This is a genomic window from Albidovulum denitrificans (assembly GCF_002973535.1).
Classification (GTDB): Bacteria; Pseudomonadota; Alphaproteobacteria; order Rhodobacterales; family Rhodobacteraceae; genus Albidovulum; species Albidovulum denitrificans.
The window spans coordinates 166914-223529 of sequence record NZ_PVEP01000002.1; the positions used below are offsets into that span (position 1 = coordinate 166914).

A 56616-nucleotide genomic window follows, 5' to 3' on the forward strand; every position below is an offset into this window, starting at 1 on the left:
GCCGAAGCCGATGGTGCCGTCGCGGAGGGCGCGGACACGCCCGAGATGGCCGAAGATGCGACGCTAGAGGTCGTCTCGGCAGAGGATGAGGCCGCGGAGGTCGCGGAGGAACAAGGACCGGAGGCGGAGACGCCCGACCTTGCCGGGGAGGCTTACGCAGCACCGGAAACGCCCGAGGCGGCTTACGCGGCGCCCGAGGACGTCGAGAGCGCCGAAGTGGCCTTTGCCGAGGCCGACCCCGTGGAAACCCCCGAGGCGGTCGAAGATGCCGTCGCGGAGGCCGACCTGCCGGACGCCGCCGATGTGGCGCCAGAGGGTGACCCCATGCCCGCCGCCGCCATGGCCGGTGCCGCCGCGATGGCCGCCGTGACCCCGGACGAGGGCGAGGAGGACGGTGTCGATCTGTTCTCGCAGGACGATGAGGCCGTCATCGACATGGAGATGCTGCGCGACCTGATTTCCGAGGTCATCCGGGAAGAGCTTCAGGGGCCGCTGGGCGAACGTATCACCCGCAATGTGCGCAAGCTGGTCCGCCAGGAAATCGCCCGCGCCTTGGAAGCGCAGAAGTTCGAGTGACGGCCAAAGCGTTTCGGGTTTTCGTTAAGAAAGCAAGTATCAGAATTCGAACGAACTAAGTTCGAATTCTGAGCCAACGCAAACCCGAAATGCTATAAGCCGCGCCCGCCAACCACCTGAACAGACCCGCAAAAACGAAAACGCGCCCCTGGGGCGCGTTCTCTCGTTTCCAGGCGTTACCCTGAACTCAGGCCGCTTCGGCCTCTTCCGCGGCATGGCGGCGTTCGCTTTCCTCGCGCGACAGCGCGACAGAGGTGCGAACCCCCTTGGAGACGAACTCCATCAGCCCCTTCACGACCCGCTCGTTCGGGTCGATCCCGGCGCAGGACAGGACTTCGCGGCCATCACGCGACCGCGCCCAACGGGCAATCTGCTCAGGCCCGTTGCCATACTTTTTATCATCGGCAATCGCATCATCCAGCGCTGCAAGGACAACGGCGGCGAAAAGTTTCCGCGACCTCTGGCCTTGTTCGTAGTTGAATGCGGTGCCGTCAACGAAATCGCGCATCTCAGTTCCTGTTTTTCTTGCTCTTGCGTTTACCGGCGTTCTGCTCAATACGGCTATTTGCGCTCGATTCGGTATGTCCCAAACCGCATGTCAGCCATGCGTCTTGTGCATGGCCGTCGAAAGGGCGTCACAGCATCTAGTAAACTTGCCACAGAACGGCCCGGCATATATAGGAGCCGGAAATTTCCTTTCAACCTTAGCCAAGGTGCTTTCGGATGGCCAAGATCAACGGCAACGAAATTCGTCCCGGCAACGTGCTGGAACATGATGGCGGGCTTTGGGCCGCCGTGAAGGTCAACCATGTGAAGCCCGGCAAGGGCGGCGCCTTCGCGCAGGTGGAGCTGAAAAACCTCCGCGACGGGCGCAAGCTGAACGAACGCTTCCGTTCGGAAGACAAGGTCGAACGGGTCCGTCTGGACCAGAAGGACCAGCAGTTCCTTTATGAAACCGACGGCCGTCTGGTGTTCATGGACAGCGAGACCTTCGAGCAGACCGAACTGGACGCCGACCTTCTCGGCGATCGCCGCCCCTTCCTGCAAGACGGCATGACCGCGACCATCGAATATTACGGGGAAGAGGCGCTGTCGGTCGCGCTGCCGCAGAAGGTGACCTGCAAGGTGGTGGAAACGGAGCCGGTCGTGAAGGGCCAGACCGCCGCCAACAGCTACAAGCCCGCGATCCTCGACAACGGCTTGCGCATCACGATCCCGCCTTTCGTGGGGGAGGGCGAGGACATCATCGTCAACACCGAGACGTTCGAATATTCCGAACGCGCCTGAGCGGGCGAAAACCGCGCGGGAACGATCAGGGCCGCCTTCGGGCGACCCTTTTCATGCGCGATGCAGGATCGCCCCGCCGGCCCGCATCTCGCCTTCGGCCCTGTCGAACCGCAGGTAGGCGATACCCATCCCGCCCGACTGGGTGTAAAGGACGCCCGCCGGTTTGCCCCCGGCCTCGATCTCTGTCCCGACCGGCGCCGCGCCATCGACCCGCACGCGGACCAGCCCCTTGCGCAATTCCGTCTTGTGCTTCATCCGCGCGGTCACTTCCTGCCCGACATAGCAGCCCTTGCGGAAATCGACGCCATGCAGGCGCTCGAACCCGGCCTCAAGGATGAAGCTGTCGTCGGGGATCAGTTCGACGCCTGTTTCGGGGATGCAATGGGCGACCCGGATCGCGCCCCAGTCGATTGCGGGCGCGCCGCCCGTGGCCCCATAGGCCCGCCAGCCAAGGTCGGGATGGCGCGGATCGGTGAAGGCGCCTGCGGGCGCGGGGCCAAGGCCACGTGTGACGGCCAGCGGCGATACCGCGATCCGCACATCCGCCCGCAGCTTGTACATCGACAGCCGCCGCGCCAGGCCGTCCGCAAGGCTGTCCTTGACGTCGATCAGGATCGCCTGATCCCCCGGCACCAGGAAGAAATCCGCCAGATACTTGCCCTGCGGCGTCAGCAGCGCGGCATAGACCAAACCGTTCTTCAGCCTGCCAAGGTCGTTGCTGACCAGCCCCTGAAGGAAATCGACCCGGTCGGTGCCGGTGATCTCAAGGACTGTTCTGTCGGGGGCGCTTTCGCCTGTCATCGTTTCAATCCGTGGTCGTCCTGTTGCCGCCGCACCATCGCAGGGGCGCGGCCGATGGTAAAGCCGGTGCCGGGGGTCAATTGACCTTCCCGCGCCCCGGCACTACGCCTTTGTCCCAGAAAGCCGGAGATCGCGCCCATGTCCCTGTCCAACGGTCGGCCCTACCTTGCCATTCCCGGCCCCTCGGTCATGCCCGACCGGGTGCTGCGGGCCATGCACCGGGCCGCGCCGAATATCTATGAGGGCGCGCTGCACGACCTGACGCGGGATGTGGTCGCGGACCTGAAGCGCGTGGCGCTGACCGACGCCCATGTCGCGATCTACATCGCCAACGGCCATGGCGGGTGGGAGGCGGCGAATGCCAATATCTTCTCGCGCGGGGATCATGCGCTGGCGATCCTCACCGGCCGCTTCGGCCTTGGCTGGGCGCTGTCGGCCGAGGCGATGGGGGTGCAGGTCCAGCGGATCGACTTCGGCCGCCAAAGCCCGGCCGATCCCGACCGGATCGAGGCCGCGCTGCGGGCCGATACCGACCGCCGTATCAAGGCGGTGACGCTGACCCATGTCGATACCGCATCCTCGGTCCGCAACGACATCGCCGCCGTCCGCGCCGCCATCGACGCCGCGGGCCACCCCGCGCTGCTGGCGGTCGATGCCATCGCCTCGCTGGGCTGCGATCCCCTGAAGATGGACGACTGGGGCATCGACGTCCTTGTCGCGGCCAGCCAGAAGGGGCTGATGACGCCGCCGGGGCTGGCCTTCGTGTGGTTCTCCGCCCGCGCGCGCGAGGTGACGCGCGGCGCCGATCTGAGAACGCCCTACTGGGACTGGGGGCCGCGCGCGACCCCCGCGCAGTATTACCAGTATTTCGCCGGTACCGCGCCGACCCATCACATCTACGGCCTGGCCGAGGCGTTGAAGATGCTCGTCCATGAAGAGGGCCTGCCCGCCGCCTGGGCGCGCCACGCGACGCTTGCCCGCGCGGTCTGGGCGGCGTTCGAGGCCTGGGGGCAGGGCGGGGACATCGCGCTGAACATCGCCGATCCGGCGTTCCGGGGGACCTCGGTCACGGCGGCCAGGATCGGGGATGGCGGCGCCGGGCGGCTGCGGCGCTGGTGCGAGGAAGAGGCAGGCGTGACGCTGGGCATCGGCCTTGGCATGGCCGAGCCGACCGATCCCGCCTATGGCGATTTCCTGCGCGTCGCGCATATGGGTCATGTGAACGCCCATATGACGCTGGGCGTGCTGTCGGTGATGGAGGCGGGGATGCGCGCGCTGAATGTCCCGCACGGGGACGGTGCGCTGGCCGCCGCCGCCGGGGTGGTGGCCGGCGGTTATAGCATTTCGGGTTTACACTGAATCGGAATTTGACCTTATTTCGTCCGAATTCTGATACTTACCTTCTCAACGCAAACCCGAAACGCTTTAGCCCCCCCGCGCCGCCGCCAGCGCCTCGGGCAGGGCGGCGCCGAAAAGCGCGTTTTGCGGCGCGGTGCCGCAGCTGACGCGGATGCAGCGGTCCTGCGGCGCGACAAAGGGCATCCGCACGAAGATGTCGCGCGCGATCAGCCCCTCCAGCACCTTGCGCGCAAAGGCCCCGTCGCCGCCGCAATCCATGGTGACGAAGTTGGTGGCCGAGGGAAGAGGTGTCAGCCCGTTCAGCCGCGCGATCCGCGACAGATCCTCTCGTGAACCCGCGACGCGGCGCTGGACCAGATGCAGGTGGCCCTGATCGCCAAGCGCCGCCAGCGCCCCCGCCTGTGCGATGCGGCCGACGCCGAAATGGTTGCGGATCTTGTTGAAGGCGGAGATCAGGCCGGGATGCCCCAGCGCATAGCCGACCCGCGCCCCTGCCATCCCGTAGGCCTTTGAAAAGGTGCGCATACGGATCACGCGCGGATCGTCGGCATCGACCGCCGCCGCCGTCCCTTCAGGCGCGAAGTCCACATAGGCCTCATCGAGGATCAGAAGCGCACCCTCGGGCAGCGCCTCGATCATACGGGCGGTGACGGTGGCGTCATGCCATGTCCCCATCGGGTTGTCGGGATTGGCGATGTAGACGAGCTTCGCGCCGGTTTCGGCCGCCAGCGCCACCAGCGCCTCGGGGTCTTCGTGATCGCCCTTGTAGGGCGCCTTGTGCAGCACCCCGCCAAAGCCCACGACGTGGAAATTGAAGGTCGGGTAGGCGCCGTCCGAGGTGACGACCGCATCCCCCGGTTCGATCAGCAGGCGGACGAGATAGCCGAGCAGCCCGTCGATCCCTTCGCCCACGGTGACATGGGCCGGGTTCACGCCATGATGATCGGCCAGCGCGGCGCGCAGGTCGTGGTTTTCCGGGTCGCCATACATCCACACCTCCTGCGCCGCCTGACGCATGGCGAGGATGGCCGCGGGCGAGGGGCCGAAGACGCTTTCATTCGCGCCGAGCCGCGCCCGGAACGGCCGGGCGCGCGCGCGCTCCTGCGTTTCCGGGCCGACGAAAGGCACGGTGGCGGGAAGGGTTTCGGCGAGGCGGGTGTAGCGGGGTCCGGTCATGGCGGGATGATGAGCATGAATCCCCGTCCTTCGGCAAGCGGGATGATGCGGGCGGCAGGTCTTGCCCTTCCCGCCCCGTGGGCGCAGAAAGAGGGGGCGCAGGAACGGGGGCAGCACCATCGCCACGTCGATCACATTGGCGCCGCTCGCCAACCGCAATTTCCGTGGCCTCTGGGTGGCCAGTCAGGCCTCGAACTTCGGTTCGCTGATCCAGGCGGTCGGGGCGGCCTGGATGATGGGCAGCCTGACGACCAGTCACGGCATGGTGGCGCTGGTGCAGTCGTCGAACACGCTGCCGATCATGGTGTTCTCGCTGATCTCTGGCGCGCTGGCCGACAATTTCGACCGCCGCCGGATCATGCTGTCGGCGCAGGTCTTCATGTTCGTCGTGTCGGTGGCGCTTGCGGTTTTCGCCTGGGCCGGCTGGATGACACCCTGGCTGCTTCTGGGCTTCACCTTCCTGATCGGCTGCGGGACGGCCTTGTTCAACCCGTCCTGGCAGGCCTCCATCGGCGATATCGTCCCACGGGCCGAGGTCGCGCAGGCGGTCAGCCTGAATTCCATGGGCTTCAACCTTGCCCGCTCCGTCGGTCCGGCGCTGGGCGGGGCCATCGTGGCGGCGGCGGGGGCGGCGGCGGCCTTTGCGGTCAACGCGGTCAGCTATCTGGGCTTCATCTTCGGCATCTGGCGCTGGCGCCGCCCGGTGGCGGAACGCACCCTGCCGCGCGAAGACATCACCCGCGCGCTGGGCGCCGGGTTCCGCTACATGGTGATGTCGCCCGCGCTGATCCGGGTCATGGCGCGGTCCTGCCTTTTCGGGGTGGGCGCGTCCTGCCTGATGGCGCTGTTGCCGATCTATACCCGAGACACGCTGCAAGGCTCGGCACTGCTTTACGGGGTCTACCTCGGCTGCTTCGGCGCCGGGGCGATCTGCGGCGTCTTCCTGAACGCGCGGCTTCGCGCCTGGCTGAGGAATGAGCGGGTGGTTCGGCTGGGCTTCGCGGGCTTTGCCATGGCGCTGGGCCTTCTGGCACTGGTGCCGCCGGTCTATGTCATCGTGCCTGCGCTGATGCTGGGCGGGGCGTGCTGGGTGCTGGCGCTGTCGCTTTTCAACACCACGGTGCAACTCTCGACGCCGCGCTGGGTGCTGGGGCGGGCCTTGTCCTTCTACCAGATGGCGACCTTCGGCGGTATGGCGGCGGGCGCCTGGGCCTGGGGCGCGGTGGCCGATAAGGGCGGCGTACCGCTGGCCTTCGGGCTGGCGGCGGGGGTGCTGGCGCTGGGGCTGCTGGCCGGAAAACTGCTGCAAGTGCATGAGTTTACCGATCTCGACCTGACGCCGCTTGGCCTTGTCGCCTCGGTCGAGCCGCAGATCGACCTGCGCGCCCGAAGCGGGCCGATCTTCATCATGGTGGAGTACGAGATCGCGCAGGAGGATGTGGACGACTTCCTGGCCCTGATGCAGCAGCGGCGGCGGATACGGATCAGGGATGGCGCAAGCCGCTGGGCGCTGCTGCGCGACCTGAACCGGCCGGAACTGTGGAGCGAGAAGTACTACGTTCCGACCTGGGTCGACTATGCCCGCCACCTGGCGCGGCGCACCAGGGCGGATGAGGCGGTGCAGACCGCGATAAGGGCGCTGCACCGGGGGACGGAGCCGCCGAAGGTCTGGCGCAAGATCGAACGCCAGACCGTGCCGCAGCATGACGACGCGCCGCCCCTGCCGCCGGTGGAGCTTGCCTGAGGGCAGGCCGGGGGGCCGTCTGCCCCCCGGACCCCCCGAGAGTATTTCCGAACAGAAGAAGCGCTATGGCATTTCGGGTTTGCGCTGACTCAGAATTCGAACTTATTTCGTTCGAATTCCGATACTTGCTTTCTCAACGAAACCGGAAACGCTTTAGCCGATCTCGGAAAGGCGTTGCAGGGCGGCTTTCAGTTTCGCCGCCTCGTCCTGCCCAAGCTCCAGCTTTTCGCGGGTTTCCTCGACGATCTCCTCGGGCGCGCTTTCGACGAACTTGGGGTTGGAGAGGCGGCCTTTGAGGCCGTTCAGATCCTTCTCCAGCTTCTCCAGGGTCTTGGAAAGGCGTGCCTTTTCCTCGGCGATGTCGATGACGCCTTCCAGCGGGATGGCGAAGCTGCCGCCTTCGACGGCAATGGTGATCGCGCCCTTGGGGGCGCTGCCTTCGCGCATCCCGTCAAGGCGGGCGAGGCGTTCGATCATCGGCTGGTTGCGCGCGAAGGCTGCGCGCCCACGCTCGTCCATTGCGGTCATCACGATGGGCAGTTTCAGGCCCGCCGGGACGTGCATCTGGGCGCGGGCGGAGCGAATCTCATCAATCAGCCCGATCACCCAGTTCATCTCGCGATCAGCGTTTTCGTCAATGAGATCAGCGCCATAGGTCGGCCAGTCAGCATGGACAAGAAGCTTGTCACGGCTCCCCGTCAGCGCCCAGAGTTCCTCGGTGATGAAGGGCATGATCGGGTGCAGGAGCGTGTAGCACTGGTCCAGCACCCAGGCCATCGTCGCCTTCGTCTCCTCCGCGTGGTCGCCGTCCATCAGGGGTTTGGCGAACTCGACATACCAGTCGCAGACCTTGCCCCAGACGAAGGCATAGAGCGTGTTCGCGGCGTCGTTGAAGCGGTAGGCGGTCAGCGCCTCATCCACCGCGAGGCGGGCGCGGGCGGTCTCTCCGATGATCCAGCGGTTGACCGTGTGGGTCGCGTCGGGTTTCTGTAGGGGTTCCGTAGTGACAACGTCACGGTGCAGGCAGGCGTTCATTTCGGCGAAACGGGTAGCGTTCCAGAGCTTCGTGGTGAAATTCCGGTAGCCCGCGATGCGGTCCTTCGACAGTTTCAGGTCGCGCCCCATCGCGGCCATGGCGGTCAGCGTGAAGCGCACCGCATCGGCGCCGTATTCGGCGATGAGGTCGAGCGGGTCGAGGACGTTGCCGAGCGACTTCGACATCTTCTTGCCCTTCTCGTCGCGGACAAGGGCGTGGACATAGACGGTGTGGAAGGGGACCTGATCCACGACGGCAAGCTGCATCATCATCATCCGGGCGACCCAGAAGAAGATGATGTCGAAGCCGGTGACGAGGACGTCGGTGGGGAAGTATTTCTTCAACTCCTCCGTCTCTTCGGGCCAGCCGAGCGTGCCGATGGGCCAGAGGCCGGAGGAGAACCAGGTGTCGAGGACGTCGGGGTCGCGGACCAGTTCTATCGCTGCGTAGTTCCCGTCCGCATCGTTGAAAACAAGCCCTCGGTTAAGCTTCAGGACTGCATCGACCAGGCCTTCTTCCTCCTCGGCCAGCGAAACCTCAATGGAACCGGGCAGATCGCGATAATAGGCTTTTGCCTTTTCTAGCGCGTCATGTCCCGTAGCTGCGCAAAACGGGATCAGTCCCGAAGTGACTTCGCCTGTTTCGCCGAAGGCTGGCCCATACCACACCGGAATCTGATGCCCCCACCAGAGCTGGCGGGAGATGCACCAGGGCTCGATGTTTTCCAGCCAGTGGAAATAGGTCTTGGCGTCGCGTTCGGGCAGGATGCGGGTGTAGCCGGCTTTCTCGTCGAACGCACCCGCCTCCTGCGCCGCCATCCCGTCGCGGACGGCTTGCAGCGCCGGTTCGACGATCTTCGCGGTATCGACGAACCACTGGTCGGTCAGCATGGGTTCAATGACCACCTTCGAGCGGTCGCCATGGGGCTGCATCATCTGGTTCTTTTCGACCAGCGGTATGCGTTCGAGATGTTCGGCGCCGGTCTCAGCGTCGATGGATTTCTCAAGCACGGTGACCGCCAGCCCCTCGGCGGTGATCTGGTCGATGACGCGCTTCCTCGCCTCATAGCGATCCAGCCCGCGCAGGTCTTCTGGCACAAGGTTCAGGGCGTCCACTTCCGCCTCGCTCAGCGTCAGGGGCTGTTCGGCGAAACCCGCCGTCAAATAGCCCTTGCGGATCAGCCAGGACCGGGCAACCTGCTGGGCCGTTGCGGCGGCTTCCTCATACGGAGCGCCGTCCGACCGCATCGCGGCCTTGGTGTCCATGAGGCGATAGCAGGGGATGTCGTTGCGTTTCGCCACGCCATAGTCGTTGAAGTCATGCGCGCCGGTGATTTTCACCGCGCCCGACCCGAAGGTGGGGTCGGGGTATTCGTCGGTGATGATCGGGATCAGGCGGCGGTGTTCTTTCGGCCCCACGGGGATTTCGCAGAGTTTTCCGACGATTGGCGCGTAGCGTTCATCCGACGGATGAACCGCGACCGCGCCGTCGCCCAGCATCGTCTCGGGCCGCGTGGTGGCGATGGAGATATAGTCGCGCGTCTCGCGGAAGGTGACGGTGCCGTCTTCGTCCTTCTCGACATACTCATAGGTCTGCCCGCCCGCGAGCGGGTATTTGAAGTGCCACATCTGGCCCGCGACCTCGACCTGCTCGACCTCAAGGTCAGAGATCGCGGTCTCGAAATGCGGGTCCCAGTTCACAAGGCGCTTGCCGCGGTAGATGAAGCCCTTGTTGTAGAGATCGACGAAGACCTTGATGACGGCGTCGTGGAAATTGCCCTGATCCGAGGCCGGCGCACCGGGGGCGCCGGACATGGTGAAGGCGTTGCGCGACCAGTCGCAGGAGGCGCCGAGGCGCTTCAACTGGTTGATGATCGTGTCGCCGGACTTGCCCTTCCAGTCCCAGACCTTCTCAAGGAACTTCTCGCGCCCCATCTCGCGCCGGGTCTGGTTGGACTTGTCCTTGGCCAGTTCCCGTTCCACGACCATCTGGGTCGCGATGCCCGCATGGTCCTGCCCCGGCTGCCAGAGCGTGTCGAAGCCCCGCATCCGGTGCCAGCGGACAAGGATGTCCTGCAAGGTGTTGTTGAACGCATGACCCATGTGGAGCGAGCCGGTGACGTTCGGCGGCGGAATCATGATGCAGAAGGTCTCTGCCCCCGGCTTGGCATTGGCGCCCGCCTTGAAGGCGCCGGAGTTTTCCCAGGCGTCATAGAGGCGCTGTTCCGCCTCGGCGGCGTTGAAGGTCTTTTCCATCGGTGTCGTCCCGTCCTTGGTCGCGTTTCCCTTAGCGAATGGGCGCGCGAAGGGGAAGGGGCGGGCTATTCGGCGGGCAGGCGCGCGCGGCCCGATTGCCGCAGCGCGCGGGCGGGCCTAGAAGGGGGACATGCGGCTTTTCTACCTGACCCTTCTGACGATGCTCGCCTTCGCGGCCAATTCGGTGCTGAACCGGGCGGCTGTCGGCGCGGGGCTGATTGATCCCTTGGCCTTCGCGGTGCTGCGGCTGATCGCCGGGGCGGCGATGCTGGGGGTGTTGCTGATCGCGCTGCGCGCCGGGCGGGGCGGGGCAGGGGGATGGCACGCGCGGGCGGTGGGCGTGGTGTCGCTTCTGACCTATCTGTTCGGCTTTTCGCTGGCCTATGGCGCGCTTGATGCGGGCGCCGGGGCGCTGATCCTGTTCGGGATGGTGCAGATCACCATGTTCGCAGGCGCCGTCCTGGGGCGTGAGGGGATGCCCGCGCGGCGCTGGGTGGGCGCGGGGCTGGCCTTCGCGGGGCTGATCTGGCTGCTGGCGCCCGGATCGGCGCCCTCAGGCCACCCGGTCGAGGCGGCGATGATGGCGGCGGCCGGGGTCGGCTGGGGCATCTATTCGCTGTCGGCGCGCGGTGCGGACGATCCGCTGGTCGCGACGGGGTGGAACTTCATCCTTGCCGTGCCGGTCGCGCTGGCGATCTGGCTGGTCGTCAGTGGCGGGGTCTGGCCCCAGATGCGGGCCGGGGGCGTCGCCCTTGCCGTGGTGTCCGGTGCGCTGACCTCGGGGCTTGGCTATGCGCTTTGGTATGCGCTCCTGCCCGCGCTCGGGCCGTCGCGGGGTGCGGTGGCGCAGCTGACGGTGCCGATCTTTGCCGTCGCGGGCGGCATGATCTTTCTGCACGAGGCGCTGACGCTGCGCTTCCTGATGGCCGCGCTTCTTGTCCTTGGCGGTGTCGGCTGGGCGCTGAAACGGCGCTGAGCGGTCAGACGGCGCGGTCGAGCTTGGTCGACAGATGAATCAGGCTTTCCGAGCTTCGGACCCCCGTCAGTTCCCCGATCTGATCCAGCACATTGTCCAGAACCGTCGTCGAGGGCGCGGCGATCTGCAACAGGAAATCGACCCGGCCCGAGGTGGTATGCACCCGCTCCACCTCGGCGATCGAGCGCAGGCGCGACAGCACACCGGCCTGCGCGCGCGGTTCGATCGTCAGAAGGACCGTGGCGCGGATGCGGGTCTGGCGGGCCGCTTCGCCCAGTTTCACGGTATAGCCCGCGATCACCCCGGTCGATTCGAGCCGCTCCAGCCGGGCCTGAATCGTGGACCTTGCCACCTTCAACCTGCGGGCCAGCGTGGCCACGGAAATGCGGGCGTCGGCGCCAAGGGCGGCGAGGATCGCGCGGTCGAGATCGTCCATGAAACAACACCGGCATATTGATTGCGGATTTCGTCATTTTAACGAGGATGACAAACAAATCTACTCTTTTGATCGGTAAGATTGTGCCCCATATCCCCCGCACTTCGTTCAGGAAAAAGGGCGGCTCATACGCACCTTGCCTGGTTGGTTGAAACGCGTAAGCGCTCTCCCGACCCGTCAAGCCGGGGCAAGAGGTGGCTGCGCTCTGTTGGCAGGAGCAGGCCGATGGGGCTTTCCAAGACAATCTGGACGAATCCGTCCGAATTCCTCCGCAATCAGCAGCCGATGAACCCGGTGATGTTCTTCGCGCCGGCCGTGCTGCAATCCACGGCGCGCCGCTTCATCGACGGCTTTCCGGGCCTTGTGACCTATGCGGTCAAGTCGAACCCGGACGAGATGGTGATCCAGAACCTCGTCGCCGCCGGGATCGAGGGCTTTGACGTCGCCTCGCCGGTAGAGATCGAGATGATCGCCCGCCTCGCGCCGAGCGCCGCCATGCACTATCACAACCCGGTCCGCGCCCGGCATGAGATCGCCTATGCCGTGTCGATGGGCGTGACCTCCTATTCCGTGGACAGCCACTCGGAGCTGAAGAAACTGGTCGAGATCGTGCCTGCGGGCGCGGAAATCTCGGTCCGCTTCAAGCTGCCGGTCGCGGGTGCGGCCTATAACTTCGGCGCCAAGTTCGGCGCGACGGTGGACAAGGCGGTGGACCTTCTGAAGGTCGTCGCCGAAAACGGCTATGTCCCCTCGCTGACCTTCCATCCGGGGACGCAATGCACCGACCCGATGGCCTGGGACGCCTATCTGCGCGCCGCGGCTGAGATCTGCCGTCTGGCGGGCGTGAAGGCGCGCCGCCTGAACACCGGCGGCGGCTTCCCCTCGCACCGCCTGAACGGCGTGATGCCCGAGCTTGAGGCGATCTTTGCCCTGATCGGCCGCGTCGCCGATGAGGCCTTTGACGGCAACCCGCCCGCGCTGGTCTGTGAGCCGGGTCGGGGTCTGGTCGCGGAAAGCTTCTCTCTCGCCGCGCAGGTCAAGGGTGTGCGGGATGATGAGCATGTGTTCCTGAACGACGGCACCTACGGCAACCTCGACGAGCTGCCGATCACCGGCATCATCGACCGCATCACGGTCGTGGCGCCCGACGGCAGCAAGCGCGACGGCGCGGCCAGCCCGCGCGTCATCTTCGGCCCGACCTGCGACAGCGTCGACCGGCTGCCGGGCGATGTGGCGCTGCCTTCGGATATTGAGGAGGGCGACTACCTCGTCTTTTCCGGCATGGGCGCCTATTCGACCGCGACCAACACCCGCTTCAACGGCTTTGGCGACATGGTCGTGGCCACGGTGATGTCGCTGGCCAACTGAGGTTCGCACGGATCGACCGAAGGCCCGGACACCCCGTCCGGGCCTTTTCGCGTTGTGGCGCACCCTCAACCCTTTCTCAGCACTTCCCGGCGCAGAGTCGCCGTCGGACCCCGCGACAGAGGCCACAAGGGCGGCGCCATTGTTCGCGGGGCGGCGACGACACGGGGCCGTGATGCAGGGTCTGGCTTTCCGGTATTGGCCGGAACCGCCGGCCCGGCGTAGAGTTGGACCAGGGAAAGGGAAGGAAGGCTCGGGTGACGCGGCTGACCGAAAAGCTGCTTCAATTCCTGCGCATCGGCCGCCAGGTCGAGACGCACAGCCCCACGCGCGGCCGCACGGCCACCACCCATGTCATCTTGCTGGACGGAACCGCATCCTCCCTCGAACCGGGGGAGGAGACGAATATCGGCCGCATCTACCGGCTCTTGCGGGAACAGCCCGCCGCCGCCCATCTGTCGCTTTACTATGAGGCGGGCGTTCAATGGCATATGTGGCGCGACACCGCCGACGTGGCCATGGGGCGCGGCATCAACCGCCAGATCCGGCGCGCCTATGGCTGGCTGGCCGGGCGCTATCGCCCCGGTGACCGGATCTTCCTCTTCGGCTATTCGCGCGGCGCCTATGCGGTGCGCTCGCTCGCCGGGCTGATCGACCAGGTCGGGCTCTTGCGCAGCGATCAGGCGACGGAACGGAACGTGCAGCTTGCCTATCGCTATTATCAGCGCGGCGGCACATCGGACTTTATCCCCGTCTTCCGGCGCAAGTTCTGCCACACGACGGCGGTGGAGGTGGAGATGATCGGCATCTTCGACACCGTCAAGGCGCTGGGGGTGCGGTTGCCCTTCCTCTGGATGTGGACCGATCCGCAGCACGAGTTTCACAACCACGCGCTTAGCCCCGTGGTGCGCCACGGCTTTCATGCCCTGGCCCATGACGAAAGCCGCGCCGCCTATTTCCCGACGCTGTGGAGTACCGCCAACGGTGACTGGCAGGGGCGGGTGGAGCAGGTCTGGTTCCGCGGCACGCATGGCGACATCGGCGGGCAGCTGGGCGGTTTTGATGCCGCGCGGCCCCTGTCCAACATCCCGCTGGTCTGGATGCTGGAAAAGGCCGAGGGCTGCGCGCTGAGCCTGCCGGAGGGCTGGCGCGACCGTTACCCGACCGATGCGGGCGCGCCTTCGGTCGGGACATGGAACGGCTGGGGCAAGGCCTTCCTTCTTCGCGCCCGGCGCGAGATCGGCCGCGACCCGAGCGAGCGGGTGCATAGTTCGGTCCATGCACCCGCACCCGCGCCGCTGGCGATGTGGCTGGCGGGGCTGTGGCGGCGGTCCTGAGCCGCTTTCCCGAAACGGCAAAAAAAGACGGCCCCGGCCTTTTCAGGACGCGGGGCCGAGACATGCGGAACGTGGCCTCTGGCATTTCGGGTTTACGCTGACTCAGAATTTGAACCTGTTTCGTTCGAATTCCGATACTTGCGTTCTCAGCGAAAACCCGAAACGCGTTCAGGCGACGTTCTGCAGGGAGACTTCCGGCACGATGCCAAGCGCGAAGCAGACATCGCGCGTCATGGTCGGCCGGTTCAGGGTGTAGAAGTGCAGATCCTCGACGCCTTCCTGGATCAGGCGTTCGCAGAGGACGGTGCATTGGGTCAGCGCCAGAAGATCCTCGCGCCCGTCGCGGATCGCGGTGGCAAAGGCTTCCTCAAGCCGCGGCGGGACATAGGCGTTGCAACGCTCGGCAAAGCGGCGGGCGCCATCCCAGGAGATGATCGGCAGGATGCCCGGCACGATCGGGGCGTCGATACCGGCCGCCGCGCAGGCGTCGCGGAACCGCAGGAAGGTTTCGGCCTCAAAGAAGAACTGGGTGATGGCGCGGCTGGCGCCCGCGTCGATCTTGCGCTTCAGCCAGTCCACATCGGCCTGCTGATGGGCGGCCTCGGGGTGCGGCTCGGGATAAGCGCCGACGGCGATGTTGAACTTGCCGGTGGCGGCCAGCGCCTCGACCAGCTCCACCGAATTGGCGAAACCGTCGGGATGCGGCACAAAGCGGTCGGCGCCCTTCGGCGCATCGCCGCGCAGCGCCACGATGTCGGTCACACCGGCCTCGGCATAGGCCTCCGCGATCTCAAGCGTTTCGGCCCGGCTGGCATCGACGCAGGTCAGGTGGGCGGCGACGCGCAGCCCGTAGTTCTTGCCGATGGTCGTCACCGCCTCATGCGTCAGCTCGCGGGTGGTGCCGCCCGCGCCGTAGGTGACAGAGACATAGTCCGGTTTCAACGGCTGAAGCGTCTGCACCGTATCCCAGAGCCGGAACGAGGCGTCGAGCGAACTGGGCGGGAAGAACTCGAAGGAAATGCGGGGCGTGGCCATGATGGTGTCCTTTGCTGTTGGCCCCTTGTGTCACGGCGATAGACGTGAGACAAATTCATAATCTTCAAGATCAATATGAAGTTGGTTCATGCATATAGAATTGCGCCACCTCAAGACCATCAAGGCGATCCATGACAGCGGCGGGCTGGCGCGGGCGGCGGAGGTGTTGAACATGACCCAGTCGGCGCTGAGCCATCAGGTCAAGGGGCTTGAGGATCAGGCAGGGGTAGAGCTTTTCGCCCGCCGGTCCAAGCCCTTGCGCCTTTCGGCGGCGGGCCTGCGGCTTCTGCGCGCCGCCGAACGCATCCTGCCGGAGATCGACGCGGTGGGCGAGGAATTCCGGGCGCTGCGCGCGGGCCGGTCGGGGCGGCTGCATATCGCCATCGAATGCCATGCCTGTTTCGACTGGCTTTTCCCGGTCCTCGAACAGTTCCGCCGCGCCTGGCCCGAGGTGGACGTGGACATCCGCCCCGGCCTCGCGTTCGAGGCGATGGCGGCCCTGATGCGCGAGGAGGTGGACCTTGTCATCTCCTCCGACCCCGAAAAACTGCCCGGCATCGTCTTCAACCCGCTTTTCGACTATGCCCCCACGCTGGTCGCGGCGCGGTCGAACCCGCTGGCCGCGAAGCCTTGGGTCGAGGCCGGGGATCTGCGCGATCAGGTCATCATCACCTATCCGGTGGACCGTACCCGGCTGGACGTCTTCACCGGCCTCCTCACGCCTGCGCGGGTGGAACCGCAGGCGGTGCGGCAGGTGGAACTGACGGCGGTGATCCTGATGCTCGTCGCCTCGGATCGCGGCGTGTCGGTCCTGCCCGACTGGGTGCTGCGCGAGGCGAAGTATCAGCCCGACTATGTCACCAGACGGCTGACCGAAAAGGGCCTGACCAAGCGCATGTATGCCGCCACGCGCGAGGAAGAGGCGACCTTGCCCTATATGGCGCATTTCCTGCGGCTGGCGCGGACGGAACCTGTTAAACTGCAACGGCAATGAGCCGGCACCCCTTCCTTGACCATCCCCGCCCGATCGCCTTCGCGCATCGGGGCGGCTCGCTTGAGGCCGAGGAAAACACCATGGCCGCCTTCGCCCATGCGGTGCGGCTGGGCTACACCCATATCGAGACCGACGTTCAGGCGACCCGCGACGGGGTGGCGGTGATCTTCCACGACGACACGCTGGAACGCATGACAGGCAGGCCCGACCGCGTGGCGGACCTGACATGGGAGGAGCTGTCGAAGCGCCGCACGAAAGGCGGCGCGGCGATCCCGCTGCTGGATGAGGTGCTTGAGGAATGGCCGGAGCTTTACGTCAACCTTGAACCCAAGACCGCGGGCGCGGTGCAGCCCATCGCCGACGCGATCCTGCGGGCGGGCGCGCTGCACCGGGTCTGCGTCGGCGCGTTTGAGGCAGAGTATGTGGACCGGCTGCGCCTGGTGCTGGGGTCGGGGCTTTGCTGGTCGCCCGCGCATTCCGGGGTGCTGCGGCTTTGGCTGGCGGGGTGGGGGCTGCCCGTGGCGGTGCCGGATTTTCCCTGCGTTCAGGTGCCGACCCATTTCAGGGGCATCCCCGTCGTCACCCGCCGCTTCGTGAAGGGCGCGCATGCTCGGGGCATTCAGGTCCATGTCTGGACCGTGGATGACGAGGCGGAGATGGAGAGGCTGCTCGACCTGGGCGTCGATGGCGTGATGACCGACCGGCCCGCGCTGCTGCGCCGCGTGCTGGAACGGCGGGGCGCGTGGCACGGGCGGGGCGAATAGCCCTTCACATCGCGCGCCCGCCCGCGTATAGCCCGCCCCTGATCCGGCGGAGACAAGACGATGCAAGGCAGCGCCAACCTGAACCTGATGATCAAGGCCGCCCGCAAGGCGGGCCGTTCCCTCGTGAAGGATTTCCGCGAGGTCGAGAACCTTCAGGTGTCCGTCAAGGGCGCGGGCGATTTCGTCAGCCGCGCCGATCTGGCCGCCGAGAAGATCATTCGCGATGAGCTGATGGCGGCGCGCCCGACCTATGGCTGGCTCGGCGAGGAAACGGGCGAGGCCGACGGCGCCGACCCGACCCGGCGCTGGATCGTCGATCCGCTGGACGGGACGACGAACTTCCTGCACGGGCTGCCGCATTTCGCCGTCTCCATCGCGCTGGAACATAAGGGTGAGATCGTCGCGGGCGTGGTCTTCGACCCCGCGAAGGATGAGTTGTTCTGGGCCGAGAAGGGCGCCGGCGCCTGGATGAACGAGACCCGCATCCGCGTGTCGGGGCGGCGCAACATGTCCGAGGCGCTGCTGGCCACCGGCATCCCCTTCGGCGCGAAAAAGACCCTGCCCGCGATGATGCGCGACCTTGCCCGGCTGATGCCCGCGACGGCGGGTGTGCGGCGCTGGGGCGTGGTGGCGCTGGACCTTGCCTATGTCGCGGCGGGCCGCTTCGACGGGTTCTGGGAACGCGAGATCTATCCCTGGGACATGGCGGCGGGGATGATCCTGGTGCGCGAGGCGGGCGGTTTCGCCGAGGCCCTGCGCGAGGGGCGCGAGATCTTTGAAAGCGGCACGATCCTGGCGGGGAATGGCGAGTTGTTCGCCCAGGTCGCCAAGGTGCTGCGGGCGCCGGAATAGGGGGCCTTCTGCCCCCTCCTGGCCTGACGGCCAGTTCACCCCCGAGAGTATTTTTGCAACGAAGAAGTTCAGACCCGGTCTGACGGGTGGTTGACGCCGTCGGTCCAGTCGACCGGGCCGAGGTCGCGGGGGTTCACGCCGTCAAGGCAGGCGACGTTGACGCCGTATTCGTTCGGGTTCGACCGCCGCCGGTGGTGGGTATAGATGCCGCAGGTCTTGCAGAAGTAGTGCTGCGCCGTGCCGGTGTTGAAGGTATAAAGCGTCAGGTTGTCTTCGCCCTTCACGATGCGGACGCCGTCCAGCGGCGCCGAGACCGCGATCGCGCCCCGGCGGCGGCAGAAGGAGCAGTCGCAGCGCCGCGCCGAGGCGAAGCCCTCTGCCCCCAGCGTGACGGCGAGTTCGACGGCGCCGCAATGGCAGGTGGCGCGGTGGGGGGCTTGAAGCCGGGGCAGCATGTCAGCGTCTCCTTCGGACCGGGGGGATGGAACTGCGGCGATAGGTGATTTCCGGGTGCGGCGGCTGACCATGGGTGCGGTTCCAGAAGCCCGCGCCGCCACGGCGGAGCCAGACGGGAAGGGTCAGCACGATCCCGGCGATGAAGCCCCCGGCATGCGCCCAGAAGGCAATGCCGCCGCCCTGGGCAGGCGTGCTGAAGCCGCCGAAGACCTGAAGCGCGAACCAGATCCCCAGCATGACCCAGGCGGGAAGCGTGAAGACGCGGAAGATGATGACGATGATCACCACCACATCGACCCGCGCGCGCGGGAAGAGGAGGAGATAGCCGCCCATCACCCCCGCGATGGCGCCCGAGGCGCCGACGGTGGGCACGGTGGAGCCGGGGGCGGAATAGATATGCGCCAGCGCCGCCAGGATGCCGCAGGCGAGATAGAAGATCAGAAAGCCGACATGGCCCATCTGGTCCTCGAGGTTGTCGCCGAAGATCCAGAGGAAAAGCATGTTGCCGCCGATATGCATCCAGCCCGCATGGAGGAACATCGAGGTGAAGATGCCGGTATAGTCGCCATACTGCGTGACCGCCGCCGGGTAGAGCGCGAATGTCCCCCAGAAACCCGCCAGCGCCCGGTCATTGCCGCTATAGGGCAGTTGCAGCAGGAAGACCGCGACGTTGATCGCGATCAGGGCGTAGACGACATAGGGCCTGCCGCCGGACGGGTTGTGGTCGCGGATCGGGAACATGCGCGCAGGCTTCCCGATCCGCTGCGCGGCGTCAAGCGGAACCGGCCTCGGCCAGAAGCGCCGCGTTGCCGCCCGAGGCTGTGGTATCGACGCAGACATGGCGTTCATACGCGACATGGGCGCGGTCCGGCATCGCCGTCAGGACCGGCAGGATCGGGCCGTCGCGGCGGGCGAGCGTGGCGGCATAGGCGCGGGCGGTCTTCTCATCGCCCCACCAGATCACGCCGGAATAGCCCGTCAGCGTCGCCAGCGCCTCTGCCGCCAATTCGCCGGGCAGGGAAAGCGCCTGTCCGCCAAGCGCCTCGACCGCCTTGCGCTGCGCCTCGGCGGCCGTGCGCCCCGGCCCGAGGCAGAGGAGCGGCGCGCGGGGCAGAAGCGTCAGGCGGTTCGACTCGCCCGTCGGGCCGGGCAGGTCCAGCGTCTCGATCGGCCCGGCGGGCGGGGTGGCGTCAAGCGCGGCCTGAACCTTGGCGACCTCGGCGGTTCCCTCCGCGTGGCCGCCGGGCTGGCCGGGGTCGGGCGCGGTGAAGCGGGGCAGGTAGTCCGGCCCGCCCGCCTTGGGGCCGGTGCCGGAAAGCCCCTCGCCCCCGAAGGGCTGGGAACCGACAACCGCGCCGATCTGGTTGCGGTTGACGTAGATATTACCGACATGCAGCGCCTCGGTAATCTCCTGCACGCGGTTGTCGATGCGGGTGTGCAGTCCGAAGGTCAGCCCGTAGCCGGTGGCGTTGATGGCATCGGTGACGTTTTCAAGATCGTCGGCGTCGAAGGTGGCGATATGCAGGACCGGGCCGAAGATCTCGCGCTTCATGTCCTCGATCCCCTTCACGCGGATCACGGTCGGGGCGACGAAATGGCCCTTGCGCGGGGTGGAAAGCTGGCGCAGCAGGCGGCCTTCCTTGCGGGCCTTCTCGATATGGGCGCGGATGCCGCCCTCGGCCTCTTCGTCGATCACCGGGCCGACATCGGTCGAGAGGTGCCAGGGGTCGCCGACGGTCAGTTCCTCCATCGCGCCGAAGAGCATGTCGGTGAAATGGGCGGCGATGTCGTCCTGAACGTAAAGGCAGCGCAGCGCCGAGCAGCGTTGACCGGCCGACTGGAAGGAGGACGCGACGATGTCGCGCACCGCCTGTTCCGGCAGCGCGGTCGAATCGACGATCATGGCGTTCAGCCCGCCGGTTTCCGCGATCAGCGGCGCGCCGGGGGCGAGGTTTTCGGCCATGGCGCGCTGGATCAGCCGCGCGGTTTCGGTCGATCCGGTGAAGCACACGCCCGAGACGCGCGCGTCCGAGGTGATCCGCGCGCCGACCGTGGCGCCATCGCCGGGCAGGAGTTGCAGCGCATGGGCCGGAACGCCCGCCTTGTGCAGAAGGGCAATGGCATGGGCCGCGATCAGGGGGGTCTGTTCGGCGGGTTTGGAAATCACCGCATTGCCCGCCGCCAGCGCCGCCGCGATCTGGCCGGTGAAGATCGCCAGCGGGAAGTTCCAGGGGCTGATGCAGGCGAAGGTGCCAAGCGGCGCGCGGGTCAGATGCGCCGATTGCGCCGCGTAGTAGCGCAGGAAATCCACCGCCTCACGCAGTTCGGCGACGGCATCGGGCAGGGATTTCCCGGCCTCGCGCGCCAGAAGGGCGAAGAGCGGGCCGAAATCCCCCTCATAAAGATCGGCGGCGCGGTTCAGGATCGCCGCGCGCTCGGCCTGCGGCGCGTCCCAGATGCGGGCGGCGGAAAGGGCCGCGTCGATATCCTCGGGCGCGGCATCGGTCACCGCGCCGACCCCGACCCCGGTGGCGGGGCTGATGGCGGCGCGCGGCGCGATACCTTTGGCCTTGCCCGCGATCATCGGCGCGGCGGCGAAGGGCGTGGCGGCGAAAGGCGCGCGGGCGGCCTCGATCCGGGCCAGCGTTCCGGCATCGGTCAGGTCGAACCCCTCGGAATTCGCGCGTTCGGGCGCGAAAAGGTCCGGTCCCCGGCGGATGGCGTGGTTCGACAGGCCCGGCAGCGTCGCCTCGACCGCGCTCAGCGGGCAGGCGGCGACGACCTCGGGTGCCACATCCTCATCCACGATCTGATTGACGAAGGAGGAGTTGGCGCCGTTTTCCAGAAGGCGGCGGACCAGATAGGCCAGAAGGTCACGGTGCGCGCCCACGGGGGCGTAGATCCGGCAGCGGGTCTTTTCGCGCTTCAGCACGATGTCGTGCAGCCGTTCGCCCATGCCGTGCAGGCGCTGAAACTCGAACGGTTTGCCTTTGCCCATGTCGAGGATCGCGGCGACGGTATGGGCGTTGTGGGTGGCGAATTGCGGATAGATCCGGTCGGTCATGCCAAGCAGCTTTTTCGCATTGGCGATATAGCTGACATCGGTCGCCTCTTTCCGGGTAAAGACCGGGAAATCGGTCAGGCCAAGGACCTGCGCGCGCTTGATTTCGGCATCCCAATAGGCGCCCTTCACCAGCCGCACCATGATCTTGCGGTCAAGCCGACAGGCCAGCGCATGGAGCCAGTCCAGCGCCGCGCCCGCGCGGCGGCCATAGGCCTGCACGACGATGCCGAACCCGTCCCAGCCCCGCAGCTCATCATCCGCCAGAACCGCCTCGATCACCTTCAGGGAAATCGTCAGCCGGTCGGCTTCCTCGGCGTCGATGTTGAAGCCCATCTTCGCCTTCGCCGCCTGCCGGGCCAGATCGCGCACGACCGGCACCAGTTCTTCCATCACGCGCGCTTCTTGCGCGACCTCATAGCGGGGATGCAGCGCGGAAAGCTTCACCGAGATGCCGGGATTGGCGCGGATGTCGTCATGGGTGGCGGCGGCGGAAATCGCGGCGATGGCGCGGGAATAGGCCACCGCATAGCGGTCGGCATCCTCGGCGGTCTTTGCGGCCTCGCCCAGCATGTCGTAGGAATAGGTGTAGCCCTGCGCCTCCATCTTCGCGGCGCGTTCCATGGCGGCGTTGATCGTCTCACCCAGAACGAACTGGCGGCCCATCTCCTTCATCGCCTGGCGCACGGCGCGGCGGATGACGGGTTCACCCAGCCGCCGCATGGCGCCGCGCAGATGGCCGACGATGCCGGGTTCGCGGTCTTCCTCCAGCACCTTGCCGGTCAGCATCAAGGCCCAGGTGGAGGCGTTGACGAGGGACGAGGCGGAATGACCCAGATGCTTGCCCCAGTCAGAGGGTGCGATCTTGTCCTCGATCAGCGCGTCCATGGTCTCGGCATCCGGCACGCGCAGAAGCGCCTCGGCGAGGCACATGAGAGAGATGCCTTCCTCCGTCGATAACCCGTATTCGGCCAGAAAGACCTCCATCAGACCGGGGCGCACATCGGCGCGGATCTGGCGGACGAGATCGGCGCCCGAGGCCGCGATCCGCGCCCGGTCGTCGGTGGACAGGTCGGCACTGGCAATCAGCCGCGCCGCCAGGGCGCCCTCATCGGCCAGGGTTCCGGTTTCGATTGCGCGCCACAGGTCCGACATCATGCCCTCCACAAAGATCGGACCATGATAATCTTGAATGAAAAGGAGATTTGCCTGATTATGATTAGAAAGATGGTCAGATCGACCAATTTGTGAGGGTTTTGAATGTCAGACGATCTTCCCGAGCTTGACCGTTTCGACCGCGCGATTCTGGCCGCCCTGTCCGGCGATGGCCGGATGCCGGTGACCGAGCTTGCGCGCCGCATCGGCCTGTCAAAGACGCCGACGCAGGCGCGGGTGAAACGGCTGGAAGAGGCGGGCGTCATCGCCGGCTATCGCGCGGTGCTGAACCCGATCCGCATGGGGCTGGCCAATGTCGCCTATGTCGAGGTGCGCCTGACCGACACGCGCGAGGCCGCACTTCAGGCCTTCAACCGCGCGGTGCGGGCGGTGCCGGAGATCGAGGAATGCCACATGATGGCGGCGGGCTTCGACTACCTGATGAAGGTCCGCACCGGGGACATCGCCGACTATCGCCGGGTGCTGGGCGAACGCATATCGACGCTGCCGCATGTCGCCTCCACCTCCACCTATGTCGCGATGGAGGCGGTGAAGGAAACCGGGCTTTGACGGCGATTGCCCGGCCCCGGCGCGGCTGCTATCAGGCGGGACGCGAGCGCCGTGCGGGCGTGGTGGAACGGTAGACACATGGCACTTAAAATGCCTGGGCCGAAAGGCCGTGCGGGTTCGACTCCCGCCGCCCGCACCAGTCCCCGGAGGCAGGGGTTTCGGTTGGGGCGGTTTTTGTCAGGGTGATGGCCGCGTCGTGCCACGGAGGGCCGGATAGGAAAGGTCCGGTTGCCTCTTCCCGGCCGAACGCCCGCCCGTGTCAGGCGGGCAGGGTGGCAGGCGCGGCCCGATTTGTCGCGGCACAAATCGGGCGAGCATACTCACTCTAGGTTTCTAACTTTCGGAAAAAAAGGCCGAGTATGCTTGCAGAGCAGTGGCAATAGCAATGATAACTGTTATCCAGAATAGACGCTTATTCTGTCGAACACTGTCCCGATGCCTTCTTTCATCTTGTTCGTAGGACGATATGGTTTCTAGAGCCTGTGGCTCTAGCTGAAACTCATGAAGATTGGCCTTCTTTAAATCTCCAGATGCAGCAAGGGACTCAATAACCAACCTGAAGCGAGCGCTTACCTCATCCAACTGAGGATGGGCGTAAATTCTGTTCCCATAGAAATCAGAAAGAAGTTGGATAATAGACTTTGGCTCCGGTGTCGTTAACAAGGCGTTTTGCGTTTGGGCGTGTTGGAGGTGTAACTGCACTAGTTTGCGAAGAACATCAACGCGTTCATGTCGGAACCGAGTTCTAGCGTTATAATAGGATTGAGTCAGCCTTCCCTTTATCCATGACCTTTGCGGCGCAAAAGTTAGCTCGGTTAACCAAAAATCCCAAACGCCTTGGCACTTGGTTTGGCTGTAGCCGTAGAATCTAGTTATCTCTAGTTCCCAAAGTTGTAGGCTCTTTAAGGGAATATCCGCATTTATATCAAAACATTCTCCATTCCACAATCGACCTAACAATGAGTCTTTGGTGATCGTGTCAATGAGAAATATCCGGGCGTCGGCTTTGTTATTCAGATGGGATACATAGTAGTCATTGGAATCGGCGTAGGGAAATTGTGGCGGAGCAACCTTTTTTAGGCTCCGTTTGATGGCTTGCAATTTGAGCTGGCGATCAAACTCCTCAAACATCCAGCTCCTCCACGAACCTCGCATTCTCCGAGATATATTGAAACCGCAATTCCGGCTTCTTGCCCATCAGCCGCTCGACCAGATCGCCGGTCTCGCCCGGCTCATCCTCATCAATCGAAACCCGGATCAGTTTCCGGGTCGCGGGGTTCATGGTGGTGTCCTTCAGGTCCTTGGCGTCCATTTCGCCCAGACCCTTGAAGCGCTGGACGTCGATCTTGCCCTTGCCGCCAAGGCCCTTTTCCAGCCACTCCTCCTTCTCGGCATCGTCCGCCACATAGATGCGCTTGGCACCCTGCGTCAGGCGGTAGAGCGGCGGGCAGGCGAGGTAGAGGTGGCCCTTGTCGATCATCGGCCGCATCTGGGTGAAGAAGAAGGTCATCAGAAGCGAGGCGATATGGGCGCCGTCCACGTCGGCGTCGGTCATGATGATGATCTTGTCATAGCGCAGGTCGTCGAGGCGGAATTTCGACGCCATGCCAACGCCAAGCGCCTGACAAAGATCGTTGATCTCCTGGTTCTGGCCCATCTTGGCCGAGGCCGCGCCGAGGACGTTGAGGATTTTCCCGCGCAAGGGCAGCAGCGCCTGATTGGTGCGGTCGCGCGCCATCTTGGCCGACCCGCCGGCGCTGTCGCCCTCGACGATGAACAGTTCCGTCCCCTCGCGGTTGGTGGCCGAACAATCGACAAGCTTGCCGGGCAGGCGCAGCTTCTTGGTCGCGGTCTTCCTCTGTGTCTCCTTCTCTGCCCGCCGCCGCAGGCGTTCCTCGGCCCTGAGGACGAGGAAGTCGAGGATGGCACCGGCGGATTTCGTGTCAGAGGCCAGCCAGTTGTCGAAATGGTCGCGCACGGCGCTTTCGACCCATTTCGCCGCTTCCTCGGTCGACAGCCGGTCCTTGGTCTGGCCGACGAAGGACGGCTCACGGATGAAGATGGAGATCAGCGCGCAGCCGCCGGTCAGCATATCCTCGCGCGTGATCTGCCCGGCCTTCTTGTTGTTCACCAACTCGCCGTAAGCCCGCACGCCTTTCAGCATCGCGGCCCAGAAGCCCGCCTCATGCGTGCCGCCTTCGGGCGTCGGCACGGTGTTGCAGTAGGAATGGATGAAGCCGTCGCGCGCGGGCGTCCAGTTGATCGCCCATTCGACCGATCCGGGAACGCCGAACTTGTCCTGGAAGTTGACCTTGCCCGCGAAGGGGCGGTCGGCATAGGTCGTCGCGCCCTCCATCGACAGCGCAAGGAAATCGGCCAGGCCGTTGGGGTAGTGGAACGTCGCCTCAAGCGGCGTGTCGCCATCCTCAACGGCGGATTTCCAGCGGATTTCCACGCCGGAGAACAGATAGGCCTTCGACCGCACCATCTTGAACAGGCGCGAGGGCTTGAACTGGAGCGAGCCGAAGATTTCGGCATCCGGGTGGAAGGTGACGGCGGTCCCGCGCCGGTTCGGGGCGGCGCCGATCTTTTTCACCGGGCCAAGGGGGGTGCCACGGGAAAAGCGCTGCTCATAAAGCTCCTTGTTGCGCGCGACCTCAACCACCATCGAATCCGACAGCGCGTTGACGACGGAAGAGCCGACGCCGTTCAGACCGCCCGAGGTCGAATAGGCCTTGTTTGAGAACTTGCCCCCGGCGTGCAGGGTGCAAAGGATGACCTCAAGCGCCGATTTGCCGGGAAATTTCGGGTGCGGGTCGATGGGGATGCCGCGGCCGTTGTCGCGCACGGTGATGGCGTAGTCGGCGTGAAGCTCCACCTCGATCCGGTTGGCATGGCCCGCGACGGCCTCGTCCATGGAGTTGTCGAGGATCTCGGCCACCATATGATGCAGCGCGCGGTCGTCGGTGCCGCCGATATACATGCCCGGCCGCTTGCGCACGGGTTCAAGCCCTTCAAGGACCTCGATCGAACTGGCATTGTAGTCGTCGCCGTGGGTGAACATGTCATCGGCCATGGGGGATGCTCGTCTTTTCTTGCCTGAACGCGGATTAGACCATGCGGGGCGTCCGGGGGCAAGCGGCGCCGGTCTTGATTGCGCCCGCACGGGGCGAAATATGGGGGCGGTCCGCAAGGGCGCTACTAGGGAGAGACAGCATGTGGAACGATCGCTATGCGGGGGAAGATTACCTGTTCGGCACCGAACCGGCGGATTTCCTGCGCCGCGCGGAGCCCTGGCTGACCGGCGGGACGGCGCTTTGCATCGCCGATGGCGAGGGACGGAATTCGGTCTGGCTGGCGGGGCAGGGGCTGACGGTGACGGCCTTTGACCCGGCGGAGAATGCGGTCGCCAAGGCGCGCAGGCTGGCGGCGGCGCGGGGGGTGGCGGTCGATGTCCATCTGGCGGACCTGAACGGCTGGGACTGGACGCGGCAGTTCGACGTGGTGGCCGGTATCTTCATCCAGTTCGTCGGTCCCGATGATCGGGCGCGGTTGTTCGAACGCATCCGGGGCGCGGTCAGGCCCGGTGGCCTTCTCCTCCTCCACGGCTATGCGCCGCGTCAGGTCGATTACGGCACCGGCGGCCCGCCGCAGCGCGAGAACATGTATACCGAGGACCTGCTCAGCGATGCCTTCGCGGGGTGGGAGGTGCTGCGGCTGGCCGATTTCGACGCCGAGGTGGATGAGGGGCGGGGCCATTCCGGCCGCTCGGCCCTGGTCGATTTCATCGCGCGCAAGCCGGGTTGAGGCGCGTCACGCCACCCGCGCCATCAAGAGCATGGAGCAGACGGCAAGGCAGATGCCGAGGATTTCCCGCGTCTCAAGCCTCTCCTCGAAAAACACCACGCCCATCGCGCAAAGCGCCAGCAGCGAGAAGATCGAAAAGGCGACACCGGTTTGGGCCAGCGAGATGTGGCGCATGGCAAGGAACCAGCCGATGGCCGACAGCGCATAAAGGCTGCATCCCAAGAGGAAGACCGGCGATTGCAGGCTGTGGCCACGGTCCACGGCAAGCTTGATGTAATAATCCCCCGCGATCACGACGAGGGTGGCGACGAAACAAAGCGCATATCCAATCAGGGCAGGCATGAAACACTCTCCGAAGAATGGCGCGAGGGTAGGGGAGAATGCGGCGCGGGCAAAGCCTCTTTACGCAAGGGTAAGGTTTCCCTGACCTTCTGTCCTTCGTGGAGTCTGCAGGTGTGGTTTGACACGGGTCAAGGTGGCGTTGCGCCGCAACTGATAGGATAGGGCGGTTGAACAGTGAAGGAGACGCCATGTCTGAAGCAATTCAGGACGTGCAGGAAAGCCTTGTGAAGGACGAGGTCACCCCTGCGAACGACGCCGACCAGTCAAAGGTGAAGACTGCCGAAACGAAAGCCGACGCGCCCGCGGACGGGGCGAACGGGGCCGCGCCGAAAGGGCCAAAGGCCTTTCCGGTCATCAATGCCGACCAGATCCGCCAGGCGTTCGAAAGCGGCAAATACCCCTACAAGCGCAAACTGGGCCGGGATGATTATGAGGCCGAAAAGGCCCAGCTTCAGGCTGAGCTTCTGAAGGTCCAGCTTTGGGCGCAGGAGACCGGGCAGAAGTTCGTCATCCTTTTCGAAGGTCGCGACGCGGCCGGGAAGGGCGGGACGATCAAGCGGTATATGGAGCATCTGAACCCGCGTTTCGCCCGCGTCGTCGCGCTGAACAAGCCGACCGAGCAGGAGAAGGGCCAGTGGTTCTTCCAGCGCTATATCGAACATCTGCCGACGGCCGGTGAAATGGTGTTCTACGACCGCTCCTGGTACAACCGGGGCGGGGTCGAGCGGGTCATGGGCTTTTGCTCGCCGACGGAATACCTCGAATTCATGCGCCAGACGCCCGAGATTGAGCGGATGCTGGCCCGCTCGGGCATCCGGCTTTACAAATACTGGTTCTCTGTCACCCAAGAGGAGCAGCGCAAGCGCTTCGCCGCGCGTGAGACCGACCCCCTGAAGCGGTGGAAACTGTCGCCGATCGACAAGGCCTCGCTTGATAAATGGGACGATTATACCGAGGCGAAGGAGGCGATGTTCTTTTACACCGACACCGCCGATGCGCCCTGGGTGGTCGTGAAGTCGAACGACAAGAAGCGCGCGCGGCTGAACTGCATGCGCCACTTCCTGTCCTCGCTGGATTACCCCGGCAAGGACCCGGCCATCGCGCAGGCCCCCGATCCGCTGATCGTGGGCGGCGCGAACCATGTGGTCCATGGATCGGATCATATCCTTGGTGCGTCGATGCACCCGGACCTGCGCCGGTCGGACAAGCAGGAGGCGGCGGAAAAGGCCCCGGCAAAGCGGACGCGGACCGCGAAGCCTGCCAACGGTGCCGCGAAAGCATAAGGCCCCATGCCTGAAAAGACCGCAAAAGGCGCCTTTCGGGGCGCCTTTTTCTTGGGCGATCCGGGGGATTTGTCGGCGTAAAGGCGCCTGTGACGCAGGGTTTTCGATGGGGCGTCACGGGAATCACCTACACTCATGCTGCGATGCCGCAATGCATTTGCAGCATGAGAGTTGCCATGGGTCTGCAAGCCCGATTGAGGACCGGCCTGACCGCGACGCTTCGCGCGGCGCTGGCGCGCCATCTTCGCGGCCTTGACCCGCTGTCGCGGCTGAACCGCTTCTTCGCGCCCGCGCCGGATGGCATGATCGACGCCTATATCCGCGAGGCCGCGCCCCTGTTCGTCGTCACGGCCGAAGAGGATGGCCGCATTTGCGGCGTGGCCGAGGTTCACCTGCACCGCGATCCCGCGAGGGGGGCAGAGATCGCGGTTTCGGTCGATGAAGACCGGCGGCGCGCGGGGCTTGGCTCGGCGCTTTTCGCCCGTGCGGTGGCAGAGTGCCGGGCGCGGGGTGTCGCGGATGTCAGCATCGTCTGTCTGCATGGCAATGTCGCGATGCGGCGGATCGCCGAGCGGGCGGGCTTCGCGCGGGTTCCGGGCGGCGACGCGGCCACGGTGACGGCGCGGCTGGGTGGGCCTCTGCCGTCGGGGCGGGCGAAGATGGACGGGACCTGACGCCGGTGATAGAGGCCGGGGATGAATAGCGCGACCGGCATCCCCCCGGCGGCAGGGCCAAGGCCCGCCGTCATGGGCTATCCCGCCCATGCGCGGGCGCTTCTGGCGCTCGCCCTGCCGCTTGTGGGCTCCAACCTTGCGCAGATGGCGCTGCATGTGACCGATACGGTGATGCTGGGCTGGTACGGGGTCGTGGAACTGGCCGCCGTGGTGCTGGGCGCGTCGTCCTTCTTCATCCTCTTCATCCTTGGCGCGGGCTTTGCCCAGGCAGTGATGCCGATGGTCGCCTCGGCGCTGGGCCGGGGGGATGAGGTTCAGGTGCGGCGCGACACGCGGATGGGGTTGTGGCTGTCGCTGCTGTTCGGGGCGGCGATCTATCCGGTGATGTGGTGGTCCGGTCCGATCCTGATCGCGCTGCATCAAAAGCCCGAGGTTGCGGCGTTGGCGCAGGAATACCTGCGCATCGCCGGGCTGGGCATGGCGCCCGCGCTTCTTATCATGGCGTTGAAAAGCTTCCTGTCGGCGCTGGAACGGGCCGGGGTCGTGCTTTGGGCGACGCTGGCGGGGGTGGCGCTGAACGTGGCGCTGAACTGGATGCTGATCTTCGGCAACTGGGGGGCGCCGGAACTGGGCGTGCGCGGCGCGGCGGTGGCCAGCGTCGCGACGCAGGTCCTGACGCTGGCGGTGATGGCGGGCTATGCCGGGCTGCACCGGGATTTCCGCCGTTTCAACCTGTTTCAGCGCTTCTGGCGGCCGGACTGGCCCGCCTTCCGGCAGGTCTACCGGCTGGGCTGGCCCATCGGGCTGACCGGGCTTTTCGAAAGCGGCCTCTTCGAGGCGGCGGCCCTGATGATGGGCTGGATCGGCACGACGGAACTTGCCGCCCACGGGATCGCGCTGGAACTCGCGGCGATCACCTTCATGTGCCACCTTGGCCTGTCCAATGCCGCGACGGTGCGCACCGGGCGGTTTCAGGGCATGGGCGACCGGGCGGGGCTGCGCGCGGGCGCGCTGGTGGCGATTGCCCTGTCGGGCGTGCTGTCCGCCATCATCATCACGGTCTTCCTGACGATCCCCGCGCCTCTGGTCCGGCTTTTCCTCGACATGACCAATCCGGGGGCGGAGGCGATCGTCGCCTATGGCAGCGCCCTTCTGGCGATGGCGGCGCTGTTTCAGCTGGCCGATGCGGCGCAGGTCATGGCGCTGGGCTTCCTGCGCGGTGTGCAGGACACGCGGGTGCCGATGATCATCGCCTCGGTCAGCTACTGGCTGATCGGCATTCCGGTCAGCTATGTGCTGGCCTTCCCGCTGGGTTATGGCGGTGAGGGGCTGTGGTTCGGCCTTGTCGTCGGGCTGGCCGTCGCCGCCGTCCTGCTGATGCTGCGCTTCTGGCGCGGACCCTGGGTCAGCGATAGGCGCGCAGATAGTGGTGTTCGAAGGCGCGCTTGAGCCAGTGAAGCGGCTTTAGCGCGGGCAGGATGAGGTTGATCCTGCCGCGCCGGAAGACCAGCATCCCCTTGTCGAGACTGTCCATGATGCAGATAAGCTCTGCCGTGAACGGGGTAGAGGGCGCCTTGCCCGCCAGCGCGTCGGCGATATTCGCGGCGGCGGCCTTGGCCTGAAGATCGGCCTGATGGGCCTGTTTCGGCAGCCATTCGGGACCGGGATAGGAGCCACTGTCCCCCGCGACCCAGACCCCCTCGCAGCCCTCCACCCGGCAAAGTGCGTCGGCGCGGATCATGCCGCCGGGCGACAGCGGCAGGTCGGTGTCGCCAAACCAGGGCAGGCCGGTCATGCCCGGTTGGAACAGGATCAGGTCGGCGGGGATCTCCCCCCCTTCGGTCACGACGCGGTCGGGGTCGATCCGCACCATCTTGTGGCCCAGATGGGTGTCGAAACCGCGCCGCGTCATCTCGGCCAGGATACCGTCCACCGCCTTTTCGCCCAGCCTTTGGCCGGGCCGTGGCGAAGGCGAGAAGAAGGTGATGCGGAACCGGTCGCGGCGGCCTTGCTTGCGCAGGAGCGTGTCGAGGATGAAGGCATATTCGAACATCGGCCCGCCCCGGATCGCGCCGGGTTCCTTCGGGTTGGTGGCCATGCCGATGGCGATGGTCCCGCCGTCAAGCTCCGCCAGCCGCGCCGCCATCGCCTCGGCCGAGGCGATGCCTTCGCAGGGGATGATGGCATTCTCGATCCCCGGCAGCTTGCGCAGGAAACGGCCCCCGGCGGCGATCAGGATATGTTCGGCGCTGATGACCTCGCCCGTGTCGGTGGTGATCTCTCGCCGTTCGGCGTTCAGGCCGGTGACGCTGGCGGCAAGGTAACGGACCTGATGGCGGGCGAAGAAACGCCCGAGCGGAAGTTTCAGCGCCTCCCCCTTGCGCAGCCCGGCCGGTATCCAGATCGAGGAGGGGATGTAATGCAGCGCGTCGCGCGGTGAGATGACGGTGATATACGCCGCGACATGGCGCTTGCGCAGTTCACGCACGGCGGTCAGCGCGGCAAAGCCCGATCCGATGATGGCGATATGGGGCATGGCGCGCTCCTGTTATATTCGGTAACGCGAATGTAAAGGCGGCGGCAGAGTCCGGCAAGCGGGGCGCGCTGTGGCGGAATGGCGCGGGGGTCAGTCCTTCGCGGTCCCGCCCTTTTCCAGCCGGTCGGCCTGCTTGCGCACAAGGGTGCGGCGCAGGTCGTGCATCGCCAGAAGCAGGGCGTTCGTCACCGCCGACAGTTGGTCGTCCGTTGCCCGCGACTGCGCCCATTGCGCGGTCAGGTTCAGGTGATCGACGGTGCGCAGGATGTCATCGACCTCACGCGCGGCCAGAAGCGCCTGACGTTCGGCCAGCCAGTCCCGGATCGCGGCCTGATCGGCCTCGGTCAACTGCCGCTCGCCCTGCGGCCTGACCTCGCCATTGCGGACATTGACGATGGCGATCGGCTCCATCTCGATCCGCTGCTGGCGGTTCTCGGTATCGACGCGGAAAACGGCCGCCCCGTTCTCACGAATACGAAAGTAATAGTCCGGCAGTCTCAATGGCATGGCGGCCCCATCACAGTCTTTCGCAGGACGGTATCAGTTCCGCGCCGGGCTGGCCAGATTGCTCCGGCCAGCCCGACCGATCACTTCAGCCCGGCGCAGAAACGCTGGATGCGCGAACAGGCCTCTTCCAGCGCTTCGTCCGAGGTGGCGTAGCTGACGCGGAAATTCGGGCTTAGGCCAAAGGCCGCGCCGAAGACGACGGCGACCCCGGTTTCCTCAAGAAGGGCGGTGGCGAAGGCTTCGTCGCTGTCGATCGTCGCCCCACCGGCCGAGGTCTTGCCGATGCAGCCGGAAATGTCGGGATAAACATAGAAGGCGCCTTCGGGGCGCGGGCAGGTCAGCCCCTTGGCCTGATTCAGCATCGACACGACCAGATCGCGGCGGCGCTGAAAGGTCTTCTTGTTCTCGGCCAGGAAATCCTGCGGCCCGTTCAGCGCCTCGACCGCGGCATATTGCGCGATGGAGCAGGGGTTGGAGGTCGATTGCGACTGGATCGTCCCCATCGCCTTGATCAGTTCCACCGGACCCGCCGCATAGCCGATCCGCCAGCCGGTCATCGCATAGGCCTTCGACACGCCGTTGCAGGTCAGCGTCCGGTCGTAAAGCCCCGGTTCGACCTGCGCCGGAGAGACGAATTCGAAATCGTCGAAGACGAGGTGTTCGTACATGTCGTCCGACATCACCCAGACCTGCGGGTGTTTCATAAGAACATCCGTCAACGCCTTGAGTTCGCTACGCGAATAGCCCGCACCCGTGGGGTTCGAAGGGGAGTTGAAGATGAACCACTTGGTCTTCGGCGTGATCGCCGCCTCAAGCTGCGCGGGCGTCAGCTTGAAATTCGTGTCGATCCCGCATTCCACGGCGACGGGCGTCCCGCCCGCCAGCAGCACCATGTCGGGATAGCTGACCCAGTAGGGCGCGGGGATGATGACCTCATCGCCGGGGTTCAGCGTCGCCATCAGCGCGTTATAAAGCGTCTGCTTGCCGCCGGTGCCGACCGTGATCTGGTTCGGCTGGTAGGTCAGGGCGTTTTCCCGCGCAAACTTGCGACAAATCGCCTCCTTCAGTTCCGGTATGCCATCAACTGCGGTATACTTGGTCTTGCCCTCGTCAATGGCGCGCTTCGCGGCCGCCTTGATATTGTCGGGGGTATCAAAGTCGGGTTCGCCGGCCCCCAGGCCGATGACGTCCTTGCCTGACGCCTTCAACTCGCGTGCCTTGTTGGTTACCGCAATGGTCGGCGACGGTTTCACGCGGGCGAGCGTGTCGGAAATGAACGGCATTGGTCGGAACTCCGGTTTGTAATTGCCGGGGTCATGTCTTAGTTTGCCGCCGAAACCCGTTCAAGCGACTTCGGAAAGGACACCCTCACGATGACGATTGAAACCGGCGCCGCCGCTGCCGTCGACTACGAAAACTGGTACAGCGAAGGCAACGCGACCTTCGGCGACCGCCTCGCCGGTGCGCGCGAGGCGCTCGGCATGACGCAAAAAGACCTCGCCGGGCGGATCGGCGTCCGGCTGAAGACCCTGCAACAGTGGGAAGAGGACCAGAAAGAGCCGCGCGCGAACCGGCTTCAGATGCTGGCCGGGATGCTCAATGTCTCTCTCATGTGGCTTCTGACCGGCGAGGGCGCCGGGGTTGCGCCGCCGATGGGCGAGGATGCGCGCAGCGCCGAGGCCGAGGGGCTGATGGTCGAACTGCGCGAGATGCGCGCCACCATGGGCGCGCTTGCCGAACAAATGGGCCGGGTCGAGGCGCGGCTGCGCCTGTCCATGGCGCGTGAGGCCGCGTGAGCGAGGCGCCCGACCAGCGGCTCAAGCGCATGGGGATGCGCAGCTGGCGTCGTGGCACGAAGGAGATGGACCTGATCCTCGGCCCCTTCTCCGACGCCCGTCTGGGCGCTTTCGATGCCGCGGCACTTGATCTTTACGACGCGCTTCTGGCGGAGAACGATCAGGACCTTTACCCCTGGATCACCGGCGCGGCCCCCGCGCCGGAGCGGTTCCGGGCGCTGATTTCCGACATTTCGGCCTTTGCGCGGGCGCGGCTTTCGTAGCGCGTGTTGCACAAAAGCGGAAACCGGTTTTCGTGCTTACCGAACACGCCGCATCAAAGGGTTAAAGCGTACCGCGTGACTGCGAATGCGCGCGGTACGCTTTAACGCGCGCACCCTTGCGGGCTTTTTAACCAAACCTTCGGCTTTCGCCGCCATTCTGCCCGAAATCGGAATGAGCGGGAGCGCGAGATGTCTTTTCATGCCACGATGGCCGGGACCCCGGACCGTGACCTGCACAGGTCCTATCTGGAAACGCTGGGCCTGGTCGAACGGCTCCACCGCCTGCTTCTCGACGTGATCAAGGATGAATTCGAGCGTCTGGGAGAGATGGAGGTCAACTCTGTCCAGGCGCTCTTGCTGTTCAATATCGGTGAGAATGAGGTCACGGCGGGGGAGCTGAAATCGCGCGGCTACTATCAGGGGTCGAACGTCAGCTACAACCTCAAGAAGCTGGTGGACCTGGGCTACATGCACCACGAACGCAGCGCGATCGACCGGCGGTCGGTGCGGGTGCGCCTGACCGACAAGGGGCTGGCCGTGCGCCGCGTGGTGGAGGAGCTTTTCGCCCGCCACACCGCCACGCTGGACGATCGCGGCGTCATCGGGCGCGATGCCGGGGCGGAAACCAATGCGGCGCTGAAGCGGCTGGAACGGTTCTGGGGCGACCAGATCCGCTATATCTACTGACGCGACAGGGCCGGGCGGCGGGATTTCGCCGACCTCTGACAAGGGCGATTGCCCGAACCCCCGCGCCGCGCCAGAAGGGTGGGGCCGGTGCGCAATGCCGGTGCCTTCTGGCGTCCACCGATGCGAACCGCCCTTCGCCCGCTTCTCACCGCTCTCCTCCTCTGTCTGCCCGCCGCCTGCGTTCAGGCCACGGGTGAGGCGGAAGTGACGCAGATGTCGCTTCTGCCCGTCATGCGCTGGGATCACCGGCCCGAGGCGGAGCGCTGGACCCAGGCGACGCTGGCCGCGCTGCGCAGCGAAGGGGCGGTTCTGGAAACCACGGTTCCCGCCGACATCGACGCCTTCTGTCCGGGATATGAGGAGGCCGCGCCAAAGGACCGCCGCGCCTTCTGGGCCGGGTTCCTGTCGGCGCTGGCCAAGCATGAAAGCACCTGGAACCCGAAGGCCAGGGGCGGCGGCGGCAAGTGGATCGGCCTGATGCAGATCGCGCCGCAGACCGCGCGGGCCAACGACTGCGCGATCCCCGAGGGCAAGGGGCTGACCGACGGGGCGGCGAACCTTGCCTGCGCGGTGCGGATCGCGGCGAAACAGGTCCGGCGCGACGGCGCCATCGTTTCGGACGGGTCGGGCGGCTGGCGCGGCGCGGCACGGGACTGGGCGCCGCTGCGCAGCGCCGAAAAGCGCGCCGACGTGGCGGGTTGGACCAGCCGGCAGAGCTACTGCAACTGACCTCTCAGGCCAGAACGCGCACGCCGCGCAGGCCGAATTCGCGGATGATCTGCTGAAACTCCAGCTTCTCTGCCCCCGGCAGCGGCAGGATTTCCCCCGTCCCCATGTTCAGGAAACAGGCCGTCGCGCCCTTGTTGGTGCGGCAGACCGTGACGCTGTCCACCTCGCGCAGCTGGATCACGTCGACGCCGCGCGGGCGGTAGATCTCCACCCAGCCGCGGCCAAGGCGGAACCCCTTGACGGGGTTAAGCCAGAGCCGACGCACCACAAGCGCGACATAGACCAGCGCCAGCGCGATCACCAGTTGGCCGAGGTCGAGCGTGATGCAGAGATAGACGACGGCCATCGCGAGGCCGAGTGCGATATATGTGCCAGGCCGTCTGGCCTGACTGCGATAGCCAAAGCTTTCGGTATTCATGGTTCAGCCCTTTCCACCCGGCGCCAGATTACGCGCCGCGCGCGGCCCCGTCGAATGCGGGGCCGGGTTTGATGCGCGGGCCGAAACGATTCCGGCCGACCGGGGGCATTGACGGCGCGCGGACCCCAGTCGGCGGGGCGGCGAACAATCAGCGGGCGAATGTCCCCGGAATCGCTGCGCTATCAGGCCGCCCCGGCGCCAAGGATACGGCCCACCATCTCACCCGTATTGCGCGACAGGCCCGGCTGGCCCGCGATACGTTCCAGCTCGGCCCGGATCAGGGCCTGCCGGTCGGCATCGTAGCGCGCCCAGGTCTCGAACGCCGTGGTCATGCGGGCGGTGGTCTGCGGGTTGACCGGGTCGAGGCGCAGCAGCCAGTCGGCGTAGAAGCGATACCCCGCGCCGGACGCGTCGTGGAAGCCCGCGTGATTGGCGGCCAGCCCGCCCAGAAGCGCGCGGAAACGGTTGGGGTTCTTCCAGTCGAAATCTGGATGCGCGGCCAGCTTTCGCGCGGTTTCCGGGGCGCGGGCCGGGTTGCCGTGCAACATTTGGAGCATGAACCACTCGTCGATCACCAGACGGTTGCCCTGCCAGCGGTCGTGGAAGGCGGCAATCGCCGCCTCGCCGCGCCCGGCATCCAGAAGCGCCGCCAGGGCGCCCGCGCTTTCGGTCATGTTGTCGGCGCCGGCGAAAAGCGCCGCCGCCCTGTCGCCGCCGTCGATCCGGTTGAGGAAGGCAAGGCAGGTCAGCCGCAGCGCCCGCCGCCCCGCAGGACCGGCATCGGGCGAAAACGGGGCAGAGGAGGCCAGCGCGTCATAGGCGGCCGACAACGCCGCCGCGTTCGCCTCGGCAATCGCGCGGGCCAGCGCCTCGCGCCCGGCATGGATGGCGGCGGGGTCGGGGACGCGCCCCGCATCGGCCAGCGCCTGCGCCAGATCGTCCTCTCCCGGAAGCCACAGGCACAGCGCGCGGAAGGCGGGGTCGAGCGTTTCGTCGCGCAGCACCGCGCCCATCGCCTCTACCAGCCGCGTCGAGGGCGCGCGCCCCTCGGCGATCATCCCGGTCAGTACATCCTTGGCCAGCGCGCGGCCCGCCTCCCACTTGTTGAACGGGTCGGTGTCATGGGCCAGCAGGAAGGCGCGTTCCGCCTGATCGGTCTTGCGCTCCAGCATGACGGGGGCGGAAAAGCCGCGCAGGATCGAGGGGACGGGGCGCGCCGCCAGCCCCTCGAACCGGAAGCTTTGCGAGGTTTCGGTCATCTCAAGGACCGTCGTCGGCACCACCTCATCCCCGTTGGGGTTCAAAAGCCCGACGGCAATCGGGATCACGCGCGGGGGCTTTTGGTCCTGCCCCGGCGTCGGCGCGGTCTTTTGCGTGAAGGTCAGCGTATAGGTGCCGTCCGACCAGGCTTCGGAGACATGCAGGCGGGGCGTTCCGGCATCGGTGTACCAGCGCTTGAACTGCGACAAGTCGCGGCCCGTCGCATCCTCGAACACCTTCAGCCAGTCCTCGATGGTCGCCGCGTCGCCGTCATGGCGGTCGAAATAGAGGGCCAGCGCGCTGGCGTAGCCCTCATCCCCCACCAGACGTTTCAGCATCCCGATGACCTCGGCGCCCTTCTCATAGACCGTGGCGGTGTAGAAATTGTTGATCTCCACATAGCTGTCGGGCCGGACCGGATGGGCGAGCGGCCCGGTATCCTCGCGGAACTGGCGGGCGCGCAGTTGCAGCACGTCGTCGATCCGCTTGACGGCGGCCGAGCGCATGTCCGAGGTGAACTGCTGGTCGCGGAAGACGGTCAGCCCTTCCTTCAGGCACAACTGGAACCAGTCGCGGCAGGTGATGCGATTGCCGGTCCAGTTGTGAAAATATTCGTGCGCGATGACGGATTCGATCCGCTCGAAATCCGCATCGGTCGCCGTTTCGGGAGAGGCGAGAACGAGCTTGGAGTTGAAAATGTTCAAGCCCTTGTTCTCCATAGCGCCCATATTGAAGTCATCGACGGCGACAATGTTGAAAACGTCCAGATCGTATTCGCGGCCATAGACCTCTTCATCCCAGCTCATCGACCGTTTCAGACTGTCCATCGCATAGTCGCAGCGCCCCTCGTCGCCCTTGCGGACCCAGATGGCCAGCGCCACCTCGCGGCCCGACCGGGTGGTGAAACGGTCGCGCACCGCGACCAGATCGCCCGCCACCAGCGCGAAGAGATAGGCGGGCTTCTTCCACGGATCGGTCCATTCGGCCCAGCCCGCGCCACTGGCGCCGGGATTGCCGTTCGACAAGAGGACCGGCATGTCGCTTTCGATCCTGACGGTGAAGGGCGCCATCACGTCGGGCCGGTCGGGATAGAAGGTGATGCGGCGAAAACCTTCTGCCTCGCACTGGGTGCAGTACATGCCGCCGGACATGTAAAGCCCTTCGAGCGCGGTGTTGGTTTCGGGCGCGATCTCCACCTCCGCCTCGAAGGTGAAGGGGCCGTCGGGCAGCAGCGCGGCGGGGATCGTCAGGCCGGTGTCATCCGCCGTCACGTCGATGTCGGCGCCCTCGATCGCCGCCCGGATCAGCGTCAGCCCGCCACCGTCAAGGCGCAGGTCATGGCGGCCGGGGCGGTCGGGATTGGGCGCGAAGGCGATGCGCGACAGGACGCGGGTCGTGCGCGGGTCCAGCCGGAAGGTCAGCGCCACGTCCCCGATCCGGTAGGGATAGGGCTGATAGCTGGCCAGAAGGGTGGGCTGGGGGGTGGCATCCTTCATGGAAGGGGTCCTTTCGCTGGGGCGTCGCGGGCGGCACGATAGGGCGGGGCGTCCCTGCCCACAATGGCCGCTTTGGGGGCGTTTCGGGATATTATTCGAAAAACACGAAAGGTCCTTTCGGGAAAATACGGCAATCCGGCGGGTCCCCTCGGTTGCGACAGGTCCGGCGCGGGGCTACCTTGCCGCTGCCGGAGGTCCGCCCCGGCGCCAGAAAGGATCGCGACATGGGCATGAGAGTGGAACGCGGCGGCCTTGCCGTCGATCGCCGTCTGGCAGAGTTCATCGAGGACCGCGCCCTGCCGGGAACCGGCATCGCGGCCGACCGCTTCTGGCGCGGCTTTTCCGCCATCGTCTCGGACCTTTCCCCCCGCAACCGCGCGCTTCTGGACAAGCGTGAGGCGATGCAGGAGCGTATCGACGCCTGGCACGTCGCCCATCGCGACACGGCCCATGACCCGCAGGCCTATCGCGCGTTTCTTGAAGATATGGGGTATATCACCCCCGAAGGCCCCGATTTCGCGATCGAGACGGCCAATATCGACCCCGAATTTGCCCGTATCGCGGGGCCGCAACTGGTCGTGCCGATCATGAATGCGCGCTTTGCCCTGAACGCCGCGAATGCGCGCTGGGGATCGCTCTACGACGCGCTTTACGGCACCGATGCGCTGGGCGACCTGCCATCGGGCAAGGGCTATGACCCGGCGCGCGGCGTGCGGGTGATTGCCTGGGCGAAGGCGTTTCTGGATGGGGCGGTGCCGCTGAAGCGCGCGAGCTGGGCCGAACTGACGGGGATCGAGGCGGGCGCCGCTTTGCGCCTGCGCACCGCCGGGGGTGAGGTCGCGCTGGCGCGACCGGGGCAGTACCTCGGCCATGCCGAGGGCAAGGCGGGTCGCGCGGTTCTTTTTGAAAACAACGGCTTGAAGATCGAAGTTGTGATCAACCCCGACCACCCGATCGGCAAGGGCGACCCGGCGCAGATCGCGGATGTGCGGCTGGAATCCGCCATCTCCGCCATCATGGATTGTGAGGATTCCGTTGCCGCCGTCGATGCAGAGGACAAGGTCACTGCCTATTCCAATTGGCTTGGCCTGATGCAGGGCGATCTGGCCGAGGAGGTGACGAAGGACGCCCGCACCTTCAGCCGCACGCTTCACGACGACGCCACCTATACCGCCCCCGACGGCAGCCGCTTTGACGTCAAGGGCCGCGCGCTGATGCTGGTGCGCAATGTCGGACATCTGATGACCAACCCGGCGATCCGCGACGCCAATGGCGAGGAGGTCCCCGAAGGCATCATGGATGCGATGGTGACGGTACTGATCGCGCTTCATGACCTGAAAAAGACCGCAGGCCCGCGTAACTCCGCCACCGGTTCGGTCTATGTGGTCAAGCCCAAGATGCACGGACCGGAAGAGGTCGCCTTTGCCGATGAGGTCTTCACCCGCGTCGAAAAGGTGCTGGGCCTGGCGCAATACACCGTGAAACTTGGCATCATGGATGAGGAACGCCGCACCTCCGCCAACCTCAAGGAATGCATCCGCGCCGCCAGACACCGTGTCGCCTTCATCAATACCGGCTTTCTCGACCGCACGGGGGATGAGATTCACACCTCGATGGAAGCCGGGCCGATGGTGCGCAAGGGGGAGATGAAGGCCCAGCCCTGGATTTCCGCCTATGAGGATCGCAACGTCGATATCGGTCTGGCCTGCGGGCTGTCGGGCAAGGCGCAGATCGGCAAGGGCATGTGGGCGATGCCCGACCGGATGGCCGACATGCTGCGCGAGAAGATCGCCCATCCCATGGCCGGGGCGAACTGTGCCTGGGTCCCGTCGCCCACCGCCGCCACGCTGCACGCGACGCATTACCACAAGGTCGATGTCTTTGCCCGCCAAAGGGAAATCGCGGCGATGGCCCGCCCCGCGCGGCTGGACGATCTGCTGACGATCCCGCTTGCCCAGGGCCGCAACTGGTCAGAGGAAGAGATCGCGGCAGAGGTGGAGAACAACGCCCAAGGCATCCTTGGCTATGTCGTGCGCTGGGTCGATCAGGGGGTGGGCTGTTCCAAGGTGCCGGACATCCACGATGTCGGGCTGATGGAGGACCGCGCGACCTGCCGCATCTCCAGCCAGGCGCTTGCCAACTGGCTCTTGCATGGCGTCGTGAGCGAAGGCCAGGTGATGCAGGTCCTGCGCAAGATGGCCGCGGTCGTGGACCGCCAGAACGCGGGCGACCCGGTCTATCGCCCGATGGCCCCCGATTTCAGCGGCCTTGCCTTTCAGGCCGCCTGCGATCTGGTCTTTCTCGGCCGGGTCCAGCCCTCGGGCTATACCGAGCCGGTGCTGCATCAACGCCGGGCAGAACTGAAGGCGGCGGGGGCAGGGGCATGACCCTGACCGATGCGGGCTTTCGCGTCGAGGTGCTGTGCCTGCCCGACACCCCGCGCGACAGTCTCGATAAGGCCGCCGGGGCGCTTTATGCGCTTTTCGGCGCGCGGGAGAAGGAATTCGGCTTCGGCCCGAATGTGATCGTGGACTATCCGCAGGTGACCGGCCCCGACACGGGCTTTCTCGCCGATCCCGTGGCCCATATCGCCGCACGGGTGGAGGCCCTCGGGCGTGACGGCCCGATCGCGCGCGTCGTCCTGCTGACCACCTATGGCGATCTGCTTTTGCCGCCGCTGACCGGGGCGGGCTACCGCGCCGAACGGATCGACATGCCCGCGGGCCCCGACCAGACCTTTGCCTTCACGCTGGACCGGGACAGCGGGGCGGGGCGCTGCCTCTACCTTGAGGCCGTGAACGAGGCCGATGAAAAGATCCGCCCGAGTTTCGTGATCCGGTTGCTGGATGGGACCGGGCGGCTTTGCGGCGGCGCCTGCGGCGCGGTCCACGGGACCCATGCCTATCTCTCGATCCTGACGCTGATCCCCGGCCTGCCCGCCGGAACCGGCACCACGCTGGCGCGCGAGGTTCTTGCCATCCTGCGCGGGCAGGGGGTGAGGGCGGTCGATCTCGGCACCCAGACGGCGGGGCGGTTCTACGAAAAGCTTGGCTTTCGCGTGACGCACCGGCTGGTGCGCGGGCTCAGGACGCGGGTCGCCGCCGATGGGCGGCAGATCGACGACGATCTGGTGATGCTGCGCGCCACGCTCTGACCCGGATGCAGACCCCCCTGTGCGGCGGCGGGGCTTTTCTTGGCCGCGACGGCATCCTATCCTTCCCCGAAGACCATGACGGAGAAGCCCATGCCGCGGCCAGTTGTCGGCATCATCGGCAACATGAGCTTGCTGAACGACCAGTATCCCGCGCATTCCGGCGGCACGATGAACAGTTGCGCCGTGGCGCAGGCTGCGGGGTGCCTGCCGCTCATCATTCCCGCCGATCCGCGCCTGGTCACGGTCGAGGAACTGCTCAGCGTCTGCGATGGTTTCCTGCTGACCGGCGGGCGCCCGAACGTCCACCCCGAGGAATACGGCGAAGCCGCCACCGAGGCGCATGGCGCCTTCGACCGCTGCCGCGACGCGATCACGCTGCCGCTGATCCGCGCCTGCGTCGATCGCGGCCAGCCCTTCCTTGGCGTCTGCCGGGGCTTTCAGGAGGTCAACGTCGCCATGGGCGGCACGCTTGACCCCGAGATCCGCGACCTGCCGGGGCGGATGAACCACCGGATGCCGCCCGACGGCACGCTTGAAGAGAAATTCGCCCTGCGCCACCCGGTGCGCTTCACCGAAGGCGGCGTCTTTCACCGGCTGCTGGGGGCGGGGGAGGTGATGACCAACTCGCTTCACGGTCAGGGGATCAAGGCGCCCGGCGCGCGGGTGGTGATTGACGGCACGGCGCCTGACGGCACGCCCGAGGCGATCTATATCGCCGGTGCGATAGGTTTCACGCTTTCGGTCCAGTGGCACCCGGAATGGAACGCCACGGCCGACCCTGTCTCCCGCCCGCTGTTCGAGGCCTTCGGCGATGCGGTCCGCGCCTGGGCCGAAACCCGCCACGCCCCGCAGCGCGCCACGGCCTGAGGCCGGTCAAAGCGCCGTGCGGACCTGCCAAAGCTCGGGGAACAGCTCCACCTCCAGCATCCGCTTCAGATAGCTGACCCCGCCGGTGCCGCCGGTGCCGCGCTTCAGGCCAAGCACGCGCTCTACCGTGGTGACATGGTTGAACCGCCAGCGGCGGAAATAATCCTCGAAATCCATCAGCTTCTCGGCCAGTTCGTAGATCGGCCAATGCGCCTCGGGGTCACGGTAAACCACCGCCCACATCGCCGCCACCCCGTCGTCCGCCACCCAGGGCGCGGCGCAGTCGCGGGTCAGAACCGCCCCCGGCACCGGAAGGCCGCTGCGCGCCGCCGCCGCCAGCGCGGTATCGTAAAGCGAGGGCCGCGCCAGTTCCGCCTCAAGCAGGGCAACAAGGTCGGGCCGGTGCGCATGGGGCTTCACCATCGCCGGATTGCGGTTCCCGGCGGCGAATTCGATCAGGCGGTACTGCCAGGACTGAAAGCCCGAGCTTTGCCCCAGCGTATCGCGAAACCGGGTGTAATCCGACGGCGTCATGGTGCGCAGCACGTCCCAGGCGGAATTCAACTGCTCCATGATCCGCGCGACGCGGGACAGCCCCTTGAAGGCCGGTTGCAGCCGGTCCGCCGCAATCGCCTCGCGCGCCCGGCCCAGCTCATGCAGCATCAGCTTCATCCAAAGCTCCGAGGTCTGGTGCTGGATGATGAACAGCAACTCATCCCCCGCATCGCTTTGCGGATGCTGCGCCGTCAGCACCGCGTCCAGCGACAGGTAATCGCCATAGGACATGGCGCCCGCGAACGACATCCGCGCGCCCTCTGTCCCCGGATCATAGGGGTCCGCCATGCCATGTCTCCTCGCTTCTTCGTTGTCCAAATACTCCGGGGGGTTGTCCATTGGTGCGCCATTGGTCCAAGCCCAATGGACGACGGGAGGAACCCCCACACGGGTCCGGGCCGCAAGGCCCGGAAACGCCCTCAGGTCACACCCGCGCGCCGCTTGTATTCCGCGCGGTCCCAAAGTCCCCCGTCCATGATCCGCGCCATCACCGCCACCGCGCCCTCCACATCCGCCATCGTCGTGTAAAGCGGCGTGAAGCCAAAGCGCAGGATGTCGGGCGCGCGGAAATCGCCGATCACGCCCTCGGCAATCAGCGCCTGCATGATCGCATAGCCCTCCGGGTGGCGAAAGCTGACCTGGCTGCCGCGCGCGGCCGGGTCGCGGGGCGAGGCGAGCGTCAGGCTGGGGCAGGCCGCCTCCACCCCGGCGATGAAGGCCTGCGTCAGCTCGATCGACCGCGCCCGCACATCGGCCATCTCGACCCGGTCCCAAATGTCCAGTGACGCCTCAAGGGCCGCGAGCTGCAGGACCGGGGGCGTGCCGACCCGCATCCGCTCCACCCCCGCGCCGGGGCGGTAGTCAAGGTCGAAGGCAAAGGGCGCCTCATGCCCCAGCCAGCCCGACAGCGCGGGGCGCGCGGTGTCCTGATGGCGGGGGGCGACATAGATGAAGGCCGGGCCGCCGGGGCCGGAATTGAGGTATTTGTAGGTGCAGCCGACCGCAAAATCGGCCCCGGCGCCTGCCAGGTCCACCTCGATCGCGCCTGCCGAATGGGCCAGGTCCCAGACCACCAGCGCGCCCGCCGCATGGGCCTTTGCGATCAGCCGCGCCATGTCGTGCCTGCGCCCGGTGCGATAATCGACCTCGGTCAGCATCAGGACGGCAAGGTCGGGGCCAATCGCCGCCTCCACCTCTTCCGGTGCCACGGTGCGCAGCGCGTAGCTCGGCCCCAGCGTGCGCACGAGGCCATCGGCGATATAGAGGTCCGAGGGGAAGTTGCCGGTATCGGACAGGATCACCTTGCGGTCGGGCCGCAGCTCCAGCGCCGAGGCCAGCGCCTGATAGACCTTGATCGACAGCGTATCGCCCAGAACGATGCTCCCCGGCTCCGCCCCCAGAAGCCGCCCGATCCGGTCGCCCAGGCGGCGCGGCTTTTCCATCCACCCGGCGCGGTTCCACGCGGTGATGAGCATCCCGCCCCATTCCTCTTCGACGCAGGCCCGGACACGCTCGGCCGCCCCGCGCGGCAAGGGGCCAAGCGAGTTGCCGTCAAGGTAGATCACCCCTTCGGGCAGGGCGAAAAGATCCTGTGTCCTGTCGAAATCCGTGGCCATGGGCGTCTCCCTTTGCGCAACTCCGCCGATCTTCCGTCATGCTTGGAACACAACGTTCTGCGATACCACAGGAAATCCGGCCCGCCCGCAAGACGTGCCGGGAAACGGCACCGGCCGGACTTGCGCCCCATGGGTCGGGGGCCATAGATATGCCGCCGGGGCGTGAGGAGACGAAGACAGAGAATGGCCAAAGAGATTGATTACCCGCCCGTCTGGCTGGCCGGTTTCGCCGCGATAGGGCTGATCGTGGGCAGCGTCTTTCCCCTGTCCTTCGACGTGAACAGCATCATCGGGGCGGCGCTGATCCTGGTCGGGCTGGTCGTCATGCTGGTCGCGGCGGGCCAGATGTTTCTGGCCAGAACCACCGTCATTCCCCACCGCGACCCCTCGGCGCTGGTGATGGGCGGGATCTTCGCCCTGTCGCGCAACCCGATCTATCTGGCCGATGCGCTGGTCTTGACCGGGCTTTACCTGCACTGGGACGCGATCGTCGCCCTGCCGCTTGTCATCGTCTTCATGGTCGTCATCACCCGCCGCTTCATCCTGCCCGAGGAAGCCCGGCTTCAGCGTCTTTTCGGTGAGCTTTTCGAGGACTACCGCGCCCGCACCCGGCGATGGATCTGACCTTCCGGCACCCCCTACAGGAATTGCCTGTTGTCCCCTGATGCCGCAACGCGGTAACAGTGACCCGACGCTTTTGGCAACAATATTGCGTGGTCAGGGGCAAGGTGTTGAGCCTGGAAGGGGAGAGACAGTGAAGATCGGGGTTCCGAAGGAGATTTTCGAGGGCGAGAACCGGGTCGCGATGACGCCGGACTCGGCGCTTCAGTTGCAGAAGCTGGGTCATGAATGCCTGATCGAGGCAGGCGCGGGCGCGAAGGCCGGTTTCTCGGACGCGGCCTATGAGGCGGCGGGCGTCAAGGTCGTCAAGACCGCCGCGGCGCTTTTCAAGGAGGCCGACCTGGTGGCCAAGGTCCGGCCGCCCAGCGATACCGAGACCAAGCGGCTCCGCAAGGACCAGACCCTGATCTCCTTCTTCTATCCCGCTCAGAACAAAGAACTTCTTGAGCTTGCGAACAAGCAGGGCGCGACCGTCATCGCGATGGACATGGTGCCGCGCATCAGCCGCGCGCAGAAGATGGACGCGCTGTCCTCGATGGCAAACATCGCGGGCTATCGCGCGGTGATCGAGGCCGGCAACAACTTTGGCCGCTTCTTCACCGGCCAGGTGACCGCGGCAGGCAAGGTGCCGCCCGCGAAGGTCCTGATCGTCGGCGCAGGCGTCGCGGGTCTTGCCGCCATCGGCACCTCCACCAGCCTCGGCGCCATCACCTATGCTTTCGACGTGCGCCCCGAAGTGGCCGAACAGATCGAATCGATGGGGGCGGAGTTCGTCTATCTCGATTTCACCGAAAGCCAGACCGACGGGGCGGCGACCGGCGGCTATGCCGCGCCCTCGTCCCCGGAATTCCGCGAAGCGCAGTTGAAGAAGTTCCGCGAACTGGCGCCCGAGGTCGACATCGTCATCACCACGGCGCTGATCCCCGGCCGCGATGCCCCGGTTCTCTGGACCAGGGACATGGTCGAGGCGATGAAGCCCGGCTCGGTCATCGTCGATCTTGCCGCCGAGCGCGGCGGCAACTGCGAACTGACCAAGGCGGATGAGAAGATCGTCACCGACAACGGCGTGACCATCGTCGGCTATACCGACTTTCCCAGCCGCATGGCCGCCCAGGCCTCGACGCTTTATTCCAACAATATCCGGCACATGATGGCCGATCTGACGCCGGGCAAGGACGGTGTCGTCAACCAGAACATGGAAGACGACGTGATACGCGGCGCCACGGTCACCCATGACGGCGCCATCACCTTCCCGCCACCGCCGCCCAAAGTGCAGGCCATCGCGGCGCAAAAGCCGAAGGAAAAGGCCCGCGAGCTGACGGTCGAGGAAAAGCGCGCGAATGAGGTTGCGGCCTTCAAGGCGCAGACCCGCAACCAGGTGACGCTTCTGGGCGTCGGCGCGGTGCTGCTGCTGGCCGTCGGCCTTGTCGCACCGGCCAGCTTCATGCAGCACTTCATCGTCTTCGTGCTGTCGGTCTTCATCGGCTTCCAGGTGATCTGGAACGTCTCGCATTCGCTGCACACGCCCTTGATGGCGGTAACGAACGCGATTTCGTCGATCATCATCCTTGGTGCGCTGATGCAGATCGGATCGGGCTCTTACCTCGTCATCCTCCTGGCCGCGCTGTCGGTCTTCATGGCCGGGATCAACATTTTCGGTGGCTTCATGGTCACCCGGCGCATGCTCGCCATGTTCCAGAAGTCGTAAGGGGAGGCCGGGGAAATGGAATTCGGATTCACCACGGCCGCCTATGTCGTTGCGGCAGTTCTTTTCATCCTCTCGCTCGGCGGGCTCTCCGGGCAGGAAAGCGCCAAGCGCGCGGTCTGGTACGGCATTGTCGGCATGGCGCTGGCGGTCGTGGCCACGCTGATCGGGCCGGGCGCGGGCCTCTGGCTTCTCTCGGTGATCCTGATCGCCGGTGGCGGCATCATCGGTCTTTACGTCGCGCAGCGCGTCCAGATGACCGAGATGCCGCAGCTTGTCGCGGCGATGCACAGCCTCGTCGGCCTTGCCGCGGTCTTCATCGGCTATAACGCCCATATCGAGGCCGCCCGCGTGGCGGCGATGGACGAAACCGCCCGCGCGGCGTTGCACGGCTTTGCCGCCGTCCTGGCGCATAAATCGCCGGTGGAGCTGTCGATCCTTCGGGTCGAGGTCTTCCTTGGCGTCTTCATCGGGGCGGTGACCTTCACCGGCTCCATCGTCGCCTTCGGCAAGCTTGCGGGCAAGGTCGATGGCAAGGCCAAAAAGCTGCCCGGCGGTCATATGCTGAACGCGGGCGCGGCGATCCTGTCCTTCATCTTCCTCCTGATGTACCTCAACGGCGCGGGGACGCTGCCGCTGATCCTGATGACGCTGCTGGCCTTCTTCATCGGCTATCACCTGATCATGGGGATCGGGGGCGCGGACATGCCGGTCGTGGTGTCGATGCTGAACAGCTATTCCGGCTGGGCCGCGGCGGCGATCGGCTTTTCGCTCTCGAACGATCTGCTGATCGTGGTGGGCGCGCTGGTCGGCTCTTCCGGTGCGATCCTCAGCTACATCATGTGCAAGGCGATGAACCGGTCCTTCATCAGCGTGATCCTCGGCGGTTTCGGCAACACGACCGGCCCGGCGATGGAGATCGCGGGCGAACAGATCGCCATCGACGCCGACGGCGTGGCGGCGGCGCTGAAGGATGCCGACAGCGTCATCATCGTGCCGGGCTATGGCATGGCCGTGGCGCAGGCGCAGCAATCGGTCAGCGAGCTGACGCGGAAACTCCGCGCGCAGGGCAAGGAGGTGCGTTTCGCCATCCACCCGGTCGCGGGCCGTCTGCCGGGCCACATGAACGTGCTGCTGGCCGAGGCCAAGGTGCCTTACGACATCGTGCTTGAGATGGATGAGATCAATGAGGACTTCCCCGAAACGGATGTCGTCATCGTCATCGGCTCGAACGACATCGTGAACCCGGCGGCGCAGGAAGACCCGAACAGCCCCATCGCCGGGATGCCGGTGCTGGAGGTCTGGAAGGCGAAACAGGTCTTCGTGTCCAAGCGCGGGCAGGGGACCGGCTATTCCGGCATCGAGAACCCGCTCTTCTACAAGGACAACACGCGGATGTTCTATGGCGACGCGAAGAAATCCGTCGACGGGCTTCTGCCGATGCTGGACTGAGGCGGCCAGCATTCCCGATCAGCGTGACCCCGCCCGAAACGGCGGGGTCATTTTCTTTTGTGCGGGGGGGGGGCGGCCTGCACGAAAGCCCGCAAGACCGCCAATACCCCCGGATCGCGGACCTAAAGCGTTTCGGGTTTCCGTTGAGAAAGCAAGTATCAGAATTCGAACGAAATAAGTTCGAATTCTGATTCAGTGTAAACCCGAAATGCTATAGCGGCCGTCGCATACCACGGTATGCCTCTAACCAACTGCAATAATTGAATTTTTCTCTTTATCGGTCGCGCCCTTTCCTCTAGCCTGCCCGGCAATCTCACGCGGACAGGCGGATATGGCCCCGATCGACAACCATCCCTTGCGCTATGCGCTGGTGAACGAGCTTCATGCGCGGCCGTTCCCGAACCTCGATGCGCCCTGTCACGCGGTCTATTTTGCGGTCAAGCAGCCCGCCGATGCGCATAACCGCGACCGGACCGCCGACCGCGATCACCTGCTTGCGCTTCTGGACCGCAACGGTGCCGTTCACCCGCCCGAAGGCGCCACCCATCACGCCGCGCGCATCGGGCGCTATGACCTGAAATGGGAAAGCCACACCGAATTCGTGACCTATTCGGGTTTTGGCCGCGGCCTTGGCGCGCGCCCCTTCGACCCGGCCGAGGCCGAAGTCTTTCCGGCCGACTGGATGGCAACCGCGCCCGGCAAGGTGGTCGCCGCGATCCTGGTCCGGGTAGAACCGCTGCCCGAGGACCTCGATGAGGTCAAGACCAAGGTCGAGGACTGGTTCGTTGCCGAAAGCGTCGCCTGTTCCTGGGTGCTGGATGAGGCCGCGATCATCGCGGGCGATTTCCAGATCGACCCGGCCGGGATGATGCGCTTCGCGGCCTTCGTTCGCCCCGGCACCGGGCAGCGCCGCATCGGGCGCATCGTCCAGCGCCTGTGCGAGATCGAGACCTATCGCGCCATGTCCATGCTGGGCCTTGGCCGCGCGCGTGAGCTGGGGGCAGGGCTGAACGCGCTTGACCCGCAATTGTCGGACCTCGTCCGCACCATCTCGGACCAGGCGCGGGATGCGGAGGAAACGCTGAACGACCTGCTGGACATCTCTGCCCGTCTGGAAAGTCTGGCTGTCGCGCATTCCTTCCGCTTCGGCGCGACCGGGGCCTATGAGGCGATCGTGACCCAGCGCGTCTCTGTCCTGCGCGAGACAAGGTTCGACGGCCGCCAGACCTTTGGCGAATTCATGATGCGCCGCTACGATCCGGCGATGCGGACGGTGAAATCGGCCGAGCGGCGGCTGGAGCAGATGGCGGAGCGGGCCGAACGGGCGGGGGAGCTGCTGCGCACCCGCGTCGATGTCGAACGGCAGGGGCAGAACCAGAAGCTTCTCGAAAGCATGGACAAGCGCGCCGACCTGCAACTGAGGCTGCAACACACGGTCGAGGGGCTGTCGGTCGTGGCGATCAGCTACTACGCCGTCAGCCTTGCGACCTATCTGCTGCTGCCTGTGGCCGAGGCGCTGCACTGGCCGAAATCGGCGCTGACGGCGGGGCTGGTCCCGGTGGTCGCGGGCCTTGTCTGGCTGATGGTGCGGCGCATCCGCAAAAGCTTTCATTAAAGGCGATTGACCTTTCCCCAAAGCGGCGCGACGGTCGCGCCGCAAGGGTGAGGGCAGGGTGATGGGCAAGACGTCAGGGATCGTGTTTCCGTTCCATGCGGGGCATCCGCCCCGGTTTGCGGGGCCGGTCCCGCGTCAGGCGGATGTGGTGGTGATCGGCGGCGGCGTGATCGGCGTGATGACCGCCTGGTTCCTGGCCGCGCGCGGCGAAAAGGTGGTCCTGTGCGAAAAGGGCCGGATCGGCGCGGAACAGTCGGGCCGCAACTGGGGCTGGGTCCGCAAGCAGGGCCGCGATCCGGCGGAACTGCCGATCATGATCGAGGCGCTTGAGATCTGGGCAGGGCTGGCCGAAGCGGCCGGGGCCGATCTGGGGTTTCGCCGGACCGACATCCTTTACGCGGCGAATGATGCGGCGGCGCTGGCGCGTTACGAGGCGTGGATGGTCCATGCGCGCGACCATGGCCTTGATACGCGGATGCTGGGGCGGGCTGAGATCGACGCCTATATCCCCAACGCGGCGGGCTGGTGCGGCGGCATCCTGACGCCGTCCGACGGGCGGGCGGAGCCCTGGGTCGCGGTGCCGCGTCTGGCCGCCGCGCTGGCGGGGCGGGGCGTGAGCGTCGTCGAGGAGTGCGCCGTGCGCGCGATCGACACCCAAGGCGGCGCGGTCGCGGGTGTGGTCACGGAACAGGGCCGCATCGCCGCGTCGCGGGTGGTGCTGGCGGGCGGGGCGTGGTCCGCGCTTCTCCTCGGGCGTCACGGGGTGCGCATCCCGCAGCTTTCGGTGCGCGCGACAGTGGCGGCGACGGGGCCGCTGCCGGAGGTTCATTCCGGCGCCGTGGCCGACCGCGACTTTGCCATGCGGCGGCGGCTTGACGGCGGCTATACGCTGGCGCCGGGGCATTTCCACGAATTCTACATCGGGCCGGATGCCTTCCGGCATCTGCGCGCCTATGTGCCGCAGATCCGCGCGGATCTTTCCGGGACGAAGTTCCTGCCCGCCGCCCCGCGCGGCTATCCCGACGCCTGGCTGACCCCGCGCCGCTGGGCGGAGGACGAGACCTCGCCATTTGAGCGGATGCGCATCCTCGACCCGTCCCCGAACCGGCGCGAGGTGGAGCGGTTGCGCGACTGTTTCAGCCGCGCCTTCCCGGCGCATGGCCGCCCGCCCGTCGCCGCCGCCTGGGCCGGGATGATCGACACGATGCCCGATGTGGTGCCGGTGATCGACCATGTGCCTGCGTTGCCGGGGCTGACGCTGGCGACCGGCATGGCCGGGCATGGCTTCGGCATCGGGCCGGGGGTGGGCCGCGTGGTGGCCGATCTGGTCGGCGGCCGCGCGCCGGGGCATGACCTGACGCGGTTCCGCTTTGGCCGCTTCACCGACGGGTCGCGCATGGATCTTGGCCCCGCCCTGTGACCCATGACGGTCTTGTGAGCCATGACCGCCTCGGGGGGCATTGAGCCCCCTCTCGGCGGGGCGCTCCCGCGCGGGGAGTATTTGGGCAACGAAGAAGCCGGGCGGTGTCAGAGCCGGTCGCGGAGCGAGAACCAGACCATCGCCAGCACCAGAAGCGGCCAGCGCAGCGCCACGCCGCCGGGGAAGGCGCGGGTGGGGACGGTCGCCATCAGGTCGAAGCGTTCCGCCTGACCGGCGATGGCCTCGGCGGCAAGCTTGCCGCCCAGCGTCGCCAGCGCCACGCCATGTCCCGAAAAGCCCGAGACGCTGAGGATATTGCCCGCGACCCGCGCGAAATCCGGCATCCGGTTGAGTGTGATGCCAAGCGTGCCGCCCCAGGCGAAGTCGATTTTCGTGCCTGCGAGCTGGGGGAAGATCTCAAGCATCGGCTTGCGCACAAGCGTGGCGATGTCGGGGAAGCGGTAGCCATAGCTTTCACCGCCGCCGAAGAGCAGCCGGTGATCTTCCGAAAAGCGGAAGTAGTTGATGACGAACTTGGTATCCGCGACGGCGTGGTTGCCCCGGACGATCTCTTCCTGCGCCTCCGCGCCCAGCGGTTCGGTGGCGACGATGAAATTGTTGATCGGCATGACGCGGGCGGCGGTGCGGCGGTCGAGCGTTCCCAGATAGCCGTTGCAGGCGAGAAGGACATGGGAGGCGCGGATGCTGGCGGTATCGGTGCGGATCGTGGCCGGGCTGCCGTTGTCGAGGCTGCGCACCTCGGACCCTTCATGGATGCGCACGCCTGCCGCCGCCGCTGCGCGGGCAAGGCCGAAGGCGTAGCGCAAGGGGTGCAGGTGGCCGCCGCCCATGTCGATATCGCCGCCGTGATAGGCGGGGGAGCCGACGAGGTGGCGCATCTCCTGCCCGTCCAGCGGACGGATCAGGTCGTAATCATACTCGCGCGCCATCTTTTCCGCATAGGCGCGGGCATGGGGCAGGAAACGTTCGCGGTGGCAGGCGTGGATGATGCCGTTCGCAAAGCCCGCCTCGGGCGCGTGGCGGGCGGCGAGGGCCTTTGTCAGCGCGACCGCCTCTTGCGACAGGTCCCAGAGGCGGCGGGCGTGGTCCTTGCCGACCATCGTCTCAAGATCGTCCTGTTCCAGCCGCTGCCCGGTGCCGACCTGTCCGCCGTTCCGCCCCGAGGCGCCCCAGCCGACGCGGTGGGCGTCAAGAAGCATCACGTCGAAGCCGCGTTCGGCCAGGTGCAGCGCGGCCGAAAGGCCGGTAAAGCCCGCGCCGACGATGCAGACATCGCAGGTCAGGTCGCCCTTCGCCGCCGGGAAGGGGCCGGGGGGCGTGGCCGTTGCGGCATACCACGACCGGGGAAACTCCCCGGCCGTGTCATTGGCGTGCAGGACGTTGACCATCGCCCGTTCAGGCGGCCTTGAGAAGCCCGTCGGACTTCAGCCCCGCATAGCATTCGTCAAGCGAGGTCGTGGCGCGGTCGACAAGCACGTCGATCTCGGCCGGCGTGATCGTCAGCGACGGCGCGATGATCATCCTGTCGCCGACATGGCGCATGATAAGGTTGTTGGCAAAGCACCGCTCGCGGCAGCGATAGCCGACGGTTCCGGCATCGGAGGCAAAGCGCGCGCGGGCCGCCTTGTCCGGCGTCAGCGCGATGGACCCCATCAGGCCCACCAGCTTCGCCTCACCCACCAGCGGGTGATCGGCCAGCTTCTGCCAGCGCTCCATCAGGTAGGGATGGGCGACGTCGCGGACATGTTCGACGATCTTCTCGTCCTGCATGATCTCAAGGTTCTTCAGCGCGACGGCCGAGGCGACCGGGTGGCCGGAATAGGTGTAGCCGTGGTTGAAGTCGTCGCCGGAAGTGGCGATCGTCTCATAGACCTCATCGCAGATGATCGAGCCGCCGATGGGCGCGTAGCCCGACGAGAGACCCTTGGCGATGGTCATGATATGCGGCTTGATGCCGAAGGTCTGCGATCCGAACCAGTTGCCGGTGCGGCCAAAGCCGGTGATGACCTCATCCGCGATCAGCAGGATGCCGTATTTGTCGCAGATACGCTGGATCTCGGGCCAGTAGGTCGCGGGCGGGACGATCACGCCGCCTGCGCCCTGGATCGGTTCGCCGATGAAGGCGGCGACGCGGTCGGGGCCGATCTCTTCGATCTTCTTTTCCAGTTCGCGGGCGCGGGCGAGGCCGAAGTCGTCCTCATCCATGTCGCCGCCTTCGCCCCACCAATAGGGCTGGTCGATATGGACGATGTCGGGGATCGGCAGGCCGCCCTGCGCCCAGATGCCCGTCATGCCGCCCAGCGATCCACCACCCATGGTCGATCCGTGATAGGCGTTCTTGCGGCTGATGATGACGGTCTTTTCCGGCTTGCCCTTCACGTCCCAGTAGCGCCGGACGAGGCGGATATTGGTGTCATTCGCCTCCGACCCCGACCCGGCATAGAAGACGTGGTTCAGATCGCCGGGCGCGAGTTCGGCAATCTTGGCGGCCAGCGCGATGGCGGGGACGTGGCTGGTCTGGAAGAAGGTATTGTAATAGCACAGTTCTTCCATCTGCTGCGCGGCGACCTCGGCCAGGTCCTTGCGGCCATAGCCGATATTGACGCACCAAAGGCCCGCCATGCCGTCGATGATCTGCTGGCCCTCGCTGTCGGTCAGCCAGACGCCCTTGCCGCGGGTGATGATCCGCGCGCCCTTCTTCGCCAGCGCCGCATCCTCGGTGAAGGGGTGCATGTGGTGGGCGGCGTCCAGCGCCTGAAGCTCTTTCGTCGGCAAATGGTTGGTGATCTTGGTCATGGCATGGCCTGTCATATCTGTGCGGGTGTGTCCGGGCGGCGGGGCGGTTTTTGTCGGCCGGATGTGCCGACCGCCCCGGCGCCCCGAAAGCTCTGACCAGAATATGATCAAAAGCGGGGGAGTCAATCGGATTTGATCAAATTCCCGTGGTGTCGAGGGACAGACGGATCTGGTCGACGCCCTGGACGATGTCATCCTCGACCGCGCGGGCCAGCGCCTCGGCATTGCCCGCGCGCATGGCGGCCAGCGCCTCTTCATGCCGGTCGGGCAGGTTCAGCGTGCCGAAGCGGCCGCAGACGACGCGCAGCGACGGCCCGAAGCGCAGCCAGAGCGTATGGGTCAGCGCGGTCAGGATCGGCGCGTCGGCGCGGTCGTAAAGCGCGAAGTGGAAGCGGAAATTGCCGCGCAGATAGGCGCCCACGTCACCCGCCGCGATGGCCTCGTCGATCTCATCGTCGATGCGCGACAGCTTTGCGACATCGGCGGGCGTGATCTGCGGGGCGGCCATTTGCGCGATCTTGGGCTCGATCGTCAGGCGGGCAAAGGCCAGTTCGTCGATCTGCGAACGGCTGAGGACCGGCACCATGACCCGCCGGTTGCCCTGAAGCGCCAGCGCGCCCTCCGCCGTCAGGCGCCGGATCGCCTCGCGCACCGGGGTCATCCCGGCCTCGAGCGTATCGGCCAGGCCCTGGATCGTCACCGCCTGTCCCGGTGCCAGATGACCGAAGAGAATCATGTCCCGCAAACGGCAATATGTGATTTCGTGGGATGGCACTTTTGTGGGCGTTTCGCCCGATTGTCGAAGCTTCTCCATCGCATATCCTTATGGGGGCTGCGGGAAATTTTCTTTCTGTCATAATAAAATACGCCACCACGAAATGCCATGTTGAATCGAGTCGCGATTTTTGATCAAAATAGGCAATCGGGGACAGCAACCCACCTGGCGGGCGCGAACCACACGCGCACCGACCAAGACCCTGACTAGGAGGTACTATGAAATTCACGGGGATGACGGCCCTCGCCACGCTGCTGATCGCAGGTGCCGCGGGCGCGGAAGAGGTCCATGTCTACAACTGGTCGGACTACATCGACGAGTCGTTGTTGGGCAAGTTCGAGGAAGAGACTGGCATCAAGCTGATCTACGACGTGTTCGATTCGAACGAACTTTTGGAGACCAAGCTTCTGGCCGGAAGCTCGGGCTATGATGTCGTGATCCCGACCGGGACCTTCCTGCAACGCCAGATCCAGGCGGGCGTGTTCCAGAAGCTCGACAAGTCGAAGCTGCCGAACATCGTCAACGAATGGGACATGGTGGCCGAGCGGACGTCGAAATACGATCCGGGCAACGAATACTCGGTCAACTACATGTGGGGGACGACCGGCATCGGCATCAACGTCGCCAAGGTCAAGGAAGTCCTTGGCGAGGACGCGCCGGTCGATTCGCTCGCCTTCGTCTTCGATCCGGCGAACATGGAAAAGCTGAGCCAGTGCGGCGTCTATTTCCTCGACGCGCCGACCGAGATCATTCCGGCGGCGCTGAAATATCTGGGAGAGGACCCGGACGCGCAGGACTATGACACCATCGCCAAGGCCGAGCCGGTCCTGACCGCCGTCGCGCCCTATGTGCAGAAGTTCCATTCGTCCGAATACATCAACGCGCTGGCCAATGGCGACATCTGCGTCGCTTTCGGCTGGTCGGGCGACATCTTCATCGCCCAGTCCCGTGCCGAAGAGGCCGGAAACGGGGTGGAGATCGAGTAT

At 65.9% G+C, this 56616-nt stretch carries 50 protein-coding genes and 1 tRNA gene (2 of these 51 running past the window's edge); 29 read left to right on the plus strand and 22 right to left on the minus strand.

The genetic code is table 11. The annotated features are described in order from the left end of the window. Positions 1-576: the end of a hypothetical protein gene (locus LX70_RS06570; RefSeq protein ID WP_105513765.1), read on the plus strand. Its footprint begins 771 nt before the window's first position; 576 of the gene's 1347 nt are visible here — the last part of the coding sequence; its start codon lies beyond the left edge, outside the window; the stop codon is at positions 574-576. A 187-nt stretch (positions 577-763) separates the two neighbouring features. Here the strand turns inward: LX70_RS06570 and LX70_RS06575 are convergent, their stop codons facing one another. Beyond that, a complete protein-coding gene (locus LX70_RS06575) occupies positions 764-1084 on the minus strand; it encodes a DUF6280 family protein (protein ID WP_105513766.1) in 321 nt (106 codons plus the stop codon). Positions 1085-1299: 215 nt separating this feature from the next. Here LX70_RS06575 and efp point away from each other — a divergent pair, with 215 nt between their 5' ends. Next, positions 1300-1863 carry an elongation factor P gene (gene efp, locus LX70_RS06580; RefSeq protein WP_105513767.1) on the plus strand — a complete coding sequence of 188 codons (564 nt, stop codon included), beginning with the start codon at positions 1300-1302 and terminating at the stop codon, positions 1861-1863. Positions 1864-1914: 51 nt separating this feature from the next. Here the strand turns inward: efp and ygfZ are convergent, their stop codons facing one another. Further along, complete coding sequence (gene ygfZ / locus LX70_RS06585; protein ID WP_105513768.1) at positions 1915-2664, minus strand: CAF17-like 4Fe-4S cluster assembly/insertion protein YgfZ; 750 nt, start codon at positions 2662-2664, stop codon at positions 1915-1917. Between the two features lie 138 nt (positions 2665-2802). Between ygfZ and LX70_RS06590 the strand changes: the two genes are divergently transcribed. Then, on the plus strand, positions 2803-4023 hold the full coding sequence (locus LX70_RS06590; protein ID WP_105513769.1) for a pyridoxal-phosphate-dependent aminotransferase family protein: 1221 nt from the start codon (positions 2803-2805) through the stop codon (positions 4021-4023). A 66-nt stretch (positions 4024-4089) separates the two neighbouring features. Here the strand turns inward: LX70_RS06590 and LX70_RS06595 are convergent, their stop codons facing one another. Next, positions 4090-5199, minus strand: coding sequence for a pyridoxal phosphate-dependent aminotransferase (locus tag LX70_RS06595; protein WP_105513770.1), 1110 nt, complete (start codon positions 5197-5199; stop codon positions 4090-4092). A 136-nt stretch (positions 5200-5335) separates the two neighbouring features. On the opposite strand from LX70_RS06595, the gene LX70_RS06600 reads away from it, so the two are divergent. Beyond that, entirely contained in the window at positions 5336-6943 is a 1608-nt protein-coding gene (locus tag LX70_RS06600) for an MFS transporter (protein WP_245884974.1), read from the plus strand. 153 nt (positions 6944-7096) lie between these two features. On the opposite strand, the gene LX70_RS06605 is transcribed toward LX70_RS06600, so the two are convergent. Continuing rightward, positions 7097-10234, minus strand: a complete 3138-nt coding sequence (locus LX70_RS06605) for a valine--tRNA ligase (protein WP_105513771.1) — start codon at positions 10232-10234, stop codon at positions 7097-7099. A 130-nt stretch (positions 10235-10364) separates the two neighbouring features. Here LX70_RS06605 and LX70_RS06610 point away from each other — a divergent pair, with 130 nt between their 5' ends. After that, entirely contained in the window at positions 10365-11210 is an 846-nt protein-coding gene (locus LX70_RS06610; protein ID WP_105513772.1) for a DMT family transporter, read from the plus strand. A gap of 4 nt (positions 11211-11214) precedes the next feature. On the opposite strand, the gene LX70_RS06615 is transcribed toward LX70_RS06610, so the two are convergent. Further along, the gene (locus LX70_RS06615; RefSeq protein ID WP_105513773.1) at positions 11215-11646 is read right to left on the minus strand and encodes an Lrp/AsnC family transcriptional regulator; all 432 of its coding nucleotides are present in this window, start codon (positions 11644-11646) and stop codon (positions 11215-11217) included. Positions 11647-11871: 225 nt separating this feature from the next. Here LX70_RS06615 and LX70_RS06620 point away from each other — a divergent pair, with 225 nt between their 5' ends. Continuing rightward, positions 11872-13014: a type III PLP-dependent enzyme gene (locus tag LX70_RS06620; protein ID WP_105513774.1), complete on the plus strand. Its 1143-nt coding sequence runs from the start codon at positions 11872-11874 to the stop codon at positions 13012-13014. Positions 13015-13268: 254 nt separating this feature from the next. Beyond that, the gene (locus LX70_RS06625; RefSeq protein ID WP_105514154.1) at positions 13269-14348 is read left to right on the plus strand and encodes a DUF2235 domain-containing protein; all 1080 of its coding nucleotides are present in this window, start codon (positions 13269-13271) and stop codon (positions 14346-14348) included. A 168-nt stretch (positions 14349-14516) separates the two neighbouring features. On the opposite strand, the gene metF is transcribed toward LX70_RS06625, so the two are convergent. Further along, positions 14517-15383: a methylenetetrahydrofolate reductase [NAD(P)H] gene (gene metF, locus LX70_RS06630; protein ID WP_105513775.1), complete on the minus strand. Its 867-nt coding sequence runs from the start codon at positions 15381-15383 to the stop codon at positions 14517-14519. Between the two features lie 88 nt (positions 15384-15471). Here metF and LX70_RS06635 point away from each other — a divergent pair, with 88 nt between their 5' ends. Genes LX70_RS06635 through LX70_RS06645 form a run of 3 tightly spaced genes read left to right on the plus strand, consistent with a single transcriptional unit; the run spans position 15472 to position 17993 of the window. After that, positions 15472-16377, plus strand: a complete 906-nt coding sequence (locus LX70_RS06635; RefSeq protein ID WP_105513776.1) for a LysR family transcriptional regulator — start codon at positions 15472-15474, stop codon at positions 16375-16377. Further along, the gene (locus LX70_RS06640) at positions 16374-17141 is read left to right on the plus strand and encodes a glycerophosphodiester phosphodiesterase family protein (protein ID WP_105513777.1); all 768 of its coding nucleotides are present in this window, start codon (positions 16374-16376) and stop codon (positions 17139-17141) included. Before LX70_RS06635 ends, LX70_RS06640 begins: the two co-directional genes overlap by 4 nt. Positions 17142-17201: 60 nt before the next feature. Continuing rightward, positions 17202-17993: an inositol monophosphatase family protein gene (locus LX70_RS06645; protein WP_105513778.1), complete on the plus strand. Its 792-nt coding sequence runs from the start codon at positions 17202-17204 to the stop codon at positions 17991-17993. A 68-nt stretch (positions 17994-18061) separates the two neighbouring features. Here the strand turns inward: LX70_RS06645 and LX70_RS06650 are convergent, their stop codons facing one another. Genes LX70_RS06650 through putA form a run of 3 tightly spaced genes read right to left on the minus strand, consistent with a single transcriptional unit; the run spans position 18062 to position 22665 of the window. Beyond that, positions 18062-18448, minus strand: a complete 387-nt coding sequence (locus LX70_RS06650) for a GFA family protein (protein WP_105513779.1) — start codon at positions 18446-18448, stop codon at positions 18062-18064. Position 18449: 1 nt separating this feature from the next. Continuing rightward, positions 18450-19190 carry a rhomboid family intramembrane serine protease gene (locus tag LX70_RS06655; protein WP_105513780.1) on the minus strand — a complete coding sequence of 247 codons (741 nt, stop codon included), beginning with the start codon at positions 19188-19190 and terminating at the stop codon, positions 18450-18452. Positions 19191-19221: 31 nt separating this feature from the next. Continuing rightward, the gene (gene putA, locus LX70_RS06660; RefSeq protein WP_105514155.1) at positions 19222-22665 is read right to left on the minus strand and encodes a bifunctional proline dehydrogenase/L-glutamate gamma-semialdehyde dehydrogenase PutA; all 3444 of its coding nucleotides are present in this window, start codon (positions 22663-22665) and stop codon (positions 19222-19224) included. A gap of 105 nt (positions 22666-22770) precedes the next feature. Here putA and LX70_RS06665 point away from each other — a divergent pair, with 105 nt between their 5' ends. Together LX70_RS06665 and LX70_RS06670 are read left to right on the plus strand one after the other, a co-directional pair. Then, the gene (locus tag LX70_RS06665; RefSeq protein WP_105513781.1) at positions 22771-23235 is read left to right on the plus strand and encodes an Lrp/AsnC family transcriptional regulator; all 465 of its coding nucleotides are present in this window, start codon (positions 22771-22773) and stop codon (positions 23233-23235) included. Positions 23236-23288: 53 nt separating this feature from the next. Further along, a tRNA-Leu gene (locus LX70_RS06670) sits at positions 23289-23374 on the plus strand. A 194-nt stretch (positions 23375-23568) separates the two neighbouring features. Here the strand turns inward: LX70_RS06670 and LX70_RS20380 are convergent. Further along, on the minus strand, positions 23569-24366 hold the full coding sequence (locus LX70_RS20380) for a hypothetical protein (protein ID WP_146111559.1): 798 nt from the start codon (positions 24364-24366) through the stop codon (positions 23569-23571). Further along, on the minus strand, positions 24359-26311 hold the full coding sequence (gene parE / locus LX70_RS06675; protein WP_105513782.1) for a DNA topoisomerase IV subunit B: 1953 nt from the start codon (positions 26309-26311) through the stop codon (positions 24359-24361). Before parE ends, LX70_RS20380 begins: the two co-directional genes overlap by 8 nt. A gap of 140 nt (positions 26312-26451) precedes the next feature. On the opposite strand from parE, the gene LX70_RS06680 reads away from it, so the two are divergent. Continuing rightward, on the plus strand, positions 26452-27042 hold the full coding sequence (locus LX70_RS06680) for an SAM-dependent methyltransferase (protein ID WP_105513783.1): 591 nt from the start codon (positions 26452-26454) through the stop codon (positions 27040-27042). Between the two features lie 6 nt (positions 27043-27048). On the opposite strand, the gene LX70_RS06685 is transcribed toward LX70_RS06680, so the two are convergent. Beyond that, positions 27049-27384: a hypothetical protein gene (locus LX70_RS06685; RefSeq protein WP_105513784.1), complete on the minus strand. Its 336-nt coding sequence runs from the start codon at positions 27382-27384 to the stop codon at positions 27049-27051. Between the two features lie 209 nt (positions 27385-27593). Between LX70_RS06685 and ppk2 the strand changes: the two genes are divergently transcribed. From ppk2 to LX70_RS06700, 3 genes are all read left to right on the plus strand, one after another. Then, positions 27594-28667 (plus strand): polyphosphate kinase 2, encoded by a 1074-nt coding sequence (ppk2, locus tag LX70_RS06690; RefSeq protein ID WP_425430580.1) that lies wholly within the window; start codon positions 27594-27596, stop codon positions 28665-28667. Positions 28668-28843: 176 nt separating this feature from the next. Continuing rightward, positions 28844-29341 carry a GNAT family N-acetyltransferase gene (locus LX70_RS06695; protein WP_170076137.1) on the plus strand — a complete coding sequence of 166 codons (498 nt, stop codon included), beginning with the start codon at positions 28844-28846 and terminating at the stop codon, positions 29339-29341. Positions 29342-29362: 21 nt separating this feature from the next. After that, positions 29363-30790: an MATE family efflux transporter gene (locus tag LX70_RS06700; protein ID WP_425430577.1), complete on the plus strand. Its 1428-nt coding sequence runs from the start codon at positions 29363-29365 to the stop codon at positions 30788-30790. Here LX70_RS06700 and LX70_RS06705 read toward each other — a convergent pair. From LX70_RS06705 to LX70_RS06715, 3 genes are all read right to left on the minus strand, one after another. Then, complete coding sequence (locus LX70_RS06705; protein ID WP_105513788.1) at positions 30747-31877, minus strand: NAD(P)/FAD-dependent oxidoreductase; 1131 nt, start codon at positions 31875-31877, stop codon at positions 30747-30749. The genes LX70_RS06700 and LX70_RS06705 overlap by 44 nt on opposite strands. A 90-nt stretch (positions 31878-31967) precedes the next feature. After that, positions 31968-32384, minus strand: coding sequence for a hypothetical protein (locus LX70_RS06710; RefSeq protein ID WP_105513789.1), 417 nt, complete (start codon positions 32382-32384; stop codon positions 31968-31970). Positions 32385-32464: 80 nt separating this feature from the next. Further along, complete coding sequence (locus tag LX70_RS06715; protein WP_105513790.1) at positions 32465-33667, minus strand: pyridoxal phosphate-dependent aminotransferase; 1203 nt, start codon at positions 33665-33667, stop codon at positions 32465-32467. Positions 33668-33757: 90 nt separating this feature from the next. Here LX70_RS06715 and LX70_RS06720 point away from each other — a divergent pair, with 90 nt between their 5' ends. The 4 genes from LX70_RS06720 to LX70_RS06735 all read left to right on the plus strand — a co-directional run bounded on the left by LX70_RS06720 (position 33758) and on the right by LX70_RS06735 (position 35859). After that, positions 33758-34180: a helix-turn-helix domain-containing protein gene (locus LX70_RS06720; RefSeq protein ID WP_105513791.1), complete on the plus strand. Its 423-nt coding sequence runs from the start codon at positions 33758-33760 to the stop codon at positions 34178-34180. Then, a complete protein-coding gene (locus LX70_RS06725; protein ID WP_105513792.1) occupies positions 34177-34443 on the plus strand; it encodes an FAD assembly factor SdhE in 267 nt (88 codons plus the stop codon). Before LX70_RS06720 ends, LX70_RS06725 begins: the two co-directional genes overlap by 4 nt. 189 nt (positions 34444-34632) lie before the next feature. Next, a complete protein-coding gene (locus tag LX70_RS06730; protein ID WP_105513793.1) occupies positions 34633-35130 on the plus strand; it encodes a MarR family winged helix-turn-helix transcriptional regulator in 498 nt (165 codons plus the stop codon). A gap of 120 nt (positions 35131-35250) precedes the next feature. Then, positions 35251-35859, plus strand: a complete 609-nt coding sequence (locus tag LX70_RS06735) for a transglycosylase SLT domain-containing protein (RefSeq protein WP_105513794.1) — start codon at positions 35251-35253, stop codon at positions 35857-35859. Positions 35860-35863: 4 nt separating this feature from the next. Here LX70_RS06735 and LX70_RS06740 read toward each other — a convergent pair whose 3' ends face one another. Beyond that, positions 35864-36277 (minus strand): hypothetical protein, encoded by a 414-nt coding sequence (locus tag LX70_RS06740; protein WP_105513795.1) that lies wholly within the window; start codon positions 36275-36277, stop codon positions 35864-35866. A 182-nt stretch (positions 36278-36459) separates the two neighbouring features. Continuing rightward, positions 36460-39033: an aminopeptidase N gene (gene pepN, locus LX70_RS06745; protein ID WP_105513796.1), complete on the minus strand. Its 2574-nt coding sequence runs from the start codon at positions 39031-39033 to the stop codon at positions 36460-36462. Positions 39034-39257: 224 nt separating this feature from the next. Between pepN and LX70_RS06750 the strand changes: the two genes are divergently transcribed. The 3 genes from LX70_RS06750 (at position 39258) to LX70_RS06760 (ending at position 43054) form a co-directional block, all read left to right on the plus strand. Continuing rightward, on the plus strand, positions 39258-41420 hold the full coding sequence (locus LX70_RS06750) for a malate synthase G (protein WP_105513797.1): 2163 nt from the start codon (positions 39258-39260) through the stop codon (positions 41418-41420). After that, complete coding sequence (locus LX70_RS06755) at positions 41417-42187, plus strand: GNAT family N-acetyltransferase family protein (protein WP_105513798.1); 771 nt, start codon at positions 41417-41419, stop codon at positions 42185-42187. Before LX70_RS06750 ends, LX70_RS06755 begins: the two co-directional genes overlap by 4 nt. Before the next feature lie 90 nt (positions 42188-42277). Beyond that, entirely contained in the window at positions 42278-43054 is a 777-nt protein-coding gene (locus LX70_RS06760; RefSeq protein WP_105514156.1) for a gamma-glutamyl-gamma-aminobutyrate hydrolase family protein, read from the plus strand. Positions 43055-43060: 6 nt separating this feature from the next. Here the strand turns inward: LX70_RS06760 and kynA are convergent, their stop codons facing one another. Together kynA and kynU are read right to left on the minus strand one after the other, a co-directional pair. Beyond that, positions 43061-43897 carry a tryptophan 2,3-dioxygenase gene (gene kynA / locus LX70_RS06765; RefSeq protein ID WP_105513799.1) on the minus strand — a complete coding sequence of 279 codons (837 nt, stop codon included), beginning with the start codon at positions 43895-43897 and terminating at the stop codon, positions 43061-43063. A 131-nt stretch (positions 43898-44028) separates the two neighbouring features. Continuing rightward, complete coding sequence (kynU, locus tag LX70_RS06770; protein WP_105513800.1) at positions 44029-45225, minus strand: kynureninase; 1197 nt, start codon at positions 45223-45225, stop codon at positions 44029-44031. A 183-nt stretch (positions 45226-45408) separates the two neighbouring features. Here kynU and LX70_RS06775 point away from each other — a divergent pair, with 183 nt between their 5' ends. The 5 genes from LX70_RS06775 to LX70_RS06795 all read left to right on the plus strand — a co-directional run bounded on the left by LX70_RS06775 (position 45409) and on the right by LX70_RS06795 (position 52038). Then, positions 45409-45849, plus strand: coding sequence for a methyltransferase family protein (locus LX70_RS06775; protein WP_105513801.1), 441 nt, complete (start codon positions 45409-45411; stop codon positions 45847-45849). Positions 45850-45979: 130 nt separating this feature from the next. Continuing rightward, positions 45980-47554, plus strand: coding sequence for a Re/Si-specific NAD(P)(+) transhydrogenase subunit alpha (locus LX70_RS06780; RefSeq protein WP_105513802.1), 1575 nt, complete (start codon positions 45980-45982; stop codon positions 47552-47554). A 15-nt stretch (positions 47555-47569) separates the two neighbouring features. Beyond that, positions 47570-49003, plus strand: coding sequence for an NAD(P)(+) transhydrogenase (Re/Si-specific) subunit beta (locus LX70_RS06785; RefSeq protein ID WP_105513803.1), 1434 nt, complete (start codon positions 47570-47572; stop codon positions 49001-49003). A 331-nt stretch (positions 49004-49334) separates the two neighbouring features. Next, the gene (locus tag LX70_RS06790) at positions 49335-50618 is read left to right on the plus strand and encodes a DUF3422 family protein (protein ID WP_105513804.1); all 1284 of its coding nucleotides are present in this window, start codon (positions 49335-49337) and stop codon (positions 50616-50618) included. Between the two features lie 61 nt (positions 50619-50679). After that, a complete protein-coding gene (locus tag LX70_RS06795; protein WP_105513805.1) occupies positions 50680-52038 on the plus strand; it encodes an NAD(P)/FAD-dependent oxidoreductase in 1359 nt (452 codons plus the stop codon). 107 nt (positions 52039-52145) lie between these two features. Here LX70_RS06795 and LX70_RS06800 read toward each other — a convergent pair whose 3' ends face one another. The 3 genes from LX70_RS06800 to LX70_RS06810 form a co-directional block, all read right to left on the minus strand. Next, on the minus strand, positions 52146-53447 hold the full coding sequence (locus tag LX70_RS06800; RefSeq protein WP_105513806.1) for an NAD(P)/FAD-dependent oxidoreductase: 1302 nt from the start codon (positions 53445-53447) through the stop codon (positions 52146-52148). A gap of 7 nt (positions 53448-53454) precedes the next feature. Next, positions 53455-54855: an aspartate aminotransferase family protein gene (locus tag LX70_RS06805; RefSeq protein ID WP_105513807.1), complete on the minus strand. Its 1401-nt coding sequence runs from the start codon at positions 54853-54855 to the stop codon at positions 53455-53457. A 136-nt stretch (positions 54856-54991) separates the two neighbouring features. After that, the gene (locus LX70_RS06810; protein ID WP_105513808.1) at positions 54992-55669 is read right to left on the minus strand and encodes a GntR family transcriptional regulator; all 678 of its coding nucleotides are present in this window, start codon (positions 55667-55669) and stop codon (positions 54992-54994) included. A 179-nt stretch (positions 55670-55848) separates the two neighbouring features. On the opposite strand from LX70_RS06810, the gene LX70_RS06815 reads away from it, so the two are divergent. Beyond that, positions 55849-56616: the 5' portion of a polyamine ABC transporter substrate-binding protein gene (locus LX70_RS06815; protein ID WP_105513809.1), read on the plus strand. It continues 315 nt past the right edge of the window; the window shows 768 of its 1083 coding nt (coding positions 1-768); its start codon is at positions 55849-55851; its stop codon lies beyond the right edge, outside the window.

Bases quoted from the DNA above. Each gene is read 5' to 3' on its own strand.
- LX70_RS06695 (WP_170076137.1), top strand. From the start codon at position 28,844: ATGGGTCTGCAAGCCCGATTGAGGACCGGCCTGACCGCGACGCTTCGC.
- parE (WP_105513782.1), bottom strand. From the start codon at position 26,311: ATGGCCGATGACATGTTCACCCACGGCGACGACTACAATGCCAGTTCG.
- kynA (WP_105513799.1), bottom strand. From the start codon at position 43,897: ATGGCGGACCCCTATGATCCGGGGACAGAGGGCGCGCGGATGTCGTTC.
- kynU (WP_105513800.1), bottom strand. From the start codon at position 45,225: ATGGCCACGGATTTCGACAGGACACAGGATCTTTTCGCCCTGCCCGAA.
- LX70_RS06655 (WP_105513780.1), bottom strand. From the start codon at position 19,190: ATGTTCCCGATCCGCGACCACAACCCGTCCGGCGGCAGGCCCTATGTC.
- LX70_RS06665 (WP_105513781.1), top strand. From the start codon at position 22,771: ATGTCAGACGATCTTCCCGAGCTTGACCGTTTCGACCGCGCGATTCTG.
- efp (WP_105513767.1), top strand. From the start codon at position 1,300: ATGGCCAAGATCAACGGCAACGAAATTCGTCCCGGCAACGTGCTGGAA.
- ygfZ (WP_105513768.1), bottom strand. From the start codon at position 2,664: ATGACAGGCGAAAGCGCCCCCGACAGAACAGTCCTTGAGATCACCGGC.
- LX70_RS06620 (WP_105513774.1), top strand. From the start codon at position 11,872: ATGGGGCTTTCCAAGACAATCTGGACGAATCCGTCCGAATTCCTCCGC.
- pepN (WP_105513796.1), bottom strand. From the start codon at position 39,033: ATGAAGGATGCCACCCCCCAGCCCACCCTTCTGGCCAGCTATCAGCCC.
- LX70_RS06775 (WP_105513801.1), top strand. From the start codon at position 45,409: ATGGCCAAAGAGATTGATTACCCGCCCGTCTGGCTGGCCGGTTTCGCC.
- LX70_RS06650 (WP_105513779.1), bottom strand. From the start codon at position 18,448: ATGCTGCCCCGGCTTCAAGCCCCCCACCGCGCCACCTGCCATTGCGGC.
- LX70_RS06720 (WP_105513791.1), top strand. From the start codon at position 33,758: ATGACGATTGAAACCGGCGCCGCCGCTGCCGTCGACTACGAAAACTGG.
- LX70_RS06615 (WP_105513773.1), bottom strand. From the start codon at position 11,646: ATGGACGATCTCGACCGCGCGATCCTCGCCGCCCTTGGCGCCGACGCC.
- putA (WP_105514155.1), bottom strand. From the start codon at position 22,665: ATGTCGGACCTGTGGCGCGCAATCGAAACCGGAACCCTGGCCGATGAG.
- LX70_RS06710 (WP_105513789.1), bottom strand. From the start codon at position 32,384: ATGCCATTGAGACTGCCGGACTATTACTTTCGTATTCGTGAGAACGGG.
- LX70_RS06575 (WP_105513766.1), bottom strand. From the start codon at position 1,084: ATGCGCGATTTCGTTGACGGCACCGCATTCAACTACGAACAAGGCCAG.
- LX70_RS06795 (WP_105513805.1), top strand. From the start codon at position 50,680: ATGGGCAAGACGTCAGGGATCGTGTTTCCGTTCCATGCGGGGCATCCG.
- LX70_RS06700 (WP_425430577.1), top strand. From the start codon at position 29,363: ATGAATAGCGCGACCGGCATCCCCCCGGCGGCAGGGCCAAGGCCCGCC.
- LX70_RS06760 (WP_105514156.1), top strand. From the start codon at position 42,278: ATGCCGCGGCCAGTTGTCGGCATCATCGGCAACATGAGCTTGCTGAAC.
- metF (WP_105513775.1), bottom strand. From the start codon at position 15,383: ATGGCCACGCCCCGCATTTCCTTCGAGTTCTTCCCGCCCAGTTCGCTC.
- LX70_RS06785 (WP_105513803.1), top strand. From the start codon at position 47,570: ATGGAATTCGGATTCACCACGGCCGCCTATGTCGTTGCGGCAGTTCTT.
- LX70_RS06750 (WP_105513797.1), top strand. From the start codon at position 39,258: ATGGGCATGAGAGTGGAACGCGGCGGCCTTGCCGTCGATCGCCGTCTG.
- LX70_RS06740 (WP_105513795.1), bottom strand. From the start codon at position 36,277: ATGAATACCGAAAGCTTTGGCTATCGCAGTCAGGCCAGACGGCCTGGC.
- LX70_RS06645 (WP_105513778.1), top strand. From the start codon at position 17,202: ATGCAAGGCAGCGCCAACCTGAACCTGATGATCAAGGCCGCCCGCAAG.
- LX70_RS06810 (WP_105513808.1), bottom strand. From the start codon at position 55,669: ATGGAGAAGCTTCGACAATCGGGCGAAACGCCCACAAAAGTGCCATCC.
- LX70_RS06685 (WP_105513784.1), bottom strand. From the start codon at position 27,384: ATGCCTGCCCTGATTGGATATGCGCTTTGTTTCGTCGCCACCCTCGTC.
- LX70_RS06705 (WP_105513788.1), bottom strand. From the start codon at position 31,877: ATGCCCCATATCGCCATCATCGGATCGGGCTTTGCCGCGCTGACCGCC.
- LX70_RS06605 (WP_105513771.1), bottom strand. From the start codon at position 10,234: ATGGAAAAGACCTTCAACGCCGCCGAGGCGGAACAGCGCCTCTATGAC.
- LX70_RS06805 (WP_105513807.1), bottom strand. From the start codon at position 54,855: ATGACCAAGATCACCAACCATTTGCCGACGAAAGAGCTTCAGGCGCTG.
- LX70_RS06735 (WP_105513794.1), top strand. From the start codon at position 35,251: ATGCGAACCGCCCTTCGCCCGCTTCTCACCGCTCTCCTCCTCTGTCTG.
- LX70_RS06800 (WP_105513806.1), bottom strand. From the start codon at position 53,447: ATGGTCAACGTCCTGCACGCCAATGACACGGCCGGGGAGTTTCCCCGG.
- LX70_RS06640 (WP_105513777.1), top strand. From the start codon at position 16,374: ATGAGCCGGCACCCCTTCCTTGACCATCCCCGCCCGATCGCCTTCGCG.
- LX70_RS06715 (WP_105513790.1), bottom strand. From the start codon at position 33,667: ATGCCGTTCATTTCCGACACGCTCGCCCGCGTGAAACCGTCGCCGACC.
- LX70_RS06790 (WP_105513804.1), top strand. From the start codon at position 49,335: ATGGCCCCGATCGACAACCATCCCTTGCGCTATGCGCTGGTGAACGAG.
- LX70_RS06755 (WP_105513798.1), top strand. From the start codon at position 41,417: ATGACCCTGACCGATGCGGGCTTTCGCGTCGAGGTGCTGTGCCTGCCC.
- LX70_RS06730 (WP_105513793.1), top strand. From the start codon at position 34,633: ATGTCTTTTCATGCCACGATGGCCGGGACCCCGGACCGTGACCTGCAC.
- LX70_RS06610 (WP_105513772.1), top strand. From the start codon at position 10,365: ATGCGGCTTTTCTACCTGACCCTTCTGACGATGCTCGCCTTCGCGGCC.
- LX70_RS06590 (WP_105513769.1), top strand. From the start codon at position 2,803: ATGTCCCTGTCCAACGGTCGGCCCTACCTTGCCATTCCCGGCCCCTCG.
- LX70_RS20380 (WP_146111559.1), bottom strand. From the start codon at position 24,366: ATGTTTGAGGAGTTTGATCGCCAGCTCAAATTGCAAGCCATCAAACGG.
- LX70_RS06680 (WP_105513783.1), top strand. From the start codon at position 26,452: ATGTGGAACGATCGCTATGCGGGGGAAGATTACCTGTTCGGCACCGAA.
- LX70_RS06635 (WP_105513776.1), top strand. From the start codon at position 15,472: ATGCATATAGAATTGCGCCACCTCAAGACCATCAAGGCGATCCATGAC.
- LX70_RS06595 (WP_105513770.1), bottom strand. From the start codon at position 5,199: ATGACCGGACCCCGCTACACCCGCCTCGCCGAAACCCTTCCCGCCACC.